The organism is Rhodococcus sp. 06-156-4 (assembly GCF_002259345.1).
In the GTDB taxonomy this organism is placed as follows: domain Bacteria; phylum Actinomycetota; class Actinomycetes; order Mycobacteriales; family Mycobacteriaceae; genus Rhodococcoides; species Rhodococcoides fascians_E.
In genome coordinates, this window is the sequence record NZ_NPGB01000014.1 from 1 (window position 1) to 55,834 (window position 55,834).

The window sequence follows — 55,834 nt, forward strand, 5'->3', positions numbered from 1 at the left end:
ACCGAGGACTCTAGGCACGCGGTTCCCAGCGGAAGTGTGTCTTGGCGATCACGATCGACCCGACGATCCACGCGGCGATGACCAGAATCGGCTTCAGGGCGGGGGAGAAGGTGTCGGCGAAGGCGAGTGCGGCCGAATCCGGATCGGTGGTTCCGAGCCACCCCAGGTTGACGACGTCGAGGACGGCCGCCATCGGAGTCAGGTCGATGACCGTGTCCACCGACTCGGGAACGATTCCCCGCAGGAACGACGTTCCGGCCATGGCGACGAGGATGATCGGCAGGCTGGTGATCTGTGCTGCCTCGGCGTTGCGGGTGAACGTCGACGTGATCAGGGCCAGCGCGGCGAACAGTGCTGCGCCGCCGCCGAATCCGATCACGAGGAGTATCGGGTTGACGGGGAGTCCGCCTCCCAGGACTGCGATGACGGCGACGATGACGATGGTCAGGAGAATCGTCAGGGCGAACGACGGTACGGCCGGGCCGAGCAGGATCTGATTATCCGTGGCTTCACCGGTGCGAAGTCGCTTGAGTACCAGCTCGTCCCGTCTCGTGGCGTACGCCGAGAGCAAGTTGTAGTACACCAGGAACACGAGCAGGAACAGGGAGAAGACTTCGAGGGCGGAGGACACGATCGTGTCGGTCAACCCCGCGTCGCTGTTCCGCCCGATGATCAGGACCACCACGGGGAACAGCAGCGGCATGATCATGGCGTTGAACAGCAGTACTCGGTTGCGAACGAGGAGAGTGAACTCCGAGCGCGAGAGAGTGGCCAGGGTACTCATGCTGCAACTTCCTTACGATCGTCGAATTCGTCTGCGATGGAGAGGAACACGGTTTCCAGCGACGCGGCGCGGGCGTCGAGTCCTTCGAGGCGTACTCCGGACTGTCGTGCCCACAGCAACAGGTCGGTCAACGTGTCCTGCACGGTCTGGGTGGAGATGACGAGGCGACTGCCTTCGACGTCGAGCGTCGCACCGGGTAGCTCGGGGAGCGTCACGGGTGGCAGTTCAAGGTGGATCTTCGCGGGATGCCCGGAGATGACGTCGGCGACGGTTCCACTACGGACGACGCGGCCCTTGTGCATGATCGCGAGCCTGTCGCACAACTGCTCGGCTTCGTCCAGGTAGTGGGTGGTCAGCATGATCGTCACACCGGACTGCTTGAGTTCCTCGATCAAAGTCCATGTGTTGCGGCGACTCTCGGGATCGAGACCCGTCGTCGGTTCGTCGAGGAACAGCACCCGCGGCTGCCCGACGATCGCGCACGCCAGGTCCAATCGCCGCTGCTCGCCGCCGGAGAGGAACTTGACCCTGGTGTCCGCGCGGTCCGCCAGATCCACTCGGGCGAGGACGTCGCGTGCCGGCAGCGGGCTGCTGCACGTGCCCGCCCACATCTCCAGGCTCTCGAGTGCGGTCAGGTCGGATGGAAGTCCGCCCTTCTGAAGCATGATCCCCAGATTCGGGCGCACGTCGCGGCGGTCGCGGACCGGATCCATGTCCATGATGGACACCGTCCCTTCGCTCGGACGCGAAAGTCCTTGGATCACTTCGAGAGTGGACGTCTTACCGGCGCCGTTGGTGCCGAGGAGTCCGAACAGTTCGCCCTCCCGCACCGAGAGATTCAGGTCGCTGACCGCCTCGAACGCCGTCTTGCCGGTGCCGTAACGACGGGTCATGCCGTCGACGTCGATGATGCTCATCGCTTGCCCCACTCACGAAGACCGAACGCGAAGCGTGCCGCGAGGAACACGACCGCGACCGCGGCGACGATCCACACGAGCGTGCTGGTGCCCACGAGGGCGATGACGGCGGCCAGGAGGGCAAGGGAGATGACGATGACGACGACCTCTCGCGCCATCGTCGGCGCGGGGCCGAACTCCATCAGGTCGGTGAAGAGGTTTCCTTCGTCTGGTTGTTTCATGAGAACAACTTTCGTCCGATCCGGCCGCGACCAGTAGTGCTGTGCGTCATCGGCTGGCGTGACGATGTCACGGCCGAGCCATGACAAATGTCAGGGGGCGGAGACGAGCTCCACCTGATCTCCACCCGTGGGTCGATACGAATGCACTCGATCGTTCCTAGCGTTGTGGACATGAACATCACCTGGATCGTCCTCATCGCAGCCCTGGTTCTCTACCTACTGTTCCGCCGCATGACGGGTCAGATGATCGAAGTTCGCCGGACATTGGTGCTCCCCGGGGTCATCGCGGTCATCGGCCTCGCGAGTATCGGCTCCGTCGGCATCACCCCGATGGCCGTTGCCTTCGTGGCGTTCGGCGTCGCCGTCGCCGCGGCTATGGGAGTGCTTCGCGGGTTCACCATCAAGATAGAACCCCGCGACGGCTTCGCCTTCATGCGCTACACGGTCGCGTCGGTGGCCCTGCTGATCGCGTCGGTTGCCGTACGTCTGGTCGCGGCACCGATCGAAGCCTCCATCGACGCGTCGGCGGCAACCGTCGCAGGACACGCGCTGATGCTGTCGCTGGGCGTCGGCTTCCTGGCCGAGGGGCTTGTGGTCCTCTACCGCGCCACGCGTACCGGGCACGCCATTGCATGGCAGGCACGCAAGACCGGTGACCACGCGGTGTGGCGGCACGGAGCCGCCCGCGCGGCGTGAGCGACAGACTGAATCCGTGCTGACCCCGTACTTCGCGGCGGTGATCGTCGTCGCCTCGTTCCTCACCCTCCGCCCACTCGGGGTGGAGGGTGAGGGCCTTCTCGTGCTGTGCTTGCTCGTCGTCAACAGCGTCGTCATGTCGGTGCGGACGGCGCCGGAGAAATGGGTGCCGGCACGGGTGGGCAACGGCTTGATCGGTGTCGGAATCGTCGCCTCCGCGGCCCTGCTTCCGTTCGCGACCGATTCCATCGCCTCGGTGTTCCCGTTCTTCGTCGCGGGCAGTATCGGGTACCGCTTCCGTCCGTCGGTGTCGTTACCGCTCGCGGCATCGGTGAGCGTCGCGTGTGCGGTGTCGCTCGCGATCGCCGACGCCTGCGGCATCGACACCTGGCCGCCCATTGCCGGATTGGTCGTCGGCATGCCGGCGCTTCTCGGTTATTCGCGACGTAACCGGGTGGCGGCACTGGAGGCACAGATTCGTGAACGAGCGCTCGCCGAACGGGCCCGGATCGCGCGCGACATCCACGATGTTCTCGCGCATTCGTTGTCCGGGGTGACCATGCAGCTCGAGGTCGCCGACGCGTTGCTCGACGGCAATCGGATCGAGTCCGCTCGCGAATCGATCAGACGGGCGCAGTCGCTGTCGCGAGAAGGCCTCGTGGAGGCACGTCGCGCGGTACAGGCACTGCGCGACGACGCCCTGCCGCTGGTGCCGACGCTGCGTGATCTCGTCGGCGATCAGGCGAGGTTCGAGGTGCACGGATCACCGCGAGAACCGTCGGTCGAGGGCTCGCAGTTCCTGATTCGTTCCGTTCAGGAAGCGATGACCAACGCGCATCGGCACGCACCTCACGCACCCGTCGATGTCGCACTGACGTTCCACCCGAAGAGCATCGAACTGACCGTCGACAATCAGGCGTCCGAGTCGCCGAGCGCGGTCGTCGGCAGCGGGATGGGTCTGGTCGGAATGCGTGAACGAGCTGCCCTCGTCGGTGGTACGGCGACGGCAGGGCCGACCGATCAGGGGTGGCGCGTACACGTCACACTCGACGCATGAGCGTGCGCGTGGTGATCGCCGACGACCAGACGTCGGTGCGAGAAGCCCTGGCGACGATGCTCGATCTCGTCGAGGACATTTCCGTCGTCGCGACAGCGTCCGACGGCGAGGGGGCGATCGCGGAGGTGGACCGCGTCGATCCCGACGTCGTCCTGATGGACCTTCGCATGCCGGGGATCGGTGGGGTGGAGGCGACCGCGCAGCTGCATCGACGACACCCGGACCTGCCCGTCGTGGTGCTGACGACCTTCGCGGACGACGACTCCATCCTCGGCGCGCTCGGCGCAGGGGCCGTCGGATATCTGACCAAGGATGCCGGACGACACGAAATCGCTGCGGCGCTCCGCGCTGCGGTGGCAGGTCAGTCGGTTCTCGACCGTGCGGTGCAGGCGCGCCTGTTGGCCGTCGCCCGACCTGCGGCGCCGACGGCTCCTCCGGTGGAGCTGACCCCGCGCGAAACCGAAGTGCTCCGTCACATCGCGGAAGGGCTCACCAACCGCGAGATCGCGTCGGCGTTGTTCGTCAGCGAAGCGACCGTCAAGACACACATCAACAACCTGTTCGCCAAGGCCGGGCTGCGGGACCGGGCGCAGGCCGTGCACTACGCCTTCACCAACGGCGTGGTCGGCCGGCCGTAGATTTCTAGAAGGCCCAGCCCATGACCGAGGCGCGGTCGGTGGAGAAGGCGAGGTCCACGGTGTGCAGCGCTTCCGGGTCACGTGCCCACAGCCTCGACGCCGCCGCGAACCTGGTGGCGCTGTGAGTGCCGAAATACATCGCCGAGAGCACGTCGAGCTTCATCGTCGCGTCCGGTGCTGCTTCGGTACGCGTCACCGACGCACGTCCCTCGGAGATGGTCACGTCGAAGGTGCCGCCCGCGTTCAGGAACGGATCTTCGATCTCGAGGACGAACTGCGCGTCGACTCCGTAGGTGCGGGCCTCCAACGCTGCCTCGACGTCCATGATCCGGCACCACAGTGCGTCGTGGTGGGCGGTGATCTTCGGTAGACGATTGCTGGTGAGCAGGAACGGCAACGCTTCGTCGGGAGCCTGGTTCACTTCGATGGTGTCGACGAGGTCGACCCCGGCGAGTACCTGCCACAGCTCCGCGTACGCCCGGTCCGTGACGGCGATGAATTCCTGGACGACGATCTTGGACTCGGTGGGGCTGCGCCGGTAGGCGACGTAACCGTCGGCGTGCGCGATGAAGAACAGTTCGGTGAGTCCGTGCCTCCGGTTCTCGCGGTCCGCGAAGAAGCGCTCCCAGCGAATGGGCGGTTTGGGCTGGGCCCCGGCCGTCCTACGCTGCCACCGGTGATAGATGTCCGGGAGAAGGGTCGATGCCTCGGCCGACTCGATCAGGCGAACCCCGGTGACGGGAGGGACGTCCTTGTGGAACTGCGCGAACCGGCGATCGAGCACCACAGAATGTTCCTCGGTGGCAGGTCCGTAACCGAACCGGCCGTAGATGGTGGCTTCGCTCGCGGTGAGAAGCGACAGCGGCGCACCAGCCTTCTCGAGTTTCTCGTGTTGCCGGGTGAACATGCGTCGCAGGATTCCGCGCCTGCGGTGCGTCGGCGCGACCGATACCCACGACACACCCGACGCCTCCACCTGCGTGCCGCCGGGGACCGTCACCGACATCGGGAAGTGCATCGCGACTCCGACGGGCGCATCCCCGTCCCACGCCATGACGACGTGTTCGGAGCTGGTCAGTATCTGTGTCTCCGCCAGGTCCTCGGAATTCTGGTGCTCTCCGAACGCGTGCGCGTCGAGCAGCGCGACGGCATCCCAGTCGTCGTCGGTGGCGGTACGGATCGTGATCGTGTCGTCGGTAGTCATCGCTCCTCAGCTTGGCATAGACGGGGACGCTTTTCATACGGGTGGGAAGATGGACACGTGGTACACGTAATCGACATCGAAAACTCCGCGGACCCGCGGCTCGACGACTTTCGCGATCTCAACTCGTCCGACCGTCGACCCGATCTGCCCGACGGCAAAGGCCTGGTGATCGCGGAAGGTGTGCTCGTGGCCGAGCGTCTGCTCACCTCGAGGTTCGCGCCCATCAGCCTTCTCGGTGTCGACCGCCGCCTGAAAGAGCTGGGCGACCGACTCGACGGCGTCGACGTGCCGTTCTATCGGGCGACCGCGGACGTGATGGCCGAGGCCGTCGGTTTCCACCTGAACCGTGGCGTTCTCGCCGCCGCGCACCGCCCGCCGGAACTGGAGCTCGCGGACGTACTCGACGGCGCCAGAACTGTCGTCGTGTTGGAGGGCGTCAACGATCACGAGAACCTGGGGTCGATGTTTCGCAACGCGGCCGGACTCGGTGCCGATGCCGTGCTGTTCGGTGCCGCGTGTGCGGACCCGCTCTACCGTCGCGCGGTGCGAGTGTCGATGGGGCACGTTCTTCGAGTGCCGTTCGCCCGCGTACCGGAGTGGCCCCGCGGTCTGAAGATACTCCGGGACCGAGGTTTTCAGACCATCTCGCTGACGCCCAACCCGTCGGCGATTCCTCTGGCGGAGGCGATGACCGGGGAGAAGGTGGCCCTGCTGTTGGGCGCCGAAGGGCCGGGACTGACCGAACACGCGATGCGCGCCACCGACGTCAGGGCCCGGATCCCGATGGCGCCCGGTACCGATTCGCTCAACGTCGCCACGGCTGCCGCGATGGCGTTCTACGAACGTGTTCGGCTGCAGCCGTCGTGACCGACAGGGCCGTGGCACGCGACCGTGACGTGTTGTTCACCGGCATCCCGGTGGCAGTGTTCGTGGCCGTACTCGTCGGCGCTGCCCTGACGGCGTTCGGACGAGAACTCGCCCACATCAACGTGTTCCTCGCGATCGGGATCAACCTGATCGTCGTCGGCGGTGCGGCTCCGACCGTACTGCGGTGGCGGTCGACGCGGGTGTGGCGATGGCCGGTGTACGGCGTGTGCGTCGGCGGGGTGCTCAGCTTTGTGGCTCTGGGGATTTCCGTCGCAGCCAACGCATGAACTTGCGATCGGTCGGCGCGGACACCGGTGCGGGAGCTTCGGCGGCCGGTTCCTCGCCGGGTGTGTAGAGCGCAAAACCGGACGCGGGAACGGACATCGGATCGAACTCGTCGCCGCGCGGCGCTCCCGTGTAGCGGAACCCGAGCCATTCTGCGTTCGCTGCTTCCGCGAATTCCTGCGGATGGAACGGAAGCGATTGTGGGTCCGGTAGCACCCCGGGCGGATAGATCAACGGGCGTTCGCCTGCCCAGAACGGTCGCTCCCACACCAGCGGCAGGCCGAGGTCCTCGTAGATGTAGATCGGGGTCGCGCTGAACGAGCGGCGAAGGGTTCCGCGTTCCCAGTAGGCGAACGCACCCCATGCGTTCTCCGGGTCGGTTGCAACGAAGTACGTGTGCTCCGAGGCGAGAGGCCGTACCCAGGACTCCGGGATCAACGACGGTTTGGCGATCGAGAGGTTCGGCGAGCACACGACGGTGGTGCCCGGGTAACAACCGACGACGATCGCGTCGGGTCCGACTCCGGCGGACTGCGGCAAAGGGGTCGGTGCTGTCGGCAGCGCGGTGAGGTCGGGGATCAACCGGCCGACGAGGGCCGCGGCCGCAGCGTGATCGGACGCCGACGTCTCGCGTAACAAGGACGCCGGGTCAGGTGCGTCGGTGTACCAGATGGTCGATACTTTGACCCCCACTCCCGGCACCCTTCTCGACTGTCAGCGGTTCATGTCAGCTGTGCCCGCTGCTGCGGACACCCAGCAAAACATCTTCCCACGACGGCATGGCAGGTTTGCCCCTCTTGTCCTTTTTAGGTGCCGGAAGTGCATCATGTTTGGGCTCGTTCACAACGACGTCCGCCGGTTCGTCGTCGACGGCTTCGTCGAGTTCACTGTCCGCGGTGGTGCCGTAGTACTCGTCGAACGTCTGCTGCGACTCTTCCTGCGGGGCAACTTCGAGGGCTCGGACCGGCGCGAGACCGCGGAGCTGACGCCCGAAGTCCGGATCGACCAGCTCGGCCGCTGCGTCGTCCAGAGCGGTGATGGTGCCGCCGTGGCCGTCGGGCAGGAACTGCCAGTGCGCTTTGTTGGTGGTGCGACCGGCCTGCCATTTCAGCTGCGCGACCCACTTGTTGTCCTCGTCCCGCCACGCATCCCACGTGGCCTCGTCGAGGTGGTGGCCGCGTGCGCGGAAGGCCAGTGCGACGACCTCCGCGAGGGTCTGGACCGCGGGGCCGTCGTGACGGAGTGGGTGACCGGATTGTGCCATCGTCGCGGCCTGCGAGCGTTCGAGCAGAACGGGATGGGCGAAGACCTCGACACGGCTCAGTGCCATTCCGGAGTCGCTTGCCACCTGTTCGACGGTGGCACCCGCTCGAATTCGGGCCTGGATCTCCTTGGGGCGTAGCAAACTGTCCATTTCGATCTCAATCTGTCCTAGTCGAGCGATGTCGCCGCGAGAGGCCGCGCGGAGTTTGTCGTCGGCCGGAAGCCGGAATTTGTCGCCGGTTTTGGGATCTGCGCAGATCACGTACTGCCCATCGGGTTCGAGACCGACCACGCGTAGATCCCGCACCTTGACCTCCTCATCGCGCCGACTCGCGATATCGTCCTCGTCGACAGTAATCCACTCGTGACGTCGAGCGTGTCTGCGACACGCACCCGCCGCGTTCTTGTCAAAGACTAGTCATTGCGCTAGTCGGGTGCACGGATTCCGTTGCCGCGTCGGCAATGTACTTGTCGCGGAAAGCTTTTGCGTCGTGGTGCAGGAAGTATCCGCCCAACGTCAGTCCGATGCAGAGAGCCGTGGCGTGGCCGAATGCGGTGAACGACGGATCGGCGATCGCCGAGGCTCCGACCAGAGCCAGCCAGCCGCCCGCCCACAGCACGCGCCACGGTCCGCGTAGGTAGCGGATCAGCGATCCTGCAACGGCCGCGGCGGCATAGCTGACGCCGACGTCGACGGCTACGGCGAGTGAATCCTCCAGCCAGTCGGCGTGGATTCCGACGAAGAGTCCGGCGGCGACGAGCACCGTCGCGCCGACGTGACCGGCGGCGAAAGCCAGCAGGAAGCGCATCGACCCCGAGATCCACTCGGCGACCGCGAAGAGAAGGGCAACGGCGCCGAGCCACACCCAGTTCGGTTCACCGTCGGTCAGGAATGCGCTTGCGACGAGCGTGCCGACGTGACCGTCGCCGAGATTGTGCAGGTTGGTGCTGGCGCGAAGAAGTACGTGCCATTGTGCGTGGGGGCCGAGGTGTCCGACGAGTATCGCGGCAGTCGCGGCGAGGACCGAGTAGGCGATCGTGACTTTCAGTCGCAGAAGGATCGCCGGCCAACGCACAGGGCGCTCCCTTCGAGATAGTTGCAGATGCCAACTAGTTTAGCCCTCGAAGGGAACGCCCGTGCTGTGAGCTTGCTGCCAACCAGGTGCTGGTCAGCCGAGAGCCGACACGACCCAGTCGATGCTCTTCGTCAATGCGGTGACGTCGTCCGGCTCGATCGCCGGGAACATACCGACGCGCAACTGGTTGCGTCCGAGCTTGCGGTACGGCTCGGTGTCCACGACACCGTTGGCGCGCAGGACCTTCGCGACCTGGGCGGCGTCGACCTTCTCGTCGAAGTCGATGGTGCCGACGACCTGGCTGCGGTGCGCGGGATCCGTCACGAACGGGGTGGCGAACTTGCTCTTCTCGGCCCAGTCGTACAGACGCGAGCTCGAGTCCGCGGTGCGCTTGGTCGCCCAGTCCAGGCCGCCCTTGGCGTTCAACCACTCGATCTGGTTGGCGAACAGCAACAGCGTGGCCACCGCCGGGGTGTTGTACGTCTGGTCCTTGCTGCTGTTGTCGATCGCGATCGGCAGCGACAGGAAGTCGGGAACCCAGCGGCCCGACGCCTGGATCTCGCTGACGCGCTCGAGCGCTGCGGGGCTGAACAGGCCGACCCACAGGCCACCGTCGGCGGCGAAGTTCTTCTGCGGGGCGAAGTAGTAGACGTCGGAGTCGGCGACGTTCACCGGGAGGCCTCCCGCGCCACTCGTCGCGTCGATGGCGATGAGCGCGTTCTCGGAGCCGGCCGGGCGGCTGACCGGAATGGCCACACCCGTCGACGTCTCGTTGTGCGCCCAGCCGATCACGTCGACGGACGGATCAGACGTCGGCTCCGGAGCGCTACCGGGCTCTGCCTTCACGACGATCGGGTCGCCGATGAACGGGTTGTTCTTTGCGACCGAGGCGAACTTGGAGCTGAACTCACCGTTGGTCAGGTGCAGCGACTTCTCGCGGATCAGACCGAAAGCCGCGGCGTCCCAGAATGCGGTGGTTCCACCGTTACCGAGCACCACCTCGTACCCCTCGGGAAGGCTGAAGAGATCCTTCAGGCCACCACGCACCCGTGCAACGACGTCCTTGACGGGCTTCTGACGGTGGCTCGTACCGAACACGGACGCACCGACATCCACCAGAGACTGCAGCTGCTCGGGGCGAACCTTGGACGGTCCGCAGCCGAAACGTCCGTCGGCGGGCAGAAGATCAGCGGGAATGATCGGCAATTCGGCCATTGAGCAGCGCATCCTAAGCATCGAGGGAACTGGCACGTACAGGCTAGTCCAAGAGGGTCGATCACAGGTCGCCGGTCTCCACGCGCACGTGCCCTGGACGCGAGGGTTGCAACCTGCGCATGGGGCTGGAACCTGCGCGTTCACGGTCCGGTGGAGACCGAATGTGCCGTTCGGTCACCTGGGCGCGCCTGCGCGGGTTGCAGCGACTGCGCGTGTTGCAGTACGCGCTCCCACTGAAACCCGCGCGTCGACCGACCGCCGGACGCTGCGCCGGTGTCAGACGATCTGTCCCCAGCCGTCGACGGATTCGGGAGTGCGTGGTGCGGGGCCGGTGTAGATGGCGGCGGGGCGGACGAGTTTGCCGAGGCGTTTCTGTTCGAGGATGTGGGCGCACCATCCGGCGGTGCGGCCGCAGGTGAACATGGCGGGCATCATCTGCGCGGGTACTTCGGCGAAGTCGAGGATGACCGCGGCCCAGAATTCGACGTTGGTTTCGATGGGACGGTCGGGGCGGCGTTCGCGGAGTTCGGCCAGAGCTGCTTGTTCCAGTGCCGCGGCGACTTCGTAGCGCGGGGCGTTCAGGCGCTTGGCGGTTGCGCGCAGCACGCGGGCGCGAGGGTCTTCGGCGCGGTAGACGCGGTGCCCGAAGCCCATGAGCTTTTCCTTGCGGTCGAGGATGCCTTTGACGAGGGCGCGGGCGTCGTCGTTCTTCTCGACTTCCTCGATCATCGGGAGAACGCGGGCGGGTGCGCCGCCATGCAGTGGGCCGGACATGGCGCCGATGGCTCCGGAGAGTGCGGCGGCAACGTCGGCGCCGGTGGAGGCGATGACGCGGGCGGTGAAGGTGGAGGCGTTGAGGCCGTGTTCGGCGGCCGAGACCCAGTAGGCGTCGATGGCTTCGGTGTGCGCGGGGTCGGGGTCGCCTTTCCAGCGGGTCATGAAGCGTGCGGTGACGGTTTCGCACTGGTCTATCTTCTTCTGCGGCACGGCCGGCTGGTAGATGCCGCGTGCGGACTGTGCGACGTAGGACAGTGCCATGACCGAGGCGCGGGCGAGTTGGTCGCGGGCGGTGGCGTCGTCGATGTCGAGCAGGGGTTGATAGCCCCAGATGGGGGCGAGCATCGCCAGGCCTGCTTGGACGTCTACGCGGACGTCGCCGGTGTGGATGGGGAGCGGGAACGGCTCGGCCGGTGGGAGTCCTGGTCCGAAGCGGCCGTCGACGAGCAGTGCCCAGACGTTGCCGAAGGTGACGTGTTTGGCGACGAGGTCTTCGATGTCGACGCCGCGGTAGCGCAGCGCGCCGCCGTCCTTGTCCGGCTCGGCGATGTCGGTGGTGAACGCGACGACGCCTTCGAGACCACTGACGAAATCTTCGGGAACCTGTTGTACAGCCATGACCGTAGGACTCTCCTTGTAGCCTCGCGACTCGCGTTCGAGCTTGCCTGGTCAGAACTGTAGCGCTTCGTACCCGGGAGTAACGTGGCGGTTCGTGCACCGAGACAGGCAACCGAGCGACACCTCCCCTCTGGCCGATATGCGGGTCGACTACAAGCAGGACGCCGACGTGGATGCGGAGCGGCTGCTCGGCGGTTGGCTACCGGTGGCGCAGCAGTGGCTCGCCGACGCTGTCGAGGCGAAGATCGCCGAGCCCAACGCGATGGTTCTCGCGACCGTCGATGCCGACGGACGGCCGTCGACCAGGACGGTGTTGTGCAAGGGTCTGGACGCCGACGGTGTGGTGTTCTACACGAACTACGGATCCGACAAGGCGACCCACCTCGCTCACACCCCGTATGCGTCGGTGACGTTCCCGTGGATCGGTATCGAGCGTCAGCTCACCTTCCGAGGGTCCGTCCGAAAGGTGTCCGCGGAGGACACTGCGGCGTATTTCGCGTCGCGGCCTCGCGGGTCGCAGCTGGGGGCGTGGGCGTCGCAGCAGTCGCAGCCGATCGATTCCCGTGAGGCGCTCGAGGCTGCTCTGGCTGAGGTTGCTCGCAGGTTCGACGGTGTGGATGTGCCGGTTCCGCCCGGTTGGGGTGGGTTCCGGCTGAGCCCGGAGACCGTGGAGTTCTGGCAGGGCCGAACCAATCGGTTGCACAACAGAATTCGGTTGACGACGTCGACTCGGCTGGTGGAGCGCCTGCAGCCGTGAATGCTCTTCGCGGTGTCCTGGCCGACACCACTCCGCTGAAGACTCCTGCCTATCGGCGCTTGTGGCTCGCCAACATCATCACCGTCATCGGTGCGCAGTTGTCGATCGTCGCTGTGCCGCAACAGGTATTCCAGATCACGCTCAGCTCGGCGTACGTCGGGTTGACGGGCGTGTTCGCGTTGGTTCCGCTGATCGTGTTCGGGCTGTGGGGCGGTGCGCTCGCCGACGTGATGGATCGTCGAACGTTGTTGATGTGCACCACGTTCGGTCTGATCGGTACGTCCGCGCTGTTCTGGCTGCAGGCGTTCCTCGATCTGAACAACGTATGGGTGGTTCTGGTTCTGCTGGCCGTCCAACAGGCGTTCTTCGCGGTCAACCAACCGACGCGTAGTGCACTGTTGCCGCGCATCCTGCCACCCGGACAGCTCCCGGCCGCGAATTCGCTGAACATGACGGTGATGAATTTCGGCGCCATCGCAGGACCGTTGAGCGCCGGAATCCTGATCTACTACATCGGCTTGGAGACGCTGTATCTGATCGACACGGTGTTCCTGTTCGCGACGCTGTGGGCGGTGATCAAGCTCCCCGCGATCCCTCCGGCGTCGGCGGGTCAGCGTGCCGGTCTGCGTTCGGTGTTCGACGGTTTCGCCTACCTGGCGACGCAGAAGGTGCTGCTCGCGTCGTTCGTGGTCGACATCATCGCGATGGTGTTCGGTATGCCCCGTGCCCTTTTTCCGCAGATCGCGCACGAAAGTTTCGGTGATCCGGCGTCGGGTGGGCCGGTTCTCGGCATGCTGTTCGCGGCGATGTCGGCGGGCGCGGTGGTGGGCGGTGTGTTCTCGGGATGGCTTCCGCGTGTGAAACGGCAAGGCATGGCTGTGATCGTCGCGATCATGGTGTGGGGTGCGGCGATGATCGGGTTCGGTGTCGCGGTCGGCCTGGCGTCCGACGGTGCGACGGCGGTGGCGTTGTGGTTCGCGCTTGCGTTCCTCGCTCTGGGCGGCGGCGCCGACATGATCTCGGCTGCATTCCGGTCGACGATGTTGCAGACGGTCGCGACGGACGAGATGAGAGGTCGGCTGCAGGGAGTGTTCATCGTCGTGGTTGCCGGTGGCCCCAGGATCGGTGACGTCCTGCACGGCGCTGCGGCGGCGTCGGTGGGTACCGCGGCGGCGGCAGCGGGCGGCGGAGTGCTCGTCGTGATCGGTGTATCGCTTGCCGCGCTGGCTCTTCCGGCATTCATCCGGTACCGGGTCGGGAGCGTAGCCCGCGGAATGACCGAATAAGCCTGTCAGGTAGTGGACAATGGCAACCATGGCTGACGCATATTCGATCTCGAGCGGGAAGTACCGGGCGGAGATCGCCGCGGCAGGCGCCGGTCTGAGGCTGCTCGAGTTCGACGGATCGCCGCTGACCGAGACGTGGGAAGTGGGCACCACACCACCGCTCTCGGCGGGATTGGTGCTCGCTCCGTGGCCCAACCGTGTCGCCGACGGTGCATTCACTTTCGGTGGTAGCGACCACCAGTTGGAGATCACCGAACCGTCTCGCAACAATGCAAGCCACGGTTTCGTGCGCAGGGTCGACTGGACTCTCGTGGACAGATCGGAGTCTCGCGTCGAGCAGTCGGTGGACATCGGGCAGCACCCGGGTTGGCCGTACAGCGTGGAGGTGACGGTCGTGCACGAACTGTCGAACAGCGGGCTCGTCGTGACCGCGTCGGCGACCAACACCGGTGAGTCCGACGCTCCCTACGGCATGGGTTTTCACACGTTCGTGCGCGTCGGCGATGTTCCGCTCGACGACTGCACGTTGGAGTTCTCCGCCGGCACTCGGCTGCAACTCGACCCTGTTCGCAACCTGCCCAACGGTCCGTCGGTTCCGACCGCGGGTTCGGAGTTCGATTTCACGGCGCCGCGTCTCATGAAGGACGTCTGGCTGGACACTCCATTCAGCGCCGAAGTACCCGACGCCGACGGCAAGGCCTGGCACGTTCTCCGCGGGCCGGACGGCACGGGTACCGGACTGTGGACGGACCGCGAGTTCGATTGGGTGCAGGTGTTCACCGCCGACCCCGGACATGATCAGGCGTACCCGGACCGTGGGCGCGCGGTGGCCGTGGAACCGATGACGTGCCCGCCCGACGCGTTCAATTCCGGCGTCGACGTGATCGTGTTGACGCCGGGGCAAACCTGGACCGGCTCATGGGGAATGGAGTTTCTGACGCGATGACGATTCTGGTGTGCGGCGAGTCTCTCGTCGATCTGGTCCCGGTGCACGAAGGCCCGTTGCTCTCTCCGAAGCTCGGGGGTGGCCCGTTCAACGTCGCGGTGTCGCTCGGTCGTCTGGGCACGAACGTGTCGTTCCTGTCGAGGGTGTCCACGGACGCGTTCGGGGAGCAGATCCTCGGCAGCCTGCGTGATGCAGGCGTCGACACCACATGGGTGCAGCGCGGCGCCGAGCCGACCACGTTGGCGATGACCACCCTGGCGGACGACGGTAGCGCTCAGTACTCGTTCTACGCAGACGGTACGGCCGATCGGCTCGTCGGTGACCCGGGCGAGTTGCCGGACGAGATCACGACTCTGTCCTTCGGCACGCTGTCGCTTCTGTACGAGCCGGGCGCGTCGATGTACGCAGCCCTGCTGCACCGTGCGCACGCGGCGGGGAAGCTGACGATGCTGGACCCCAACATCCGTCCGGCTGCCATCGACAGCACCAGTGGAGACATCACGGCCGACGGTTTTCGTACCCGATTCAAGTCGTGGTTGCCGTCGGTGGACATCTTGAAGGTCAGCGAGGACGACGCGCACTGGTTGGGACTCGGACCCGAGGGGACGACGGTCGACGACTGGCTCGCGGCAGGCGTCGCAGCCATCGTGATGACGCGCGGAGGCGACGGTATCTCGGTGTTCACTTCGGCGGGCGAATTCTCGGTTCCCGGGATGCCCGTCGACGTCGTCGACACCATCGGTGCAGGTGACACCGTGCACGGAGCTTTACTCGCGTATTTGACAAACGAGACCATTGTCACAACGCGTGACCTGAATGACATGGGCGCGGGAGACTGGAAGGCAGCACTGAGGTTCGCCGCGCGAGCAGCCGCCATCACGGTTTCTCGCCCGGGTGCCGACCCTCCGTGGGCGTCCGAGGCGCCGAGAGACTAGTTTCTCTATCGACTGCAGTAAGTGTCCGATTTAAGTACGTGTCCGTTACATGAGTTCGAGAGGGACCATTCGTGCCCGCTGAGAATGACGCAAAAGCCACCCTCGTTTACCCCGGTGGCGAACACAGCATGTCCATTGCCAAGGCAACCGAAGGCAATGACGGCATCGAGCTGGGTAAGTTGCTGGCCGAGACCGGCTACACGACGCTCGACGGCGGATTCGTCAACACCGCGTCGACGAAGTCTGCGATCACCTACATCGACGGTGCTGCAGGGATCCTGCGCTACCGCGGTTACCCGATCGAACAGCTGGCCGGCAAGTCGAGCTTCATCGAGGTCAGTTACCTGCTGATCTACGGTGAGCTCCCCACGGAGGACCAGCTCGAGAAGTTCACCGACAAGATCCGCAGGCACACACTGCTGCACGAGGACCTCAAGCGATTCTTCGACGGTTTCCCGCGCAACGCTCACCCGATGCCGGTGCTGTCCAGTGCGGTCAACGCGTTGTCCGCGTACTACCAGGATTCGTTGGATCCGAACAACCCCGAGCAGGTCGAACTCTCGACCATCCGCTTGCTCGCGAAGCTGCCGACCATCGCGGCTTATGCGTACAAGAAGTCCGTCGGTCAGCCGTTCCTGTACCCGGACAACTCGAAGAGCCTGGTCGAGAACTTCCTGACCATGACGTTCGGATTCCCGGCGGAGCCCTACGAGGTGGACCCGGAGATCGTGAAGGCTCTGGACATGCTCCTGATTCTGCACGCGGACCACGAGCAGAACTGCTCGACGTCGACGGTTCGTCTGGTCGGATCCTCGGACGCGAACCTCTTCACGTCCATCTCGGGTGGCATCAATGCTCTGTGGGGACCGCTGCACGGCGGCGCCAACCAGGCCGTCCTCGAGATGCTGGACAAGATCAAGGCGGAGGGCGGCGACGCCACCGACTTCCTGCGTCGGGTGAAGAACAAGGAAGACGGCGTGAAGCTCATGGGCTTCGGGCACCGCGTCTACAAGAACTTCGATCCGCGCGCCACGCTGGTCAAGGAGACCGCGCACAACATCCTCGGCAAGCTGGGCAACGGTGACGAGCTCCTCGACATTGCGCTCAAGCTCGAGGAGACGGCGCTCACCGACGACTACTTCGTCGAGCGCAAGCTGTACCCGAACGTGGACTTCTACACCGGGCTGATCTACCGAGCGATGGGCTTCCCGCCGCACATGTTCACGGTGCTGTTCGCCATGGGACGTCTCCCGGGCTGGATCGCGCACTGGCGTGAGATGCACGAGGATCCGACCACGAAGATCGGTCGGCCGCGTCAGATCTACACCGGTTACACCGAGCGCGACTACAAGGACGTGTCCTCGCGCTAGTCGTCACCGAGCGAAGAGCCGCCTGAACCTGTCACGGGGTCCAGGCGGCTTTCGTCGTTTCGGGGTGCACGTGTCAGTCGAGCACGGCCGTGGCCTCGACCTCGACCATGATGTCCGGTTCGCCGAGCGCGACGACTCCGATGAGCGTGATGGGTTTGACGGGGTCGATGCCGAGCTTCGCTGCGGCCCGCCCGACGCCTTCTCCGAGCAACGGCATCTTCTCGGCCGTCCAGTCGACGACGTAGACCGTCAGCTTCGCGACATCGTCGAACGTCCCGCCGACGGCGTTCAGCGCGGTGGCGACGTTGAGGTAGGCCTGTTCGACCTGCGCCGCGAAGTCGTTCTCCCCGACGCGGTTGCCGTCGGCGTCGCGGGCGACCTGGCCGGAAAGGAACACGAGCTTCGATCCTTCGGCGACCGAGAGTTGGCGGTAGACATCGGGTTTGGGCAGACCGTCGGGGTTGTGCAGGGTGATGGTCATATCTGGCTCCTTCGTCGGGGTTCCGAAAATATAACACTGTTATATATTGTTGGGGAATGGTCAGAACCAAAGATCCTCGGATCAGGTCGATGCTCATCGAACGAGCCGCGCGAATGTTGGGGGACAGGCAGCCCGTGACGCTGCGTGCGCTCGTCAAGGACACCGAGGTCTCGACCATGGCCGTGTACACCTACTTCGACGGCCTCGACGGTCTGTGGATGGCCGTGCGGCAGGAAGGTTTCAAGAGGTTGGCCGCCATGTCGGAGGCCGCGGAGGTCACGGCGGATCCGGTCCGTGACCTGGCGTCGCTCGGATCGGTGTACACACGTAACGCGTTGGAGAATCCGGATCTGTATCGAGTGATGTTCGACGCGACGGTCGATCTGGAGGATCCGGGCGGCGCTGATGCGGTTCTGCAGCATCTGGTGCTGGGGATCGACCGTGCAAAGGATGCCGGACGATTCCGGGCGGATGTGGATTCGGTGGATCTCGCGCTTCAGGCTTGGATCGTCGGGCATGGGCTGGTCTCGCTCGTCGTGACCGGGCCGCTCGACGAGGCTGCGTTGGCCTACGGGGCGTCGATGCTCACGGCGGTGTACGTCGCCGCCGGCGACGACGAAGCCCGCTGCCGTGAATCCGTGGCAGCGGGCTGGGAGTTCGGGTGACCCGTCAGAACTGTCGGCGGTTCTTCAGGACCGGTAGGTTCTGGCGCACCGACTCGACCTGTGTGGTGTCGATGTCCACGGTCAGCATGCCGGGAGTCGTGTCGAGTTGACCCAGTACCTCGCCGGTGGGGGAGCTGACGATGGAGTGGCCGACGCCCAGGGGCGCGGTTCCGTTCGACTGCTCGGGTTGTGCTTGGTCGCAGGCGGCGATGAACGCCGTGGAGTCGAGGGCGCGGGCTCGGGCGAGCAGCGACCACTGTTCGGCCTTGCCCGGACCGGAGCCCCACGACGCGGCGACGACGACCAGTTGAGCGCCGAGGTCGCCGAGCTTCTGGAACAACGCGGGGAAGCGTATGTCGTAGCACGTCGCGAAGCCGATGCGTACACCGTCGATGTCGAGGACGAGCGGTTCGGAACCCGGTGCGACCGTGTCGGATTCGGCGAAACCGAAGGCGTCGAAGAGGTGGATCTTGTCGTAGCTCGCGTCGACGCCGTCGCCGGTGACCAGGAGGGTGTTGGCGACACGGTCGTCGTCGGCGGGGGTGAACATTCCCGCGACGATCGTGATTCCGACGCTGGACGCGATCGCACGGACGCCGTCGGCCCACGGGCCGTCGAGGGGTTCTGCGACGCCGCGAATCGGTCCGCCGAAGCACCGCATCATCGCTTCCGGGAAGACGACGACGGAGGATCCGGCTTCTTTGGCTGCGCGGGCGTGGGTGTCGATGATTCGCAGATTGTCCGATGGTTCAGTTCCACTGGTGACCTGGGCAAGGCTGATTCGGAGGCTGGTGCTCATCTGCTGATCTCCTGTTTCGTGGGCGCTGTGCATGGTTTCGTAGCGCGTCGAGAGGTATACATATCGTATGCAATCGGTGTCGGGTAGGGACAAGGCGTACTCGTTCGTTCGTGACCAAGTGCTCACGTCACCTGCGGCCACCGGAACATTTCTGAACGAGCAGGACCTGGCGACTCGAATCGGGGTGTCTCGCACGCCGGTTCGTGAAGCCCTGTTGATGTTGCAGGCGGAGGGTCTTGTCGAGATGGTACCCAAGCGGGGTGCTCACGTTCCCGCGATGTCCGGCCGCCAGATCGGTGAGTTGATGGAGTTGCGAGGCGTGCTGGAGCGTCACGCGGGCTCGGTGGCCGTCGGAACCGGCACCCCGCCGGTGGCCCTGATGCGCGACGCCCTCGGTGCTCAGGAGGTGCTCGCCGAGGTTCGAACCGATGATGCTGCAAAGGAATTCATCGACCTCGACGGCAGGTTCCATCAAATTCTGATCGATTCCGCCGGCAGTGAACTGCTGTCGCGGACGTACGCAGGCCTGCGGGCCCGTCAGCTGCGCGTCGGATTGACCGCGTTGTTCGCGGCGTCCGATCGCCAGCGCAACGTGTGCACCGAGCACGAGGCCATCGTCGTCGCTCTCGAGAGCGGCGACGAGGACCTCGTGCATCGGGCGATCGACGATCATCTGGAAGTCACACTGCAGATCCTGTTGAGGGCGTAGTCGCGCGAATGACCTCGTACTCCTCTTCCTCGGCCCGGTCGGGGTTGCGTCCGAGCGCGAGGCCGAGGACGGTCAGGGCGCCGACGACGGCGACGTAGGCGACGATCAGCGTCCAGGTGTCGGTCTTGTCCAGCAGGAAGACGAAGATCAGCGGTGCCATGGCTCCACCGACGACTCCTGCGAGGGTGTAGGCGAGCGAGCTGCCGGTCGATCGCAGGCGCACGGTGAACTGCTCGGTGACGAAGGCTGCCTGCGGTCCGTACATGAACGAGTGGAACGCCAGTCCGACGACGACGCCGAGGATCAGCAGCGGCAGCGAGCTTCCGCCGATGATCAGGAAGAACACTGCGCTCCAGGCGACTCCACCGACGGCGGCGACGCCGTAGACGAGGCGGCGGTTGATGCGGTCGGACAGGGCGCCGGCGAGCGGGATCAGGCCGAGCTGGAATGCAGAGCCGATGAGAATGGCGATCAGAACTTCGCTGCGTTCGAAGCCGAGCTTCTGTGTGCCGTACGTGATGGAGAAGACGGTGAACAGTGCGTAGATGACGTCGGGGGCGATGCGGGACAGAATCGCGGCGATAAGAGGGCGACGCTGAAACTTGAAGACCTCGCTGATCGGCGCTTCGGAGCGATCTCCGCTTTCCTGGAGTGCCTTGAACACCGGAGTGTCCTCCAGCTTCAGGCGAATCCACAGTCCGAAGCCGACGAGTACTGCGGAGAGCAGGAACGCGACGCGCCAGCCCCAGGATTCGAACTGCTCCTCGGTCAGGGCGAGGGTGAGTGCGGCGAGAGCACCGTTGGCGAGGAGGTTTCCGGCTGGGGGACCGATCTGTGCGGCCGACGACCAGAAGCCGCGCTGACGGGGGTTGCCGTATTCGCTCGACAGAAGTACCGCGCCGCCCCATTCGCCGCCGACGGCCACGCCCTGGGCGAAGCGCATCGTGACCAGCAGGATCGGGGCGACGATGCCGATGGTGTCGTAACCCGGGATCAAACCGATGAGGAATGTGGTGACGCCGATCAGCAGCAGCGTGATGACCAACAACTGCTTGCGGCCGATGACGTCGCCGAGGCGTCCGAAGACGAATCCGCCGACGGGGCGTGCCACGTATCCGACCGCGTAGGTCGAGAAGGCCAGCAGGGTGCCGGTCAGTGGATCGCTGTCGGGAAAGAAGACGATCGGGAAGATCAGGGCGGCCGCCGCGGAGTAGACGGCAAAGTCGTACCACTCCAATGCGGTGCCCGTCAGGCTGGCCGCAAATGCCTTGACCAGGCCTTTCTTTTCGACTGTCTGCGCAGTCATGGCAACTCCTTCGTCTGTGCCTTGGATCACTGTATCCGTTGTACTGATTCCATACTTGCTGTATACAAGACGTATGCGCAAGCTTTTCGGCGTATTCGAAACAATCAATTAACGAGAGAGGCATTCACGATGCTGACGTTCACGCTTCCGGACGGAACCACCGAGACCGTCGAACCGCTGAATCTGCTCAACGCCGGCTACGCGGGCCGCAACCAGGAAGAAGTTGCTCATCACATCGCCGAGCTGGCCGAACTCGGTGTTCCGGCACCGACCGTCACGCCCGCGATGTACCCCATCTCGCCGTACCTGGCTCAGCAGACGAACGCCGTGCACGTGCAGCACGGGCGCACCTCCGGTGAAGCCGAGTGGGCGCTCGTCGTTCTCGGCGATACCGACGACGACGTGCTGCTCACCGTCGCGTGTGATCACACCGACCGCGACCTCGAGGTCCACAGCGTCGCGTGGAGCAAGAACGCATCACCCGACGTGCTCGGTTCCGGTGCGTGGCGTCTGTCCGACGTCGCGGACCGCATCGACGACATCACGCTGAAGGCATGGGTCGGCGAGACCCCGATTCAGACGGGGTCGCTGGCCGATCTCCTCGCTCCGAAGTACTGGCTCGACGTGCTCCGTGAGCGCGGGCTGTTCAAGCGCGGAACCATCCTGATCTCGGGCACGATCTCGATGCATCCCGGCGTCGACCAGTTCGCCGACGCGTGGAAGGTCGAGATGTCCGACGCCGCCACCGGAAACGTGCTGACCTGCGAATACGACGTCATTCGCATGGCTGACCCGATCGGCTGACCAGCGCGACGTAGGGTGGAGTGCGTGACGAAGCCAATTATCGAGTTCCAGGCAGGCCCTCCACCCATCGATCTAGTGCTGGTGGACTTGGTCGAGGGAGACGGTGACGAAGCCTCACCCGGCGATACCGTCGAGGTGCATTACGTCGGGGTCGAGTTCGACTCGGGCGAGGAGTTCGACTCCTCGTGGAACCGCGGGGAGTCCATCAAGTTCCCGCTCCAGAACCTGATTCAGGGCTGGCAGGACGGCATTCCCGGGATGAAGGTGGGCGGACGCCGTCAGCTCACCATTCCGCCGGAGCTCGCCTACGGCCCGGCCGGACACGGTCATCGCCTGTCCGGAAAGACCCTCGTGTTCGTGATCGACCTGCTCGGCGTCAACTGACGTAGACCGGTCGTCGACCAAGTGCCCACAGTTCGAAGTCTCCCGAAGTAGACTTTTCGGACATGTGGGCATTGGTCGTCGAAAACGACGATCGCGTGGCCCGTGCTCTGCGTCGGTCCTTGCATGCCGAGGGTTTCGACGTCGAACGGGTCGGCGCGGTCGCGGCAGCCCGCCGAGCGATGGCCCGGCAGGACTTCGCCATTGCTCTCGTCGATCTCGGTCTCGACGACGGAGACGGTGTGGACGTGATCCGAGCGCTGCGGGACCATCCGTCCACCGGGGTCATCGCCGTCACAGCGCGTGGGGCCACGAACGACCGCGTCCGCGGACTTCGTGCCGGCGCGGACGACTATCTGGTCAAGCCCTTCGGGATCGCCGAGCTCATGGCGCGTATCGACGCCGTGATGCGCAGGCTCAGGCTCTCGTCCGTACCTCTGGAATCGCAGGGTCGTATCGGGCACGGGGAGCTGTGCATCGATCGCGACCGTCACGAAGTTCTGCTGGCAGGCATGGTTCTTCCGTTGACCCGCAAGGAGTTCGACGTGCTCGTGCTCCTCGCTCAGAACGTGGACGTCGTGGTCGAGCGCGACCGCATCCTGGATCACGTGTGGCAGTCCGCCCGCGAAGGAAACACCAGGACCCTCGACACCCACATGGCGTCGCTTCGCACCAAACTCGGCGCCGCAGCGTCGATCACGACGGTCCGAGGCGTCGGATATCGGCTCGAATCGGCGTCCGAGAGCTGACGGACAGCCGTGCGCAGACGGATCGTTCTCAGCATGGTCCCGGTGATCGCCCTTCTCGTTCTCGGCGTGGGTATCCCGTACGCGATTCTGGTGTCCGAGCGCGCAACCCAGCGTGTGTTCATCGACCGGACCGGTGACGCAGTGCGATTCGCCTCCGAGGTGGACGCGGCGATCGAATCCGGGGAATCGACCGGGCTGGGAGAGGAACTGGCGTCGTACTCGGCGTTGTACGACTCAGCGGTGTGGGTGCTCGCTCTGGACGGGGCGACCGTGTACGACCCCGGCGTTCCGCTTCCCGACGACGAGGAACTGGCCGGTGCCGTCAGGCGTGCGTTCGCGGGCGGCCGGGTGTCCGAGGCGCCGACTGTCTACCCGTGGACCGCCGCTCCCGTGCGGGTGGTCGAACCGGTCGGCCGGGACTCCCAGGTGACCGCCGTCGTCGTCATCGAGGCTCCGACGGACACGTTGCGCGCCGGGAGCCTGTCCCAATGGGCTGTCGGTATCGGAGTGTTGGTGGTCGCCGTCGCCGGGTTGCTCGCCGGGTTGTGGCCGCTGACATCGTGGATTCTTCGGCCCGTCCGCGATCTGGAGCGCAGCACTGCCGGTATCGGCGCAGGCGATTTCACGACCCGCGCGGACGTCGATCGAGGCCCGCAGGAGCTACGCGAACTGTCGGAATCGTTCAACACGATGGCCGACACCGTCGAGCGGTCGATGCAGCGTCAGCGCGCGTTCGTCACCGACGCCGCCCACCAGCTCCGAAATCCGTTGGCCAGCTTGCGTTTGTCGGTCGAGAATCTACGGCCCTGGCTGCGCGACGGTGACGCCCGCGAGGCCCACGAGGATGCCGTTGCCGAGACGGTGGAACTGGGTGCGACGTTCGAAGCGATGCTCGGCGCCGTCTCCGCGGAGCGGGACGACGGTGAACGTGACGGTGACCTGTGCTCGGTCGTCGACGTGTTCGATGCCGCGCGGCCGCGGTGGCAGGCGTGCGCGGAGAGCGCCGGGGTTCGGTTGGTGATCGAGGAACCGGCTCCGGGGTGTCGCACCGTCCGCCAACCCTCCGGTGGCCTCGTCGCGGTGCTCGACGAACTGGTGTCCAACGCCGCCCGGCTGTCCGGCGGCACGACGGTGACGGTCCGGATGCGCACCGAATCCGAGGGTCGCTGGGCGTTGTTCGAGGTGGAGGACGATGGTCGCGGGTTGTCGGAATCGGAGACGACTGCGGCGACGGGGAGATTCTGGCGCGCGCCACGGCATCAGAACGTGGCCGGGACAGGGTTGGGTCTTGCCATCGTGAGTGATGTGGTGGCCGATGTGGGAGGAACGTTCGACTTACGGGGTGCTTCCGGTGGCGGAATCGTGGCGACTGTTCGATTGCCCTGTGCGTCAGCGTGAGTCAGGGTTTCTGTTCGCGGAACCAGTCCGCTGCACCGGGATGCAGTGGAACGGGTGTGGTGGCGGCCCCGGTTCGCGGGTTGATCTGATCTGCTTCCGGGCGGTTCATCGACAGCGCCCGGGCATTCTCGAACGTGCTCGCCGTCAGGAAACGAGCCAAGTCGCGTGGAAACTCGTTGCGCACCAGCACGAACGTGGGAACGGCGAGGGTGCGACTCGACGCGATGTCCGGATACACCGTCCGTGAGATCACGACGCCGACGTACTCTCCGGGATAGGCGGCCCGTACGGCCTCGGTGTCGACGGCGAGATCGACGAATTCGACGGCTCGGCCCACCGCCGAGGCGTCTCTGACCAGCGAGTCGAGGGCCGGTGTCGGCATCGCGGTCAACGAGAAGACTGCATCCAGTTCGCCGGAGAGCAGTGCCCGGGCCGCGTCGTCCTGGCCGTAGGACAGTGGGGTGACGGCGAGCCCGGCCGAGTCGAGGAGTCGAAGCGCGGTGAAGCGGGTTCCCGATCCGGGGAGGCCGACCGCGACCCGCATGCCCGGTAGATCCTGCAGTGTTCGTACCGGCCCGTCGGCCATGACCGCGAGGTGCAGCACCGAATCGAACACCCGGAACAGTGCGGAGAAGTCCGAGACGAACGGTTTCGCGACGTCGGCGTTCACGAAACCCAGGTCGACGGACCCGGCCGTGAGCAGTGCCGCGTTGTCGACGGCCGCGTCGGTTTCGACGATGTCGACGACGTGGCGGGCGAGGGCGTCGTTCCAGCGCTCGGCCAGCGCGGTCCCCGTCTCACGGTAGGTCGCACCCGCCGGTCCCGTCGCGAACGTCAAATTGTCGACGGAGGGAACGGGCCGACTGGAACACGCAGGCAGCAGGGCTGCGAGACTCACGGCCGACACCCCGGCGAGCAGGGTCCGTCGATCGATCCTTCCGCTCACTCGTCTCCTATGTCCGAAATGTGAATGTCAGATCGACCTCAAATCTACGCAACTTTGTTGGTGTGACGGGCGCCACTGCGGAACATTGGCGGCATGGCTTCCACCACCGAGACGGGTGACACCGTCAAGCGCAAGCGTTTCTACCACCAGCTGTACTTCTGGGTTCTCGTCGGAATCAGCGTCGGGATCATCATCGGCCTCACCGCTCCCGGCGTGGCGTCGGAGATGAAGTGGATGGCCGATCTGTTCATCAAACTCGTCAAGGTGGTCATCGCGCCGACGATCTTCGCGACGATCGTCGTCGGCATCGCGGGGATGGGGAACCTGGCCAAAGCGGGTGGTCTCGCCTTCAAGACCGTCATGTACTTCAACGTCACCACCGTGTTCGCGCTGGCGATCGGCCTCGTCGTCGTCAACGTCCTCGGGCCGGGGCGTGGATTGACCTACGACGTCGCTTCCTTCGACTCGTCGGCGGCCGCGGGCACCATCGAGTCGGCCGGCGAAGCGAGCGGAACGGGACTGACCGGGTTCATCCTGAATCTGGTACCCGACTCGTTCGCGAGTGCATTCGTCGACGGAATGTTGCTGCAGGTACTGCTGCTGGCGATCCTCGTGGCCGTAGCGGTGACGATGCTCGGCACGCGGGCGGCACCGGTCGTCAGCGCCCTGGACACGTTCGCCAAGATCATGTTCGGCGTCATCAAGCTCGTGATGTGGGTTGCGCCGCTGGGTGCGATGGGCGGAATCGCGTTCACGATCGGCGAGCACGGCAGCGCGATCCTCGGTTCACTCGCGACGTTCATGGGTTCCTTCTGGCTCACGTGCATCCTGTTCCTGCTGTTCGTCCTCGGCCCCATCTGCAGACTCGCCGGGTTCAGCATCTTCAAGTACCTGCGGTACATCAAGGACGAACTGCTGATCGTGCTGGGCACGTCGTCGTCGGAGACGGTCCTTCCGCGGATGATGGCGAAGATGGAAGCGGCAGGCACACCGAAGCACGTGGTGGGCATGACCATTCCCACCGGCTACTCGTTCAACCTCGACGGCACCGCCATCTACATGTCGATGGGCGCGATCTTCATCGCCCAAGCCTTCGGTATCGACGTCCCCATCTGGACGCAGATCGGTCTGCTCGTGTTCATGCTGATCTCGTCGAACGGTGCTGCAGGCGTGTCGGGCGCAGGCCTGGTCACCCTTGCCGCGTCGTTGACGGCATTCGACTCGGTGATCCCGGTTGCGGGTATCGCGTTGATCGTCGGAATCGATCGCTTCATGTCCGAGGGCCGTGCGCTGACCAACCTGTCCGGCAACGGACTCGGAACGCTCGTCATCGCGAGGTGGACGGGCGAGCTCGATCGAGAACGCCTCGCCTACGTGCTGGACAACCCGAAGACCGTCGACGTCGACGACCTGTTGGATCCCGACGAGCCGGCCGACAAGGAGCTGGCGTCCTCGGGTGCAGCAGGCCGCTAGTGTCCGCGTGCGAGGTCCAGTACCAGTCTGGCCCCACCGAGCGGACTGTCGGTGAAGCGAGCTCGGCCACCGTGCAGTTCGGCCTGCTGCGCCACCAGGGCGAGGCCGAGGCCGGATCCACCCTTCGTCGCCGACGCCCCACGGTAGAAGCGCTCGAAGACGGAATCCCGCTCGGCGGGCGGGATTCCGGATCCGTTGTCGTCGAGGACGATCTGCACCGTGGACTCCGTCTCGGTCAGCGTGATCGCGACGTCGGTGGCCGACCCGTGGCGAACGGCGTTGATGATGGCGTTGTCCAGGGCGAGGCGGAGTCCGGCGGGCAGAGCGTCGACGACGAGCGACGGGGCCGATTCGACGCGGACCGTCAGACCCGGGTTCTGCCGCATCGCGTCCTGAGCGGCCACGTCGCAGATCTCGACGATGTCGACCGGGACGCGATCCTTGTCGCTGGACAGTTCACCGGACGCGAGTTTCTCGAGAGCCGTCAGAGTTGCTTCGACGCGGCCCTGCGTCCGCTGCAGATCCTCCAGGATCTCGAGTCGCTGCGGCGGCTCGAGGTCGAGGGTGCGCAGCACTTCGATGTCGGTGCGCATCGCCGTCAGCGGCGTCCGAAGTTCGTGCGCGGACACCGCCGCGAAATCCCGAGCGGTGCCGAGTGCTTCGGTGGTACGTGCCTGCGCGTCGCCGAGTCGTTCGAGCATGCCTGCGATGGCCACGGCCAACTCGTCGGACTCCTTCACCCCGGTCGAGGTGTCCGGCGACCTCGGGGGCTGCGCACTGACCTGCCGAGTCAGTGTCACGAGCGGTTTCACCGCGCGGCCGCCGAAGATCCAGCCGAGGCCCGTCGACGCGGCGATGGCGGCCAATCCGCCGAAGATGACCCACCGCTGTTGATCGTCGGTGATCTCCTGCGCCTCGGCGGCGGGAACGCCGATGGAGATGATGATGTTTGTCGCCGACACAGCCTCCGAGGTGTAGACGCGGAAACGGTCTCCTCCCACGTCGACGGTCTCCGAACCCTCGTCGAGCTTCGGCAGCTGCGTCGGAGTCGACGCGATGACGGTATCGCCGGTTCGGATCGTCACCGCGAACGCCCCTGAGCTGCCCAGCTGGTCGAGGAACAGTTCGAGGCTCGATGCACTGGGAATCAGAACCTGGGACGCCGTCGTCAACCGGTCGTCGAGGTTGCTCACGTTGTTGCGGGAGATGACCACGGAGGCGACGGTCGCGAGCGTCGCGACGACGATCGTCGCACCCAGTGCGGTCGCGACGGCCACTCGGGCGCGAAGAGAGAACCTCACGAGCTCGGCCGCAGCACGAAACCGACACCGCGCACGGTGTGCAGGACACGGGATTGACCGTCGACCTCGATCTTGCGCCGGAGATAACCGACGAACACGTCGACGACATTGGTGTCGGCCACGAAGTCGTACCCCCACACCAGCTCGAGCAGCCGCTCACGCGTCAGAACGACGCCTGCGTTCCTGGCGAGGACTGCGAGCAGTTCGAATTCCCGTTTGGTCAGATCCAGTTCGCGCATCCCGACGTGGGCGCGATGGCCCGGGATGTCGACACTCAGGCCGCCGACGGTGATGGCGGAGCTGGATTCGGGTGGCGCAGGTGCCGTAGCACGTCTGCGGAGCATCGCGCGGATCCGAGCGACCAGCTCGGCCAGGACGAACGGTTTGGTCAGGTAGTCGTCGGCGCCGGATTCCAGGCCGGAGATGCGATCGTCGACCGAGCTCCGAGCACTCAGCACACAGATGGGTACGTCGTTGCCCATCGCGCGGAGGGCTTTGACGACGCTGGCGCCGTCGAGGACCGGCATGTTGATGTCCAGGACCACCACGTCGGGCGATCGCTGGGAGACCGCGGTGAGCGCTTCGGCGCCGTCGACCGCGGTGATGACGGTGAATCCGGACAGGCGGAGTCCGCGTTGAAGCGAGGCGAGCACGTCCGCGTCGTCGTCGACTACGAGTACGGTGGCTGATTCGGGCACAGCTCTATCGTGCTATGCCGCCCAGCTCCGGACGGTCATCTCGCGCTCCTCGGGCGATTTGGCGAAGAATTCCTCGAGCGCACTGCGGCGTTCGCGATCGGCATCGAGCGTCCACGCCAGTTCAGGTGCATTGGCGTAGAGCTTGGCGTAGTAGGCGTCGAACGTGCACGTCGTGTCGATCAGCGACGCCGCTCCCGGAAAGATGGGGGTTGCTGTGTTTCTCATGTTTCCCAAGGTAGAAGGCTACTTTGGGGGCTCGGTGAGGCAAATGTGGGAGAACTGTGAGAAATGGATTGTCGAACAGTCCCGCGGGTATGAATACACGCATGACTGTGGTGTGGTTTCGACGTGACCTGCGAACCGGTGATCTTCCGACGCTGACGGCTGCGGCCGATTCCGACGGGCCCGTGCTCGGATTGTTCGTTCTCGACGACGTGCTGCTGAAGGCGTCGGGCGGGCCGCGTCGGGACTTTCTCTTCCGTTCGCTCGAGGCACTCGACGAGCAGTTGGACGGTCGGCTGCTGGTCGTGAAGGGTGATCCGGAAACCGTGGTGCCCAAGGTCGCGAAGGCCGTCGACGCCGAGGAGGTCCACATCAGCGCGGATTACGGGCCGTACGGGCGGTCCAGGGACGAGCGCGTCGGTGAACACGTGTCGTTGGTGTCGACGGGATCGCCCTACGCCATCGCCCCCGGCCGCGTCACCAAGAACGACGGCGAGCCCTACCGCGTGTTCACTCCGTACTTCCGGCAGTGGATGGAACACGGATGGCGGGGCCCGGCGGACACGTCGGCGAAAACCGTGTCGTGGCTCGACCCGTCGGATGTGAAGGGGCTTCCCCGACGCGTGAAGATCCCCACCGAAAAGGACGCGTCCGACGCGCCTGCAGGGGAGAAGGCTGCGTCCGACGCCTGGGCCGAGTTTCTGGAGCGAGTCTCGGACTACGACGACGAGCGCAACCGGCCGGACCTGGACTCGACCTCGCGTATGTCGGTCCACCTGAAGTACGGCACCATCCACCCGCGGACGATGCTGGCTGACCTCGGAAAACTGCGCAGCGAGGGGTCCGCGTCGTACCGTCGCCAGATCGCCTGGCGAGACTTCTACGCGGACATTCTGTTTCAGCGCCCGGACAGCGCGCGGGAGAACTACGACAAGAAGTTCGACAAGATCGAGCTGGACACCAGCAAGCACGCCCAGGAGCTGTTCGACGCGTGGAAGGACGGCAAGACCGGCTTCCCCATCGTCGACGCCGGTATGCGACAGCTGAATTCCGAGAACTGGATGCACAACCGGGTCCGCATGATCGTGGCGTCGTTCCTCGTCAAGGATCTGCATCTGCCGTGGTGGTGGGGAGCGCGATACTTCCTGGACCGATTGGTCGACGGCGATCTGGCCAGCAACCAACACGGCTGGCAGTGGACGGCAGGCACGGGAACCGATGCGTCCCCGTACTTTCGTGTGTTCAACCCGATCACCCAGGGCGAGAAGTTCGACCCCACCGGTGATTACGTACGCCGCTGGGTTCCCGAGCTGCGCGGGGAAGAAGGCAAGGCCGTGCACACCTTGAAGTTCGGACGCCCCAAGGATTACCCCGACGCCATCGTCGACCACAAGCACGAGCGAGAGGTCGCGATAGCCCGGTTCAAGGCGCTGTGACGCTCACCGTCGGCGAGAGAGCCCGACGCCGACGAGGCAGACGACGCCGCCCAGCACTGCGAGGATGTGCGGAACTTCGTTCAGCAGGGCCCAGCTCAGCGCAACGGTGATGGGTGGGACGGCGTATGTGGTGATGCCGAGCCTGCCTGCATCCATTCGGGTGAGCGCGTAGGCCCACGTGGAAAACGCAAGCGCTGTCGGAACGAGGCCGAGGTAGAGCAGACCGCCGGTTGCCTGGGCGGATGCGTCGGCCAGGTCGTCGAGCAGGGCCGGGGCGAACGGGAGAGTGCACAGGGCGCCGATCGCGCAGGCCATCCACGTGACCTGGAGGCCGGGCACGCTGCGCAGCACCGGTTTCTGGCAGAGCACACCGATTGCGTAGGTCACCGCGGAGACGAGGCACAGTGCGATGCCGAGGGCATCCGCGTCGGTTCTGACGGTGTCGGTGGTGGTCACGGCAGTGACGACACCCACGAGCACGGCCCCGGAGAACGCGATCGCCGCGCCGATCACGAGCCACCGCGGAAAGCCCTCGCCGAGGAGGAGTCCGGCGAACAGGGCAACGAGAATCGGGCCGATCTGAATGATCATCGAGGTGGTGCCTGCATCGACGCGTTGTTCGGCGGCGTTGAGGGCCACGTTGTAGATCGCGAACCAGAACACCCCGACGCTGAGGATCTGGATCCACTGGGTGCGGGTAGGTCTGACCCAGGTGCGTTTCGCCAGGAGAATCAGCCCGAGCGCGCCCGTGCCGATCAGCAACCTGCCGAGCGCCAGCGGACCCGCTCCGAACGACGTACCGACTCCCCGAATCGCGACGAACGCCGACGCCCAGGACACCACGGTGACCGTCACCGCTCCGAGCGCAAGCCAATCCGTCTTCTTCGTCACTGCGACATCGGTCATGGCATGAGATTACGGCGAGCGGACCGCCTGGGGCGCGCGGATTTCGGACAACCTTGCTCGTTTTCCTGCCCTCACCTACGGAGTAGCTTCTCCAGCGCATCCAGAACCGCTGGATCCTCGATGGTCGACGGCACCCCGTACTCCTCACCTGCGACGATCTGCCGCATGGTCTTGCGCAGGATTTTCCCGGACCTCGTCTTGGGAAGCGCACCGACGATCGTCACGTCCCGGAATGTCGCGAGTGCGCCGATCTGGTCACGCACCATCGCGACCAGTTCCGTGCGCAAGCGATCCTCCTCGATGGTTTCGCCCGCCTTGAGGACCACGTACCCGCTCGGCCGCTGGCCCTTGAGGTCGTCGTGAATTCCGATCACCGCGCATTCGGCCACCGCGGGGTGGCTCGCGACGACGGCTTCCATCGATCCTGTCGACAGTCGATGTCCCGCAACGTTGATCACGTCGTCGCTGCGACCGAGGACGTACACGTACCCGTCGGCGTCGATGTAACCGGAATCGCCGGTCAGGTAATTGCCGGGGAACGTGTCGAGGTACGAGCGCTGGAAGCGGTCCTCGTCGTTCCACAATCCCACCAGGGTGCCGGGAGGCAGCGGGAGTTTCACGACGATGTTGCCCTCGGTACCGGCGTCGACCTCGGCGCCGGCAGCGTCCACGATCGTCACCTCGAAACCCGGTACCGCGACGGTCGGCGAACCGGATTTGATCGGAAGCGGCTCCAGCCCGCGGAGATTCGCCGCGATCGCCCAGCCGGTCTCGGTCTGCCACCAGTGGTCGACGACGGGCCGGTCCAGGGTTCGGCTGATCCACTCGTAGGTATCGGGATCCAGTCGCTCGCCCGCGACGAACAGTGTCTCCAAGCTCGAGACGTCGTACTTCTTCAGTTTCTCGGCGTGCGGATCCACCTTGCGAATGGCGCGTAACGCCGTCGGGGCGGTGAACAATGCTCGCACACCGTGACTTTCGATGACCCGCCAGAAGGCCCCGGCGTCGGGAGTGCCGACGGGTTTGCCTTCGTAGAGAATTGTTGTCGCACCTGCCAGCAGTGGGCCGTAGACGATGTAGGAATGCCCGACGACCCAGCCGACGTCGGACGCCGTCCACATGACCTGACCCGGACCGACGTCGTAGATGTTGTGCATCGACCATCGCAGTGCGACGGCATGGCCACCGTTGTCGCGTACGACGCCTTTGGGTTTTCCGGTGGTCCCCGAGGTGTAGAGGATGTAGAGCGGATCCGTAGCCTTCACCGGAACTGGTTGCGCCGGTGACGCTTCGGCCATCTCGGCATCCCAGTCCAGCCATCCGTGATCGCTCGGAATCCCGTCGCGGCTCTTGACGATCACCGTCGGCGACGAGGACAGAGCGAGCGCCTTCTCGACGATCGGGAGGTACTCCACGACCCGTCCCGGCTCGAAACCGCCACTCGCCGTCACCACCAGCACCGGTTCGGCGTCGTCGATCCGCGCCGCGAGCTCCTTCGCCGCGAATCCGCCGAACACCACCGAATGCACCGCACCGATTCGCGCACACGCCAGCATCGCCACGGCTGCCTCGGGAATCATGGGCAGGTACAGAATGACGCGGTCACCCTTCCCCACACCGTTGCGCACGAGAACTCCCGCGAACAGCGCCACCTCGTTCAACAGCTCGGCATAGGTGTATCGGCGCTGCGTACCGGTCATCGCCGAGTCGTAGATCAGCGCGGTACGGTCCCCGTCGCCCGCATCCACATGCCGATCGAGCGCATTGACACACGTATTGAGCACGCCGTCGGGGAACCAGCGGCCATCGAACGCCGTCGTCGGAGCACTGACCCAATCGATCCCCTCGGCCGCGTCCAGCCAGAAACCCTCACGATCGGACCTGGCTCTGTCGAATGCTTCTCGATACTCGCCGCTCATGTCCCGAGCCTAGTGCCACGAATTGCCCGATACTTTTCGAATCGGCGGGATCCCGAGTAATTGCACAGTATCGGGCAATCCATCGCATCGGATCTGTCGGAGGTATGCGCCATCATGCGCGCATGGGGGTACTCACCACGAAAGCGCAGCTGATCGCGCAGGGACTCAGCGTCAGCACCATCTCCCGTCGGAGCCGAAGCGGCCGGCTCACTCGGCTGCTGCCGGGCGTGTACGCGACGGAGAAACCGGGCTACATGGACCTGTGTCGCGCCGTCGCTCTGTGGAAACCGGACGCGGTCTTCAGCCATTCGACCGCGGGTTGGCTGTGGGGCCTGGTAGAGGCGGAACCGCGCTCGGTCGAGGCGACCGTTGCACCCAACGCGCAGGTCCGGTCACCCGATTGGGTCGTGCTACGCCGACGTGCACTTCCTGACGTGCAAAAACTACGGGGGCTGCACGTCGTGTCGATCGAGCAGGCGTTCGTCGACCTCGCGGCAACGATGCCGACGGCCGAACTCGAGAAGTTCTTCGACGACGCCGTCGGCACGCACATTCCTGCGCGCCGGCTGGCGGCGTTCTGCGATCCCGCCAAGGGGATGGACGGAATGCAGGCCCTACGCACACAACTCCGACGGTGCTGCCCCGGCACGTTCTCGGAAGCGGAGCGCGTGGTGGCGCGCGCATTGACCGCACGCAATCTGTTCATGGACATCAACGCGAGAGTCGGACCGTACTACGGAGACCTCGTCGACTTTCGTGCGCGCGTCATCGTCGAGATCGACGGGCGCGAGTTCCACAGCACAGGTGCGGTGTTCACGAGCGATCGCCGACGCCAGAACGCGCTGGTCCTCGACGGGTGGCTGGTGCTGCGATACTCCGTGGCCACCGTCATGTCGGACCTGGATGCCGTGGTGGAGGAGATCGTGTCGGTGGTGAAGCGTCGCCGTCGGTCGATCGACGCCGACCGGACATCCCACGCGTAATCGGTGGCGGCATGAATTGCCCGATACTTCTCGATACGACGGAATCCTGCCGACTCGCGGAGTATCGGGCAATCCGTTGCAGCGGACGGCGTCGGTGGCAAGGCCGCGTAGACGTCGACCCCGTGGCCATAATGATTCCGTCAAGATCCTGGCGACGCGGTGGGGGCGGATGGAGACTCGCTGATGTGACTCTTTTCGAGATGCTGCCGTCTCTTCGTAATGCAGGCCGACCACGATTCGATTCGGAGTTGTGGCCGTCGGGCACGGGTTTTCGTGATGGGCGATTGATGGTCGACGGGGTGTTCGTCGACGATTTCGCTGATTGCGAGGGCACGCCGGCGCGGTTGGGTTGTGTGGTGGTGACGCGGGTGAGATCGGTGATTGCCGGGATCGTGCGTGTCGATGCCGTGCTCGGGTGCGTGGAGGTCGCCGATATCGCCAACCGCCATTCGGTGGTGGGTCGGCAGTTCTTCGCGATGGGCGACGCCAAGGTGGAGCTTCCGTCGGATGTGCGGGCCGGTGACCTACTGGCCTTGATTCCCGAGGCCCAGGCGTCGGTACCGGGCGAGGCGTGAGGACACGCGGTCGTCGTCGGAGCTGATGTTGCGCAGTTCTCGTGCGATGGCCCCGGCGATGCGGATCGAGAAATCGACGGGTTCCTCTGCTGCATCGGGGTGTTCGGGCACGATGGCATCGACGATGCCGTCGCGGAGCAGGTCCACGGACCGAATGCCTTGTGCCTCGGCCATGTCCGACGCATGTGCTGTGTCGCGGTGAACGATGGCGCTGGCGCCTTCCGGCGGAAGCGGTGCGAGCCAGGCGTTCTGTGCGCACAAGGTGCGGTCGGCGGGCAGCAGGGCGAGGGCGCCGCCGCCTGTTCCCTGGCCGAGGAGAACCGACACCGTCGGGGTGTCGACGGTCACGAGATCGCTGATGCATCGGGCGATCTCGGGTGCGATCCCGCCTTCTTCCGCTTCCTTGGACAGTGCTGCGCCGAACGTGTCGATGACGAGGACCAGAGGAATGCGGAGCTCCTCGGCCAGTTTCATTCCACGCCGAGCCTGACGCAGCGCGCCTGGTCCCATCGTCGCGGTGATGCTGTGGCTGCTTCGGTCGTTGCCGAAGACCACACAGGAGATTCCTCGGAATTTGCACAACGACAACAGGATCGTCGTGTCCGACTCGCCTTGGCCGGTGCCGCTGAGCGGGACCTGTTCGCTGGCTGCATGTTCGAGGAGTTCCCGCACGCCCGGCCGATCGGGGCGACGTGAGGATTCCACGGAATGCCACGCGGAACGATCAGGGATGTCGCCGACGGTGGGAGCCGGGTCGAGGTGGTGGGCTGTCTCGCCCTCGTGGCTGACGACGCGGAGCGCGCGGACCATGAGGTGTCTGAGGCTGTCCACGGGAACCACACCGTCGATGACGCCATGGTGGTAGAGGTTCTCGGCGGTCTGTACGCCTTCGGGAAAGGGCTTGTCGTACAGTGCTTGATAGACGCGCGGGCCGAGAAATCCGATGAGCGCACCGGGCTCGGCGAACGTGACGTGAGCGAGTGATCCCCAGGATGCGAAGACGCCCCCGGTCGTCGGATTGCGGAGATACACCAGGTACGGCAGGCCGGCTTGTTTGTGCAAGGTCACCGCACCCGCGATCTTCACCATCTGTACGAACGCGAGGGTGCCCTCCTGCATGCGAGTCCCACCCGACGTGGGCGACGCGATCAGCGGGAGGTTCTCCGCGGTGGCGCGCTCGATGGCAGTGGCGATTCGTTCGGCGGCCGCCACGCCGATCGACCCGGCCAGGAAAGCGAACTCGCACGCAATGATGGCCACCGGCCTGCCGTCGACCAGTCCCTGTCCGGTGAGAACGGACTCGTCGACGCCGCTCTTGTCTCGGGCTTTCGCCAAGTCGGCGGCATACTTCGGGCCGGGGGAGACGTCGATCGGCGCACGATCCCACGACACGAACGATCCGCCGTCGAGAACTGCATCGAGTATCTCGGCGGCGGACGTCCGTGTTGTCATGAATCAGAGCCTAATCGGGTCGTTCCTGCAGGCTCCACTCCCGGATCCTAACGGGCGAATGCTTCCTTCCACGTGACGGTCTTGCCGATGCGCAGAATGGACCGCTGGTAGATCTTGGCGGCGACGACGGCGAGTGCCGCGGTGGTGGCCGCCATGATGAGGGCGGTTCCGATGATCTGGTAGACCGGCGCGACGCCTGCTGCGATACGGAGCGGCATCATGACGGCGGAGAACGGCGGAATCCAGCTGAGAACGTTGCTGAGTGTGCTCTCCGGGTCGCCGACCGAGTAGAACGCCGCGAAGAACATTGCCATGATCAGCAACAGGAGCGGCATCGTCGTCGAATTGACGTCTTCTTGCCTGGAGACCATCGATCCACCGGCTGCGTACAGGACCGCGAAGAAGGCGAAGCCGAGCACGAACCAGCCGAGGGTGCCGGCGAAGACGCTGATCGCGGTTCCGGTGATGGTGAGTGTGCCCGTTGCAAGTCCGGCGCCCACACCTGCCGCACCGTAGAGGGCGAGTTGCAGGATTCCGACGGCTCCGATGCCGAGGATCTTGCCCCACAGCAACTGAAGCGGCCTGACGGTGGAGAGCAGCAGTTCGACGACGCGCGAGGACTTCTCTTCGACGACGCCCATGGCAACGTACATTCCGAAGCCGATGATCTGGGCGTACAGGATGAACACGGCAGCCAGAGACAGCGCAACTCGTTGTCCTGCTTCGGGATCCGGCGGGTCGATAGCTTCGACCGTGACCGTTGCGTTCGCGACGGCGGTTGCGACGGCGTCCCGGTCGACGCCTTGCTGCGCCAGCGCGGCGTCGGTAGCCTGCGATTGGACACTGCCTTCGACGACGGCTCGCAGTGCTCCGGTGAGCTCGGAATCGGTGATCGCGGTGTAGGCGCCGGATCCCGCCGGTACGAGAGCTACTGCGACGTCGCCGGATTCGACGTCCGATCGAGCTGCGTCGGCGTCGGCGATCTCGCGGATGTCGACGGGGCTGCCGACGGCGTCTCCGGTGGCGGTGATGACGGCCGCGATCTGTTGGTCGCCGACGATGCCGACGACGTCGCGGTCTTCGTCGTCTCCGCCCGCGAAGATGGAGTACGCGATGATGCCGCCGATGATGACGGCGAGAATGATGACGTTGGAGATGACGAAGCTTTTCTTCATCACCTGAACGGTGAACTCGCGCTTGGCGATCAGGCCGATTGCCCGGCTCGAAGATACTTGGGTGCTCATGCCACTGCCTCTCGGAACAGGTCGCTCAACGACGGTTTGTGGAAGGAGAATTCGTGTACGGGTCCGGTGGCGAGGGCGGCACGAAGGATGGCCTGGTCGTCGGTTCCCGGTGCGATCGAGAGGAGCGTCCGGCCGGCGCTGTGACTGACGGCCCGGGCGCCTGCGATGCCGTCGGCCCAGCCGGGCTGGGCGTTCGGTGCGTGTACTTCGAGTTGCGCATCACCTGATCCGCGGAGTTCGTCGACGGTGCCGACGGCTTTCATGGATCCGGCGGCGATGATGCCGACTCGGTCGCACAGTCGTTGCACGAGATCCAACTGGTGGCTGGAGAAGATCACCGGGACTCCGGACGACGCTTTCTCGCGGAGTACGTCGCTCATGACGTCGACGGCAACCGGGTCGAGACCGGAGAACGGCTCGTCCAGTACCAGAACCGCGGGGTCGTGCACGAGTGCCGCGGCGAGCTGAACGCGCTGCTGGTTGCCCAGGCTGAGTGCGTCGACGGTGTCGTTCAGTCGTTCCGAGATACCGAGTCGTTCGGTCCACGTGCCTACGGCCGACTTGGCGTCCGACGGTGAAAGGCCGTGCAGTTCGGCCAGATACGCGAGCTGCGGGCCGACCTTCATCTTGGGATAGAGGCCGCGTTCCTCCGGCATGTAGCCGATGGTGCGGCGGACATCGAGGTCGACGGGTTTGCCGCCGAGCAGGACCTGCCCGGAGTCGGCGGACAGTACGCCGAGGGTGATGCGCATGGTGGTGGTCTTGCCTGCGCCGTTGCTGCCGACGAAGCCGAAGAGTTCACCGGGGTGTACGTCGAACTTCAGGGAGTCGAGGGCGATCTTGTCGCCGTATCTCTTGGAGATGTTGTCGATCGTAAGGGTGCTCATGGTGCCCTTTCTTCTCGTTTCTCAGAGGTCTTCCGGGTCGAGGTCGGGAGTGATCCAGGCGAGAATCATTGCCGGGGAGCAGATTCCGGCCATCAGGCTGACGAGTGTCCACAACGCGCCTGCGTAGGCGAGTCGCTCGTTCTCGTATCCGGTGGCGAGGATGATCAGCGTGAACACCGAGACCATGACGAGGCCCTGGGTGACGGTCAAGCCGATCGACCGAGCCTCGTTGCGCTGCTGTACTTCCCATTCGTCGAGTGCGCCCACGGGTGCATCGCTGTGGCGGCCGGAGGCGGTTTGCAGCATCGTCCACAGCACGAGGAAGGCGACGGTGCCGGCGACCCACAGGATGGGTGCCCACTTCCAGAACAGCGATGCAACAGCGATGGCGAGAAGCGCGACGAGGGTGGAAATTACTGCAACCGCAAGGATTCGACGGCGCTTCTGGGTTCGCCACTTCGGCAGCATGTGCCGAGTCTTCGCGTCGTTCTCGAGAAACCTGCGTGTGCGGTAGTCCTGGTAGCGCGTCAGAATGTTCGAGTCGGGGGTGGTCACTTGTCGTTCTCCCTTCTGAACAGTTCGGCGGAGAGTGGACCGAGTTCCTTGCGCGAGAACACTGCTTCGACGGGAAGGTCGAATACTTCACAGATGCGCAGTGCCAGGTCGAGGCTCGGATAGTGGTCGCCCCGCTCGAGGGCGCCCACTGTCTGCGGGTTGACTTCGATGAGTTCGGCGAGTTGCGCGCGGCTCATCTTTCGTTCGGCCCGCAGAACTCCCACCCGGTTGAAGATCGGGAGCGTGTTCCCACGCTTGACGGGGCTCATGGAACAAAGTGTTGTATAAACCCAACGATCTGTCAACCATGGATAACGTCAGGCCTCGGTGAGTTGCCCCGACGTCATGGTCCACCGACGGGTCGCCCGGACGGTGCCCAGCATGCGGCGGTCGTGGGTGACCAGCAGGAGCGTGCCCTCGAAGTTCTCCATCGCCCGTTCCAACTGCTCGATGGCCGGAAGGTCCAAGTGGTTCGTCGGCTCGTCGAGCACCAGAAGGTTGACGCCGCGCGCCTGCAGCAGGGCCAAGGCCGCGCGGGTGCGTTCACCGGGGGACAGGGAGCCTGCAGGCCGGAGGGGATCGTCGCCGCGTAGGCCGAATTTCGCCAGGAGGGTCCGCACATCGGCGTCGGGCCAGTCGGGGACTGCTGCGCTCAGCGAGTCCGATACGGTCGCTGTCCCGGTGAACAGCCCACGAGCCTGATCGATTTCGCCGATCGCGACGCCGGAACCCAGGGACGCCGTCCCGTCGTCGGGAACGAGTTTTCCGAGCAGAACGGACAGCAATGTGGTCTTGCCCGAGCCGTTCTCGCCCGTGATCAAGACTCTGTCACCGAATTCGATCTGCGTGGTGACGGGTCCGAACGTGAAACCTGTCCGACGGACGACAGCACCGCTCAGCACCGACACGACGGTCCCGCTTCGGGGTGCAGCTGCGATCTCCATGCGCAGCTCCCACTCCTTGCGGGGCTCTTCGACCACCTCGAGCCGTTCGATGCGCCGCTGCGTCTGACGGGCTTTCGCGGCCTGCTTCTCGGTGGACTCCGCCCGAGTCTTGCGGCTGATCTTGTCGTTGTCGGTCGCCTTGCGGCGTGCATTGCGGACACCGGATTCCATCCAGTTGCGCTGCATCTGCGCACGAGATTCGAGCGAGGCCTTGGTGTCGGCGAATTCGTCGTACTTCTCCCGCGCGTGCTGACGGGCGATCTCTCGCTCGGCGAGGTAGGACTCGTAACCCCCGTCGTACACGTCGATGCGGTGTTGCGCGCGATCCAACTCGACGATGCCGGTGACCGTCCTGGCCAGGAACTCACGGTCGTGGCTGACGACGACGATCGCCGCTCGCGTTTCGACCACGAACCGTTCCAACTGCTCGAGGCCGGCCAGGTCGAGGTCGTTGGTCGGCTCGTCGAGCAGCAGAATGTCGTACCGGGCCAGCAGAATGGCAGCGAGGCCTGCCCGGGCAGCCTGGCCACCGGACAACGACGTCATGAGCGCGCTTCCATCGACATCGAGACCGAGGTCGGCGAGCACCTTCGCCGTCCGCTCGGCGAGATCGGCGCCGCCGAGGGCAAGCCATCGCTCCAACGCGGGAGTGTAACGATCCTCACCGTCGTCGTCGCCGAGGGCTTCGGCTGCATCGTTCATCGCCTGCTCAGCGGCCGTGACGCCGGTTCGTCGTCCGACGAACTCCACGATGGTTTCATCGGCGATACGTTCGGGTTCCTGCGCGAGATATCCGACGGTGGCGTCGGGCGGGCTCGTGTAGATCTCCCCCTCGGAATCGGCGGTTCCGACGCCGGCCAGAAGCGTGAGCAACGTCGATTTACCTGCACCGTTGGCTCCGACGAGGCCGATGACATCGCCTTCGGTCACGGTGAGGTCGAGGCCTGAGAACAGCGTGCGGTCACCGTGAAAAGCAGCAAGGTCGTCGATACGGAGCGTGGCAGTCACCCGATCAGTATTCCCTGCCAGGGAACAGACTCGCACCGCCGACCGTTGGCCTTCGTATGACGTTTTCACCGCAGACAAGCACTGTCCCGACGATCACCCTCAACGACGGACATGCGATTCCGCAGCTCGGCTTCGGCGTGTGGCAGGTCCCGGACGACGGCGCGCACGACGCGGTAGCCGAGGCTCTGAAGGTCGGTTACCGCAGCATCGACACCGCCAAGGTCTACGAGAACGAGACCGGTACCGGTAAGGCGATCGCGGAGTCCGGCATCGCCCGCGACGAGCTGTTCGTCACCACCAAGTTGTGGAACGACGACCAGGGTTACGACTCCACGCTGAAGGCCTTCGACGCCAGTCTGGAGCGCCTCGGCCTCGAGTACCTGGACCTGTACCTCATTCACTGGCAGCAGCTGGACCGCGACAAGTACATCGACACGTTCAAGGCGTTCCAGAAGCTGAAGGCCGACGGACGTGTCGGGTCCATCGGCGTCTCGAACTTCACGATCCCGACGCTGGAGAAGCTGGCCGACGCCGTGGGCGAGACGCCGTCGATCAACCAGATCGAGCTTCACCCGCGCCTCATCCAGGAGGAACTGCGGGCTTTCCACACCAAGCACGGCATCGCGACCGAGGCCTGGAGCCCGCTCGGCTCCGGCACGGTTCTCGAGGAGCCCGCCCTGAAGCCGATCGCCGACGCTCACAGCGTCACCCCGGCGCAGGTCATTCTGCGTTGGCACATCCAGCTCGGCAACGTCGTGATCCCCAAGTCGGTCACTCCCGAGCGCATCGCGAGCAACTTCGACGTGTTCGGCTTCGAGCTGTCGAACGACGAGATCCAGCAGATCAACGCACTCGACTCTGCTGACGGCCGTACCGGCCCGGATCCGGACAAGTTCTCGTCCTGATTTCTCTTCACTCACGCGCGGACGCAGACCCCAGGGTCTGCGTCCGCGCGTGTGTAGGTGGGCCGGCCCTCGGCGCTTATGCTGAGCGGCATGGCACCGTTGACGGGGAAAACGATCGCGCTGACGGCCGAGCGTCGGGCCGACGAGTTCGCGACTCTTCTCGAGCGCCGGGGCGCCCGTACCGTGCACGTTCCCGCGATTCACGTACTTCCCCTCGTCGACGATTCCAATCTGCGGGAGAAGACCGAAGGCATCATCGCGCATCCGCCGGAGCTGGTCGTGATCAGTACCGGTATCGGTTTCCGCGGTTGGCTCGACGCCGCGGAGACCTGGGATTCCCGTGATGCGCTGCTGAGCGCTCTGGGGAATTCCCGCATCATTGCGCGAGGACCCAAGGCGCGCGGCGCGATTCGCGGCGCCGGACTCCGCGAAGTCTGGTCCCCGGCCACCGAGGCGTCGCAGGAAGTAGCCGATCACCTCGAGTCCGAGGGGATCGCGGGCGTGGATGTCGCAGTGCAGCTTCACGGCACCATCACCGAATGGGAGCCGACGATTCATCTGAGCGAATCGCTCGAACAACTCGGCGCCTCCGTTCGCGCCATCGGTGTCTACCGCTGGATCCGGCCTGTGGATCAGCAGCCGTTGATCGATCTGCTGGCCACGATCTTGAACCACGAGGTCGACGCCGTCACCTTCACCAGCGCGCCTGCGGTGGCCTCGATGTTGTCGACAGCCAAGGACAACGGCATGCTCGACGAATTCCTCACTGCCCTTTCGGGTCCCGTCGCCGCCATCTGCGTCGGTCCGGTCACCTCGGCGCCGCTCGACGCTCTGGGTGTTCCGACGCGTATGCCCGACCGAGCGAGGTTGGGTTCGCTGGCCAAGTACGTGGTGGACGAGCTGGGCGAGAAGAGCTAGCGCAACGCGGGGCCGAGCAGCATGCCGCCGTCGACGGCGAGGTCGGAGCCGGTGGCGAACGACGCCCTCGGTGAGGTGAGATACAGGAGTGCCTCGGTGATGTCCTCGGGACGTCCGAGTCGCGGAATCGCAAAGGGCTCAGGTGAATAGAAGTCCGTTATGGGTCGCTCTCCCGGTGCGGTGGGATGCGTGACGAACGGGGTTTCGATCACGCCAGGACTGACCGAATTGACTCTGATGTTGTCTCGCCCCAACTCGAGGGCCGCAGATTTCGTCAAACCCAAGAGAGCCCACTTGCCGGCGACGTACGGTGCGTACATCGCAGTTCCTCCGTGCGCCATCGTCGATGCGATGTTGACGATGACTCCGCCGCCCCCACGTCTCATCGAGGGTGTCACCGCCTTGATCCCCAGAAATTGACCGGTGAGGTTCACGTCGAGGATTCGGTTCCATGCGGCGGGGTCGGTGTCCTCGATGGTTGCCGCCGGGTTCTGGATACCCGCGTTGTTGACAAGAATCGACACAGGTCCGAACCGGGACTCCGCGACGTCGATTGCCGACGCCCACTCCTGTGGGCGAGTGACGTCCAAGCGAACGGCGACGGCCCGCTCACCGAGTTCCTCGGCCACGTCGTCGACGGCGTCCGACCGTCCTGCCGCCACCACGTTCGCACCGGCTGCGTGATACGCCCGCGCGTGGCTCTGTCCCTGTCCGCCTGCTCCTCCTGTGATCAACACTGTGATGCCGTCGAATTCACCCATGAATGCCTCCTGCTCGAAGTGGTGAGTCGATTGACTCACCATGCGAACGTAGATCAGAGAGGTGAGGTGAGTCAAGCGACTCACCTCACCTCGTGCAGAATGCAGAGATGCCAACACGACCGTCGGATTATCACCGCGGAATCGCCGAGGAAAAGCGAGCTGCCATCGTTCGAGCGGCCACCGACCTGTTCCTGAAATCCGGCTACGATCGGACTTCGCTGGCGAAAATCGCGGACGCTTCCGGCGTTTCGAAAGCCACCTTGTTCAAACAGTTTCCGACCAAGGCGACGTTGTTCGAAGCAATCGTGCGCGAATCGTGGACACCGGGAGGCAGCGAAGACCTGCCCAGTGACGTCGATCTGGTCGGGCTCGGACGCCGATACGTCGAACTTCTCGGTCGACCCGAAATGGTGGCCCTGTTCAGGATCGTCATAGCGGAGGTGCCGCGATTTCCGGAGCTCGGACGCACGCAGTTCGACCTCGGAAAGATGCCGTACTTCGATTCGGTCAGAGCGTGGTTCGACACCACGAACGAGTCCGGACGGTTCGTCGTCGAGGACGCCGAGCTCGCAGCTACCCAGTTTCTCGGAATGATCTCGAACTTCGTGTTCTGGCCGAAGTTGCTGCTCGTGGACTGGTCGCCGAGTGCGGAACAGTGTGATCGTGCGGTCCTGGAGGCCGTGGCAACCATGGAGGCGCGGTATCGGGCGGTTCGATGAGTCCGGCGGTACGCGGGGTCAGCCGTCGAAGAACGCCGTCAGGGCAGGTCCGACGTCGCGGTAGGTGCGCACTGTTCGAATGCGGCCGTGACCGAGGCGTGCGAGATCACGTCCCAGATCGACGTCGTGTTCACCGGAGGCGTCGAGCAGGACGTCGAGCCGGGGAATCGATGCGGCGACGTAGCGGGGGTCGGGTCCGGCGTTGTGTACGCAGTCCGAGAGCAGCAGCACACGCTTGTCGGGTGACGAGACCGTACGCAGAAGTCCCGCCGCAGTCTCGAGCGCGAACTGCACGTTCGTCAGTCCACGAGCCGGGATGCTCAGCACGGTGTCGAGAATCCCGAGCGGGGTCGTCGGATCGCCGAACCGGGCGAGCACTGCGGCGTCGGACCAGAATGCGACGACAGCCAGATCGTCCGCGTTCAGCTCACCCGCCACCGCACCCACCGTCGCCGCCGCGGTACGTACCCGTTCCCCCTTCATCGATCCCGAGATGTCGACGACGAGAACGATCGACCTCTTGGTGTGCAGCCGCTCGCGTACGACGATGTCGTCGTCCTCGGGATACGGGTTGGCTGCGAGCACGTCGATCGTCCGGTCCATGTCGAGTTCGTCGGAGCCGTCGCGGTATCGCAGCGACGTCAGTTCGCCGATTCCACGGCGAGCGCGGACGTCGCGTCGGGGGCGGCGAACTGCCAGGCGTGCAGCGATCTTTCGGGCTCTGGCCCGCGTCGCGGCATCGATGGTGGTGTTCTCGCTTGCCTCGAACAGCGAGATGATCTCGGCGGACTCGTCGGTGAAACCGGGTGCCGACGGATTGTTCTCACCGGCAGCGTGTCCAGGCCGACCGCGGCCGTCGGCGACGAGAACGACTCCACCGGCGCCCGGGCGATACAGGGACGGTGATTCGGTGAGCTGTTTCGGTTTGCGGCGCAACGGCGTCAGTGCCGAGGTTTTCGAACTCGGTCGACGGACGGGTGAATCCGCCGGTACTGCTCTTCAACCCGGAGCGGCGGCAGCCGGCTGAAGCAGGAAGTGGTCTTCCCATATCCGGTACAGGATCGTTTCCGGCGTGGCGTCGGCGGTATCGTCGACGTGGATACGCCCGGACAGGGCGACGTAGACGGCGTCGAGCATCACCTGTCGGTAGTCGTCGGGTAAGTCGCGCGGGGGTTCGATGTCGGTGACGTCGGGGACCGTCACCTCGCGCAACGACGCCAGTTGCCAGGCCACGAGCGTCAGATCGATCGCTCCTCGGACGCTGCTGCCCTGGGTGATGTCCTCGTGTTCACGAGTCGCCCGGGTGATGGCGACGGCGTCGGCGATCAGTCTGAGAGAGTCGGATTCGGTTCTCAGGGCTACGATTCCGCGCTCGGCCTCGGCGTCCTGGTATCCGATGGCCAAGCGGCACAACCGGTCGTGCACGCTGGTGGAGAGTCGAGTGGTGCCGACGTTGTCGTACGGGTTCATCGACGCCACCACGCGGAACGACGGCAGAGCGGACACCGTTCCGACGCGGGGGATGGTGATTCTGCGTTCGGCCATGGCCGTCAGCAGAGTGTTGAGCGTGTCCTCGGGCGCACGATTGAATTCCTCGACGTACAGGAAACCGCCGGTGCGCATGGCCTCGACCAGCGGGCCCGGTACGAAGTTGTCCTCACTGTAATCCTCCCGGAGTACCCGAGATGGATTGTGATGCCCGACGATTCGAGCCGGCGTCAGGTCGGCGTTGCCTTCGACGAACAGCAGCGGGATGCCCCAGTCCGCCGTGATCGCGCCGAGCAGTGTGGATTTGCTGGTGCCGGGCGGACCCTCGATCAGCAGATCTCGCCCGGCGGCCACGGCAGCCAGCAGCAGGTCGAGTTCACGATCCCGCCCGACGATGTGCGCCGCGATCCGGCGGCGCACATCGGTGATCGACGTCAGCAGCGTCATTTGATCGTGTATCCCGCATCGACGGGAATGGTTGCCCCCGTGATGTATCGGGCGGCATCCGAGACCAGGAAGGCGATGGCATTGGAGATGTCGATCGGTTCGACCCACGGGATGGGCAGTGTGTTGGTGGTCGCGAAGATCGGCTCGGCCTTCTCGCGGCTCGGGTTCGGGTCGTCGGGCGCGAACAGACCCCACGTCTTCGGGTTCTGAATCATCACGGTGTCCACACCGGTGGGATGAACGGTGTTGACGCGGATACTGTGCTGGCCGAACTCGTTCGCCAGCGTTCGCATGATGCCGACGACGCCGTGTTTGGTTGCGGTGTAGTGCACGGTGTTCGGGGTGCCCTTCAGACCTGCCGTCGAGCTGGTCAGGACGATCGATCCACCGCGTCCGCCGGCGACGATGTGGGGGAGCGCCGCCTTGCACGTGTTCCACACACCGGTGAGGTTGACGTCGATCATGGTGCGCCAGGCGTCGTCGGTGATGTCGAGCGCGGGTGAAATCTCGAAGACGCCGGCGTTGCCGAGGGCGATGTCGAGGCGTCCGAGCTCGGCAACCCCGTCGTCGACGGCCTTCTTCAGGCCCGCCGAGTCGCGGACGTCCACCTGGGTGGCGACGATGCGACGATCGAGTGCCTCCACCTGCTTCACGGTGTCATCCAGTTCGGCACGCGTTGCGGCAGGGTACATTTCGATGGTGTCGACGGGTCCGCAGATGTCGACGGCGATGATGTCCGCGCCTTCCTCGGCGAGCCGGAGCGCGTGGCTGCGGCCTTGGTTGCGGGCAGCTCCGGTGATGAAGGCTACCTTGCCTTCGAGGGTTCCGGTCACTTGATCACCGACCCGGCGTCGACGGGCAACTGGACTCCGGTGATGTAGCGAGCGTCGTCGGACACCAGGAAGGCGATGGCATTGGAGATGTCGACGGGTTCGACCCACTCGATCGGAAGTGCGTTGAGTGTCTTGAACGCGGCGCCCGCATCTTCCTTCGTGGGATTCGGGGTGTCCGGCAGGAAGAGGTTGTACGTCTCCGAGTTGTGGATCATGTCCGTGTTCACCGAGGTGGGGTGTACCGAGTTCACGCGAATGTCGAAGGGTGCCAGTTCGTTTGCGAATGTCTTGACCAGCCCGACTACTCCGTGTTTGGCAGCGACGTAGTGCGCCAGGTTGGCCAGGCCCTTGATCCCGGCGGTGGAGCTGGTCAACACGATCGCGCCCCCGTTCCCGCCGGCCTTGAGGTGCGGCACGGCGGCGCGGACGGTCTTGAACACGCCGGTGAGATTGATCGCGATCATCTCGTCCCAGACGTCGTCCGTCAGGTCCTCGAGCGGTGCGAACGTGGCGATGCCTGCATTCGCGAGAACGATGTCGAGGCGACCGAGTTCGGCCACGCCGTCGTCGACGGCCTTGGTGACCTGGGCGGTGTCACGGACATCGGCTTTGGAGGCGACGATCCGTCGATCCAGAGCTTCGACCTGGCGGACCGTCTCGGCGAGGTCCTCCTCGGTGGCGAGCGGATACCCGACGGAGCCGACCTGCTCGCAGATGTCGATCGCGATGATGTCGGCACCTTCCTGGGCCAGTTTCAGCGCGTGGCTTCTGCCTTGGCCGCGTGCGGCGCCGGTGATGAATGCAACTTTCCCGTCGAGCTTTCCCATGTGCGAACTTCCTTGTTCGTGTGCGGTGAAAACCTGTGCGAGCGCGGAACGTTCACGCACCGAGGCGGTACGTTCCGCGGCAGGACGCCCAAGATGGAGGGCATGCAAAGAAACCTATCCGACACTCAGTGCAGAAGTGGGCGATTTGCTTGAATTTTCTACGTGTAACCGACGGTTTCGGGTAAGAACCGGATCCGGAACTTCACTACCGATCTCGAGTTCGCACTTGTTCAGATCGAATCGGCAGAATCACCTGCACAAGTGCGAACTCGGCGAGCTATCTGCTGCCGAGGGTGTCGAGGAGTTCGGTCACTGCGGCTCGGCCGGCGCGGTTGGCGCCGATGGTGCTGGCGGAGGGACCGTAGCCGAGGAGGTGGACGCGGTGGTCGGAGGCGACGCGGGTGGCGAGGCGTCCGTCCATGACGATGCCGCCGCCGTGGCCCCGGAGCCGCAGGGGTGCGAGGTGGTCGAGTGCACTGCGGAATCCGGTGGCCCAGAGGATGACGTCGGCGTCGAGGAAGGAACCGTCGGCCCAGCGCACTCCGCCCGGTTCGATGGTGCTGAACATCGGTAGCCGGTGCAGGGCGCCTCGGTCGCGTGCTGCCTTCAGTCGGTCGGTCAGCAGCAGCCCGGTGACGGAGACGACGGATCCCGGTGGCAGCCCGGCGCGGACGCGTTCTTCGACCATGGCGACGGCGGCGCGTCCGGCGTCGGGTCCGAAGTCGCTGTCGCGGAACTCGGGTTCGCGCCGTGTCACCCAGGTCGTGGAGGTGACGAGGGAGATCTCGTCGAGCAGTTGGACAGCGGAGATGCCGCCGCCGACGATCACGACGTGCTTGCCGGCGAACTCGTCGGCTGTGCGGTAGTCCTTGGTGTGGAGTTGGCGTCCGGTGAACGTCTCGGCGCCGGGGTACCTCGGGACGAACGGTTTTTCCCAGGTTCCGGTTGCGTTGATCAGCCCGCGAGCCGAGAGCACGATGTCCTCCGACTCGACTCGGAAACGGGGTTCGCGGTCGCAGACCACGGTGACGGTGACCGGTCGTCGAACCTGCAGGTCGAACTTCTTCTCGTAGACGTCGTAGTAGCGCGGGACGGCCTCGGCGGCGATCACTCCGTCCGGATTCTCGTCGGTCAGCACCTCGGCGAACTCCATGCCCGGCAGGTCGTGGACTCGGTTGACGGTGCTGAGGGTCAGCGACGGCCACCGGTACTGCCACGCCCCTCCGGCGGCGGGAGACCTGTCGAGCATGACGAATCCTTCGCCGGCCACCAGCCCGGCTCGGCGGAGGTGGTAGCCCGCGGACAGGCCTGCCTGGCCGGCCCCGATGACGGCGACATCTGTTTCGATCACGTTCACCAGTACATCAGCCCGCAGTCGTCGCTCACATCTACCGATGGGTAACGTCTGACCTCATGATCGGACAGACTCGTGACGGAGATGTCGTCACCCTCGAGCTCCAGCGCCCCGAGCGCCGCAACGCTTTGAACACCCAGCTGTGCGTGGCACTGCGGGAGGGGATCGAGAAGGCCGTCGCCGACGATGCCCGCGTCATCGTCGTCACCGGCCAGGGAACCAGCTTCTGCGCGGGTGCGGACCTGGACGGCGACGACTTCGCCAAGGAGTTCCCCGAGGCTCTCGAATCGCTGCTCAGGGCGGTCGACGGTGCACCTGTTCCTGTCATCGCCGCGATCAACGGACCGGCCGTGGGTGCGGGAACGCAGCTCGCGATCGCGAGTGATCTGCGCGTGGTGGCGGACGGTGCGTTCTTCGAGATCCCGTCGACGAGGCTCGGCATCGCCGTCAACAACTGGACGATCAAGCGGCTGGCGTCCCTCGCCGGTGGCAGCGTCGCCCGGACGATCCTGATGGGCGGCGAGCGGCTCGACGCCGACCGCGCCTACACCAGCGGTCTCGCGAACAAGCGCGGCGACCTCGCGGTGGCGATGGAGTGGGCGTCGGCGATCACCGAACTTGCGCCGCTGGCGCTGAAGCACCTCAAACTCGTCTTCAACGACGACGGCACGCACGACGAGCCGACGCGGGAACAGTGGGACGCGTTCGGTGCCGCGTGGACGAGCGAGGACTTGAAGGAAGCGCGGCGCGCGCGCACCGAGAAGCGCAAGCCGAAGTTCCAGGGTCGTTGAGGGGCCGGTGACACTCGGCGCACCCGACACGGGTGACACTGCCTGGCTGCTCGTCTGCACCGCGATGGTGCTGCTGATGACGCCGGGGCTCGCGTTCTTCTACGGCGGCATGGTGCGCGCCAAGAGTGTGCTGAACATGATGATGATGAGCCTGTCGGCCATCGCCGTCGTGTGGCTGCTGTGGTTGCTGTTCGGGTTCGGAATGGTGTTCGGTGACGGTGTGCTGGGCGGCTGGATCGGCAATCCGCTGCAGTTCGTCGGGCTCGGTGATCTGCTGGGCGGAACGTATTCCGGTGACGCCGTGTCGATTCCGCTCGTCGGGACCGTCCCCGGCTTGGTGTTCGCGGCGTTTCAGGCGGGGTTCGCAATGGTCACGGTCGCGCTCATCTCCGGCGCCGTCGCGGACAGGATGCGGTTCGTGCCATGGGTTCTGTTCGCAGGACTGTGGGCGACGCTCGTGTACTTCCCGGTGGCGCACTGGGTGTTCTCTCTCGACGGACTGGTCGCCGAGACCGGCGGGTGGATTTCGAATGCTTTGGGAGCGGTCGACTTCGCGGGTGGCACCGCCGTCGAGATCAACGCGGGAATGGCGGGTCTGGTTCTCGCGCTCGTCGTCGGCAACCGTCGGGGATGGCCGCGAGAAGCGATGCGCCCACACAATCTTCCCGCCGTCATGCTCGGTGCGGGGTTGCTGTGGTTCGGGTGGTTCGGCTTCAACGCAGGCTCGGCGCTGGCAGCCGACGGTGTTGCCGCCGTCGCGTTGGTGAACACCCTCGGGGCAGGCGCGATGTCGATGGCGGCGTGGCTCGTCGTCGAGAAGATCCGCGACGGCAAGGCCACCTCCTTCGGTGCTGCCTCGGGGGTCGTCGCGGGACTCGTGGCGATCACGCCGTCCTGTACGGCGGTGACGCCGATCGGTGCCGCGGGCATCGGTATCGCAGCGGGAGCATTGTGTGCGCTGGCCATCGGCCTGAAGTACCGCTTCGGTTACGACGATTCGCTGGACGTCGTCGGTGTGCACCTCGTCGGCGGAATCGTCGGCACTCTGATGATCGGATTGCTGGCGAGCGCCGACATGCCGGCGGGCGTCGACGGCCTGTTCTACGGCGGCGGACTGCATCAGCTGTGGGTTCAGTTCGTTGCGGTCGTCGCCGTGATGGCCTACACCGGCGTCGTGACCGCCCTGATCGCACTCGGAATCAAAGCCGTCATGGGTGTGCGTGCGGACGCCCAACACGAAGCCGACGGGTTGGACGAACACGAGCACGCGGAGTCGGCGTACGACTTCGCCGTCGGTCACGGTGGGTCCAACGGGCCTGGCTTGTTCGGTAAGAAATAGGATGGCGATTACCGGTTCTTGAATCTACGAAATCCGTTCTGTCCCTTTGGGGTAGAACTGATTCACTGTTAACGCTATGGACGTGCCCCGTCTCTCTGTCGTCCAGTATGCGGACTCGCTCCGCGCCGTAGCTTTGCGCCGCACCCAGAAGGGGTGTGTGAAGCAGACACCGGAAGACGGGGAACATGAAGATCGGTAGATTCGCAGCAACGTCGGCATTGGTCATCGCCGCAATGACGACCGCAATGGGGACGTCCTACGCGGACCCGGCGCCCGCTCCCGCGCCCGTGGGGTGGAACGTCACCGCACAGGGTGACCAGGTGCTCGTCGACACCTCCGCAGGGACACTGAGCAACGAGAACAATCATCTGGTCGTCCGCGACGCAGGCGGAGCCCTCGTCGATTCGGTTCCGCTGTCCATCGCGTTCGAGGGGCTCGCGCACCCTGTTGCCGCGGAGATCGACGGCAACCATGCAGTGCTCACCGCCGACGTGTCGCCCGCGGCCGCGACGCCGGTGTCGACGCAGATTCCCGGCCTGCAGCAGGTCGACCTTCCCGCTGCAGTCGCAGGCGTCAAGGACAACCTGAGCCTGTCGGCATCCGTCGGCGGATTCCTGGGTGCAGCAACGGGACTCGTCGGTGGCTGCCTGCTCGGCGCAGTCGCGGTCGGCGTCGTGTCCGCACCCGCAGCTCTGCTCTTCGGCGCAGGACCACTCGCGGGCTGCATCGGCGGCGCACTGCTGCTCGGTTCCACGGCATCGCTCGCCGGAACGGCCATCGGCGGTCTGTCCGCACTCGCCAGCAATGCGGGACCGTTCATCACCCTGCTGAACGCACCGCCCGTCAAGAAGTAGCTTCTGCGTCTTGCTCCGGCCTGCCGGGCCGGAGCAGGATGTAGCGGTGAATCCTGGGGAGCAGGACGGTGCGCGCCTTCGATACGACGCCGACGACGGAACACGTCGGGACGTCGCGCTGTCGCCGGAGCTCGGCAGGCTGACGCTCGGGCGGTCCGTACAGGCGGACGTGTCCTTCCCCGACGACCACGAGGTCTCGCGCCTGCACGCGACGGTCGAATGGATGGGCGGCCACTGGACCATCGTCGACGACGGGCTCTCCCGCAACGGCACCTTCGTCGGCGGAGACCGGCTGACCGGGCGGCGCCGGCTGCGGCACGGCGACACCATCCGCATCGGCACGTCGCTGCTGACCTTCCACGACTTCTCCGGCGTCGGCGACGAGGCCACGCGCATCGCATCCGACATGCCGAGTACGCGGTCACTCACCGAGACGCAGCGAGCTGTCCTCGTCGCACTGTGCAGGCCGTACAAGCACAACGCGACCTTCGCCAACCCGTCGTCCAATCAGCAGATCGCGTCGGAGATCTTCCTCAGCGTCGACGCCGTCAAGACGCATCTGCGGGTGCTGTTCGCCAAGTTCGGAGTCGAGGACCTTCCGCAGAATCAGAAGCGTGTCAGGCTGGCCGAACGCGCCATGCACAGCGGGGTCATCTCACAACGCGACCTCTAGGACGCGCCTCGCCCCATCGTGACGCGAGGCGGGGTCGGCTTGGGCGACGAGCGTGGCCACCGCGTCGGCGACCTCACCGGCACGTTCCAGGATGACCATGTGCCCGGCCTTCTCCACGGTCACCATCCGCGCCGCGGGAAGGAAGTCGGCGATGACGCGGGAGTGGCGTATCGGCGTCATCAGATCGTCGGAGCCGCACAGGACCAGCGTCGGGACCACGGCGAGAGCCGGCAGGTTCTCCGATTCGTCGAATTCGTGCAGCGATCCGAGGAATCCCGCCATGGTCACCACCGAGGTGTCGTTCAACATCGCCGACGCCAGGGCGACCACCCGCGGGCTGACGCGTCGCGATCCGCAGCCCGCCGCCCGCACGATGGGCGCGCAGATTCCCCTGCTCAGGCGCTTCGACGCGGCCATGACGCTCGGTGCGCGTCGGACAGCGGTGCGGAACATCGACACGACGGGGTGAGCGAGACAGGCGCCGAGTCCTTCCTCGGCGATGCCGTTCGCGGCGGACGCGATCAATCCGACGCCGACGAGGCGGCTGCCCAGCTCGCCGAGGTGCTGGCGAGCGTAGGACATGGCGGTCATCCCGCCCATCGAGTGCCCGATCACGACGTATCGGCCGGTGGGGACCAATGCCCTGACCACGGCCCCGAGGTCGCGTCCGAGCTGCTCGATCGTGTACGTCGACGCGTCGGCGGTCGCCGACGAGCCGTGTCCGCGGTGGTCGTAGAACACCATCCGCACCTCGTCGCCCCAGGCCTGCCGCAGCTGGTCTCGGACGTCGAACCAGGATTCCTTCGCCAGGCAGTGGCCGTGCACGAACACCACGGTGAGCGGCGCATCGCGGCGACCGGTCTCGAACACCGAGAGCGCAGTGCCGTCGTCGGTCACGACGGTGCGTCGTCCGTAGGTTCGCTCGCTCATGCTGATCTCCGTTTCCGGCCGCTGTGTAGGGCTATTCGCCGACGCGTGACTTGCTGTTACGCCCTGATTCATCGTGCGTTTCTTCGCGCGGCAACACAGGAACCCGAAGAGGTGAGCGTCGGGCACCGCAGGGGTGGGCTTACCTCACCCTGGGGTGGGTATCGACCAAGCCGCATCCGCCGCAGGATCGAACTACACACAAGGTGCTTCGGTGAGTCAGGGAGGACTTCGGCGATGACGAACGACATCGTGGACATGCTCGACACGCGGGTTCCGCTTGCAGTCGGCGGCGATCGACGAGCTCTCGAGGACGTCATTGCGCTGGTCAGGCCCAGGCTCGCTCGTTACTGTGCAACACGTTTGGGCAATCTGGACGTGGCGGCAGACGACGTGGTGCAGGATGTGTGTCTGGCGTTGGTGACGGCTATTCCCAAGTACCGAGACATGGGTAAGCCGTTCATGGCCTTCGTCTACGGCATCGCTGCGCACAAGTTGGCCGATGCCGGTCGCAAAGCCACTCTCCGGCGGTCGTATTCGCTGGAATCGGTGGTGGACGAGCCGTCCACCGACGACACACCGGAAGAGCATGCCATCGAGGGCGAATTCCGAAGCGAAGCAATGGCGTTGATGGCAACCCTGCCTCCTCGCCACCGCAAGATCATCCTGATGCGGGTGGTGTGGGGCATGACCGCACCGCAAACCGGTCGAGCGCTCGGGATGAGCGCCGGTGCAGTACGTGTCGCCCAGCATCGAGCGATGAACCAACTGCGAGCGGAAATGGCGAACTTCGTACTGCTCAGTGCGTGAAGGTCCGCACTGTGGTTGCCTACTGGGCATGACCCAGGGGGACGAAGTACGGAAGCGTCGACCGACATCGGCGCAATACGTGGTTGCAGGCAGCGTCGTCGCCTTCGCGGTGGCGGTGTTTCTGCGGTACGTGCTGACGGAGGCGGGGGCCGCGCAGACCGCTGCGTTCTACGTCGGCATTCCTGCGGTGGTGGCGGTGATCGTAGTGCTGTCCGCTCCGAGTCGAAGCGCCGTCGGTATCACGATGAAAGTCATCACCGTCCTGCTTCTGATGTCGATGATGCTGCTGGGCGAGGGCTTCATCTGTGTCATCTTCGCGGCCCCGATCTTCTACCTGATCGGCGGACTCGTCGCCATCGTCGTGGAGAAGATCACCAAGTCGGGACCGGGAGACGACAGGATGCATGCGGTGGCCGTCCCGGCGCTCGTCCTCGTCGCCGTCGCGGCATCGGAAGGCATCGTGCCCGCGACGACGCTCGACGGTGCGACCACCGTGTCCGCATCCAGGACGCTGAACGCCGACGTGGACGACGTCGTCGCGGCGTGGGAACGACCACTGGACTTCGGTGGAACACCCCTCCCCGGAGTTCTGTCCTGGGGTTTTCCGGAGCCGCTCGCCGACAGCGGTGGATCGCTCGAGGTGGGCGCACGTCGAACCGTCACGTTCGCCGGAGCGCACCATCGGCCCCTGCTGGTGTCCGAACACCACTGGGGAGAGCACACGACCGAGTTGACCTTCGAGGTCGTCTCGCGCACAAGCGATTCCGCGCGCCTTGCGGTCGTCGGCGACACCACGCCCATCTCGTCGTGGCTGACGTGGAACGTCGCGGACATCTCCTGGAGCGCAGTGGATTCGACACACACTGCGGTGGATCTCGAGCTGTCGTACACCCGTGAGCTGGCGCCCGCGTGGTACTTCGGTCCCCTCGAGGACCACGTCACCGAACGCGCCGCGGGATGGCTGTTGGACAGCCTGGACCGATGAACATCGACACCGGTCTCTCGGTGGCGGTGCTGCGTTCCTGCGCGGTACTGGTGCCGGTGCTGCTGGTCGGTGCGTTCTGGGTGGCCTCGTCCGCGCGGGTTCGAGGCGCCGCGTTTCTTGCGATGCTCTGGAATTTCCTGGCTTTACTGCTGGTGAATGTCGTTGCTGTGCAGAACGGTTGGTGGAGCTTCGGCACCACGGGAACCATGTGGTCGTCGGTGCCCGTCGACGTCGTGCTCGGATGGTCCGCGCTGTGGGGTGCACTACCGATACTGCTGGCCCGGTGGGTGAACGTGTCGGTCACCGTGTGCGTCCTGATCGCGGCGGACGTGCTCGCCATGGGTAGCCTGCGGCCGCTGGTGACGCTCGAACGCGCGTGGTGGTGGGGAGAACTGCTGGCCGTGGCTGCCGCACTGCTGCCCGGAGTGCTGCTCGGCACGCTGACGTCGA

The 55,834-nt window shown here is 65.2% G+C and carries 61 protein-coding genes (1 of these 61 cut by a window edge); 30 read left to right on the forward strand and 31 right to left on the reverse strand.

Annotated features, from left to right (window positions below):
* Nucleotides 1–10: 10 nt before the first annotated feature.
* The 3 genes from CH290_RS08045 to CH290_RS08055 are packed head-to-tail and all read right to left on the reverse strand — an operon-like array spanning nt 11 to nt 1,922.
* On the reverse strand, nt 11–784 hold the full coding sequence (locus CH290_RS08045; RefSeq protein WP_020111515.1) for an ABC transporter permease: 774 nt from the start codon (nt 782–784) through the stop codon (nt 11–13).
* On the reverse strand, nt 781–1,701 hold the full coding sequence (locus CH290_RS08050) for an ABC transporter ATP-binding protein (RefSeq protein ID WP_033190694.1): 921 nt from the start codon (nt 1,699–1,701) through the stop codon (nt 781–783). The genes CH290_RS08045 and CH290_RS08050 overlap by 4 nt, the downstream gene beginning before the upstream one ends.
* Nucleotides 1,698–1,922 (reverse strand): hypothetical protein, encoded by a 225-nt coding sequence (locus CH290_RS08055; RefSeq protein WP_019664355.1) that lies wholly within the window; start codon nt 1,920–1,922, stop codon nt 1,698–1,700. Before CH290_RS08055 ends, CH290_RS08050 begins: the two co-directional genes overlap by 4 nt.
* 171 nt (nt 1,923–2,093) lie before the next feature.
* On the opposite strand from CH290_RS08055, the gene CH290_RS08060 reads away from it, so the two are divergent.
* The 3 genes from CH290_RS08060 to CH290_RS08070 are packed head-to-tail and all read left to right on the forward strand — an operon-like array spanning nt 2,094 to nt 4,313.
* The gene (locus CH290_RS08060) at nt 2,094–2,618 is read left to right on the forward strand and encodes a CcdC protein domain-containing protein (protein ID WP_230621134.1); all 525 of its coding nucleotides are present in this window, start codon (nt 2,094–2,096) and stop codon (nt 2,616–2,618) included.
* A 16-nt stretch (nt 2,619–2,634) separates the two neighbouring features.
* The gene (locus CH290_RS08065) at nt 2,635–3,675 is read left to right on the forward strand and encodes a sensor histidine kinase (RefSeq protein ID WP_020111512.1); all 1,041 of its coding nucleotides are present in this window, start codon (nt 2,635–2,637) and stop codon (nt 3,673–3,675) included.
* Nucleotides 3,672–4,313: a response regulator transcription factor gene (locus CH290_RS08070; RefSeq protein ID WP_019664358.1), complete on the forward strand. Its 642-nt coding sequence runs from the start codon at nt 3,672–3,674 to the stop codon at nt 4,311–4,313. Before CH290_RS08065 ends, CH290_RS08070 begins: the two co-directional genes overlap by 4 nt.
* A 4-nt stretch (nt 4,314–4,317) precedes the next feature.
* Here the strand turns inward: CH290_RS08070 and CH290_RS08075 are convergent, their stop codons facing one another.
* Nucleotides 4,318–5,517, reverse strand: coding sequence for a GNAT family N-acetyltransferase (locus tag CH290_RS08075; protein WP_020111511.1), 1,200 nt, complete (start codon nt 5,515–5,517; stop codon nt 4,318–4,320).
* Nucleotides 5,518–5,574: 57 nt separating this feature from the next.
* Between CH290_RS08075 and CH290_RS08080 the strand changes: the two genes are divergently transcribed.
* The gene (locus CH290_RS08080; RefSeq protein WP_019664360.1) at nt 5,575–6,384 is read left to right on the forward strand and encodes a TrmH family RNA methyltransferase; all 810 of its coding nucleotides are present in this window, start codon (nt 5,575–5,577) and stop codon (nt 6,382–6,384) included.
* On the forward strand, nt 6,381–6,671 hold the full coding sequence (locus CH290_RS08085; RefSeq protein WP_020111509.1) for a DUF2537 domain-containing protein: 291 nt from the start codon (nt 6,381–6,383) through the stop codon (nt 6,669–6,671). The genes CH290_RS08080 and CH290_RS08085 overlap by 4 nt, the downstream gene beginning before the upstream one ends.
* Here CH290_RS08085 and CH290_RS08090 read toward each other — a convergent pair.
* The 5 genes from CH290_RS08090 to CH290_RS08110 all read right to left on the reverse strand — a co-directional run bounded on the left by CH290_RS08090 (nt 6,628) and on the right by CH290_RS08110 (nt 11,618).
* Entirely contained in the window at nt 6,628–7,362 is a 735-nt protein-coding gene (locus tag CH290_RS08090; protein ID WP_033190697.1) for a DUF6928 family protein, read from the reverse strand. The genes CH290_RS08085 and CH290_RS08090 overlap by 44 nt on opposite strands.
* A 34-nt stretch (nt 7,363–7,396) precedes the next feature.
* A complete protein-coding gene (gene sepH, locus CH290_RS08095; protein WP_019664363.1) occupies nt 7,397–8,239 on the reverse strand; it encodes a septation protein SepH in 843 nt (280 codons plus the stop codon).
* A gap of 100 nt (nt 8,240–8,339) precedes the next feature.
* Nucleotides 8,340–9,008 carry a rhomboid-like protein gene (locus CH290_RS08100; protein ID WP_033190698.1) on the reverse strand — a complete coding sequence of 223 codons (669 nt, stop codon included), beginning with the start codon at nt 9,006–9,008 and terminating at the stop codon, nt 8,340–8,342.
* Nucleotides 9,009–9,101: 93 nt separating this feature from the next.
* Entirely contained in the window at nt 9,102–10,223 is a 1,122-nt protein-coding gene (serC, locus tag CH290_RS08105) for a phosphoserine transaminase (RefSeq protein ID WP_033190699.1), read from the reverse strand.
* Between the two features lie 276 nt (nt 10,224–10,499).
* Nucleotides 10,500–11,618: a citrate synthase 2 gene (locus tag CH290_RS08110; protein WP_019664367.1), complete on the reverse strand. Its 1,119-nt coding sequence runs from the start codon at nt 11,616–11,618 to the stop codon at nt 10,500–10,502.
* Nucleotides 11,619–11,757: 139 nt separating this feature from the next.
* Here CH290_RS08110 and pdxH point away from each other — a divergent pair, with 139 nt between their 5' ends.
* The 5 genes from pdxH (at nt 11,758) to CH290_RS08135 (ending at nt 16,912) form a co-directional block, all read left to right on the forward strand.
* On the forward strand, nt 11,758–12,375 hold the full coding sequence (pdxH, locus tag CH290_RS08115) for a pyridoxamine 5'-phosphate oxidase (protein WP_020111506.1): 618 nt from the start codon (nt 11,758–11,760) through the stop codon (nt 12,373–12,375).
* Entirely contained in the window at nt 12,372–13,661 is a 1,290-nt protein-coding gene (locus CH290_RS08120; RefSeq protein ID WP_033190700.1) for an MFS transporter, read from the forward strand. Before pdxH ends, CH290_RS08120 begins: the two co-directional genes overlap by 4 nt.
* 19 nt (nt 13,662–13,680) lie before the next feature.
* Nucleotides 13,681–14,607 (forward strand): aldose 1-epimerase family protein, encoded by a 927-nt coding sequence (locus CH290_RS08125; RefSeq protein WP_033190701.1) that lies wholly within the window; start codon nt 13,681–13,683, stop codon nt 14,605–14,607.
* Complete coding sequence (locus CH290_RS08130) at nt 14,604–15,542, forward strand: carbohydrate kinase family protein (protein ID WP_033190702.1); 939 nt, start codon at nt 14,604–14,606, stop codon at nt 15,540–15,542. Before CH290_RS08125 ends, CH290_RS08130 begins: the two co-directional genes overlap by 4 nt.
* Nucleotides 15,543–15,613: 71 nt before the next feature.
* Nucleotides 15,614–16,912 (forward strand): citrate synthase, encoded by a 1,299-nt coding sequence (locus CH290_RS08135; RefSeq protein ID WP_026347662.1) that lies wholly within the window; start codon nt 15,614–15,616, stop codon nt 16,910–16,912.
* 73 nt (nt 16,913–16,985) lie between these two features.
* Here the strand turns inward: CH290_RS08135 and CH290_RS08140 are convergent, their stop codons facing one another.
* Nucleotides 16,986–17,393 (reverse strand): RidA family protein, encoded by a 408-nt coding sequence (locus CH290_RS08140; protein WP_019664373.1) that lies wholly within the window; start codon nt 17,391–17,393, stop codon nt 16,986–16,988.
* 56 nt (nt 17,394–17,449) lie between these two features.
* Here CH290_RS08140 and CH290_RS08145 point away from each other — a divergent pair, with 56 nt between their 5' ends.
* On the forward strand, nt 17,450–18,058 hold the full coding sequence (locus tag CH290_RS08145) for a TetR/AcrR family transcriptional regulator (RefSeq protein ID WP_020111502.1): 609 nt from the start codon (nt 17,450–17,452) through the stop codon (nt 18,056–18,058).
* A 4-nt stretch (nt 18,059–18,062) separates the two neighbouring features.
* On the opposite strand, the gene CH290_RS08150 is transcribed toward CH290_RS08145, so the two are convergent.
* Nucleotides 18,063–18,857 (reverse strand): carbon-nitrogen hydrolase family protein, encoded by a 795-nt coding sequence (locus tag CH290_RS08150; RefSeq protein WP_026347663.1) that lies wholly within the window; start codon nt 18,855–18,857, stop codon nt 18,063–18,065.
* Nucleotides 18,858–18,924: 67 nt separating this feature from the next.
* Here CH290_RS08150 and CH290_RS08155 point away from each other — a divergent pair, with 67 nt between their 5' ends.
* Nucleotides 18,925–19,566 (forward strand): GntR family transcriptional regulator, encoded by a 642-nt coding sequence (locus CH290_RS08155; RefSeq protein WP_019664376.1) that lies wholly within the window; start codon nt 18,925–18,927, stop codon nt 19,564–19,566.
* Here the strand turns inward: CH290_RS08155 and CH290_RS08160 are convergent.
* Nucleotides 19,538–20,872 carry an MFS transporter gene (locus CH290_RS08160; protein WP_019664377.1) on the reverse strand — a complete coding sequence of 445 codons (1,335 nt, stop codon included), beginning with the start codon at nt 20,870–20,872 and terminating at the stop codon, nt 19,538–19,540. The two genes, CH290_RS08155 and CH290_RS08160, sit on opposite strands and share 29 nt — an antisense overlap.
* Before the next feature lie 129 nt (nt 20,873–21,001).
* Between CH290_RS08160 and CH290_RS08165 the strand changes: the two genes are divergently transcribed.
* From CH290_RS08165 to CH290_RS08180, 4 genes are all read left to right on the forward strand, one after another.
* Nucleotides 21,002–21,676 (forward strand): DUF2848 domain-containing protein, encoded by a 675-nt coding sequence (locus tag CH290_RS08165; RefSeq protein WP_019664378.1) that lies wholly within the window; start codon nt 21,002–21,004, stop codon nt 21,674–21,676.
* 24 nt (nt 21,677–21,700) lie between these two features.
* On the forward strand, nt 21,701–22,060 hold the full coding sequence (locus tag CH290_RS08170; RefSeq protein WP_026347664.1) for an FKBP-type peptidyl-prolyl cis-trans isomerase: 360 nt from the start codon (nt 21,701–21,703) through the stop codon (nt 22,058–22,060).
* Nucleotides 22,061–22,122: 62 nt separating this feature from the next.
* On the forward strand, nt 22,123–22,806 hold the full coding sequence (locus CH290_RS08175) for a response regulator transcription factor (RefSeq protein WP_020111501.1): 684 nt from the start codon (nt 22,123–22,125) through the stop codon (nt 22,804–22,806).
* A gap of 9 nt (nt 22,807–22,815) precedes the next feature.
* Entirely contained in the window at nt 22,816–24,204 is a 1,389-nt protein-coding gene (locus tag CH290_RS08180; RefSeq protein ID WP_033190703.1) for a HAMP domain-containing sensor histidine kinase, read from the forward strand.
* Between the two features lies 1 nt (nt 24,205).
* On the opposite strand, the gene CH290_RS08185 is transcribed toward CH290_RS08180, so the two are convergent.
* Entirely contained in the window at nt 24,206–25,150 is a 945-nt protein-coding gene (locus CH290_RS08185; protein ID WP_033190704.1) for a TAXI family TRAP transporter solute-binding subunit, read from the reverse strand.
* A 93-nt stretch (nt 25,151–25,243) separates the two neighbouring features.
* Between CH290_RS08185 and dctA the strand changes: the two genes are divergently transcribed.
* On the forward strand, nt 25,244–26,623 hold the full coding sequence (gene dctA / locus CH290_RS08190) for a C4-dicarboxylate transporter DctA (RefSeq protein WP_033190705.1): 1,380 nt from the start codon (nt 25,244–25,246) through the stop codon (nt 26,621–26,623).
* Here dctA and CH290_RS08195 read toward each other — a convergent pair.
* From CH290_RS08195 to CH290_RS08205, 3 genes are read right to left on the reverse strand one after another with little or no spacing between them, the layout of a single operon-like run.
* Nucleotides 26,620–27,900, reverse strand: coding sequence for a sensor histidine kinase (locus tag CH290_RS08195; protein WP_019664384.1), 1,281 nt, complete (start codon nt 27,898–27,900; stop codon nt 26,620–26,622). The two genes, dctA and CH290_RS08195, sit on opposite strands and share 4 nt — an antisense overlap.
* 20 nt (nt 27,901–27,920) lie before the next feature.
* A complete protein-coding gene (locus CH290_RS08200; protein ID WP_019664385.1) occupies nt 27,921–28,622 on the reverse strand; it encodes a response regulator transcription factor in 702 nt (233 codons plus the stop codon).
* Between the two features lie 12 nt (nt 28,623–28,634).
* A complete protein-coding gene (locus CH290_RS08205) occupies nt 28,635–28,847 on the reverse strand; it encodes a hypothetical protein (RefSeq protein WP_019664386.1) in 213 nt (70 codons plus the stop codon).
* 101 nt (nt 28,848–28,948) lie between these two features.
* Here CH290_RS08205 and CH290_RS08210 point away from each other — a divergent pair, with 101 nt between their 5' ends.
* Nucleotides 28,949–30,280 carry a cryptochrome/photolyase family protein gene (locus tag CH290_RS08210; RefSeq protein ID WP_033190706.1) on the forward strand — a complete coding sequence of 444 codons (1,332 nt, stop codon included), beginning with the start codon at nt 28,949–28,951 and terminating at the stop codon, nt 30,278–30,280.
* Nucleotides 30,281–30,283: 3 nt separating this feature from the next.
* Here CH290_RS08210 and CH290_RS08215 read toward each other — a convergent pair whose 3' ends face one another.
* Together CH290_RS08215 and CH290_RS08220 are read right to left on the reverse strand one after the other, a co-directional pair.
* Nucleotides 30,284–31,186 carry a DMT family transporter gene (locus CH290_RS08215; RefSeq protein ID WP_033190707.1) on the reverse strand — a complete coding sequence of 301 codons (903 nt, stop codon included), beginning with the start codon at nt 31,184–31,186 and terminating at the stop codon, nt 30,284–30,286.
* Between the two features lie 71 nt (nt 31,187–31,257).
* A complete protein-coding gene (locus CH290_RS08220) occupies nt 31,258–33,105 on the reverse strand; it encodes a propionyl-CoA synthetase (RefSeq protein WP_033190708.1) in 1,848 nt (615 codons plus the stop codon).
* Nucleotides 33,106–33,227: 122 nt separating this feature from the next.
* On the opposite strand from CH290_RS08220, the gene CH290_RS08225 reads away from it, so the two are divergent.
* Both CH290_RS08225 and CH290_RS08230 read left to right on the forward strand, forming a co-directional pair.
* Nucleotides 33,228–34,088, forward strand: coding sequence for a DUF559 domain-containing protein (locus tag CH290_RS08225; RefSeq protein ID WP_033190709.1), 861 nt, complete (start codon nt 33,228–33,230; stop codon nt 34,086–34,088).
* 185 nt (nt 34,089–34,273) lie between these two features.
* Complete coding sequence (locus CH290_RS08230; RefSeq protein ID WP_141216208.1) at nt 34,274–34,663, forward strand: hypothetical protein; 390 nt, start codon at nt 34,274–34,276, stop codon at nt 34,661–34,663.
* On the opposite strand, the gene CH290_RS08235 is transcribed toward CH290_RS08230, so the two are convergent.
* The 6 genes from CH290_RS08235 to CH290_RS08260 are packed head-to-tail and all read right to left on the reverse strand — an operon-like array spanning nt 34,613 to nt 40,753.
* Nucleotides 34,613–36,115, reverse strand: coding sequence for a carboxyl transferase domain-containing protein (locus CH290_RS08235; protein WP_033190711.1), 1,503 nt, complete (start codon nt 36,113–36,115; stop codon nt 34,613–34,615). The genes CH290_RS08230 and CH290_RS08235 overlap by 51 nt on opposite strands.
* Before the next feature lie 47 nt (nt 36,116–36,162).
* Nucleotides 36,163–37,359 (reverse strand): ABC transporter permease, encoded by a 1,197-nt coding sequence (locus tag CH290_RS08240; protein ID WP_020111492.1) that lies wholly within the window; start codon nt 37,357–37,359, stop codon nt 36,163–36,165.
* Entirely contained in the window at nt 37,356–38,246 is an 891-nt protein-coding gene (locus CH290_RS08245) for an ABC transporter ATP-binding protein (protein WP_019664394.1), read from the reverse strand. The genes CH290_RS08240 and CH290_RS08245 overlap by 4 nt, the downstream gene beginning before the upstream one ends.
* Nucleotides 38,247–38,267: 21 nt before the next feature.
* Nucleotides 38,268–38,801, reverse strand: a complete 534-nt coding sequence (locus tag CH290_RS08250; RefSeq protein WP_033190712.1) for a membrane protein — start codon at nt 38,799–38,801, stop codon at nt 38,268–38,270.
* Nucleotides 38,798–39,070 carry a helix-turn-helix transcriptional regulator gene (locus CH290_RS08255; protein WP_019664396.1) on the reverse strand — a complete coding sequence of 91 codons (273 nt, stop codon included), beginning with the start codon at nt 39,068–39,070 and terminating at the stop codon, nt 38,798–38,800. Before CH290_RS08255 ends, CH290_RS08250 begins: the two co-directional genes overlap by 4 nt.
* A gap of 48 nt (nt 39,071–39,118) precedes the next feature.
* Nucleotides 39,119–40,753, reverse strand: coding sequence for an ABC-F family ATP-binding cassette domain-containing protein (locus CH290_RS08260; protein WP_033190713.1), 1,635 nt, complete (start codon nt 40,751–40,753; stop codon nt 39,119–39,121).
* Between the two features lie 56 nt (nt 40,754–40,809).
* Between CH290_RS08260 and CH290_RS08265 the strand changes: the two genes are divergently transcribed.
* On the forward strand, nt 40,810–41,658 hold the full coding sequence (locus CH290_RS08265; RefSeq protein ID WP_019664398.1) for an aldo/keto reductase: 849 nt from the start codon (nt 40,810–40,812) through the stop codon (nt 41,656–41,658).
* Nucleotides 41,659–41,736: 78 nt separating this feature from the next.
* Nucleotides 41,737–42,576 (forward strand): uroporphyrinogen-III synthase, encoded by an 840-nt coding sequence (locus CH290_RS08270; protein ID WP_019664399.1) that lies wholly within the window; start codon nt 41,737–41,739, stop codon nt 42,574–42,576.
* Here the strand turns inward: CH290_RS08270 and CH290_RS08275 are convergent.
* A complete protein-coding gene (locus CH290_RS08275) occupies nt 42,573–43,421 on the reverse strand; it encodes an SDR family NAD(P)-dependent oxidoreductase (protein WP_196806166.1) in 849 nt (282 codons plus the stop codon). The genes CH290_RS08270 and CH290_RS08275 overlap by 4 nt on opposite strands.
* Nucleotides 43,422–43,444: 23 nt before the next feature.
* On the opposite strand from CH290_RS08275, the gene CH290_RS08280 reads away from it, so the two are divergent.
* Nucleotides 43,445–44,056: a TetR/AcrR family transcriptional regulator gene (locus CH290_RS08280; RefSeq protein ID WP_020111487.1), complete on the forward strand. Its 612-nt coding sequence runs from the start codon at nt 43,445–43,447 to the stop codon at nt 44,054–44,056.
* An 18-nt stretch (nt 44,057–44,074) separates the two neighbouring features.
* Here the strand turns inward: CH290_RS08280 and CH290_RS08285 are convergent, their stop codons facing one another.
* From CH290_RS08285 to CH290_RS08305, 5 genes are all read right to left on the reverse strand, one after another.
* Nucleotides 44,075–44,992, reverse strand: coding sequence for a vWA domain-containing protein (locus tag CH290_RS08285; RefSeq protein ID WP_020111486.1), 918 nt, complete (start codon nt 44,990–44,992; stop codon nt 44,075–44,077).
* 63 nt (nt 44,993–45,055) lie between these two features.
* On the reverse strand, nt 45,056–45,991 hold the full coding sequence (locus tag CH290_RS08290; protein ID WP_020111485.1) for an AAA family ATPase: 936 nt from the start codon (nt 45,989–45,991) through the stop codon (nt 45,056–45,058).
* Nucleotides 45,988–46,824, reverse strand: a complete 837-nt coding sequence (locus tag CH290_RS08295; RefSeq protein ID WP_033190714.1) for a mycofactocin-coupled SDR family oxidoreductase — start codon at nt 46,822–46,824, stop codon at nt 45,988–45,990. The genes CH290_RS08290 and CH290_RS08295 overlap by 4 nt, the downstream gene beginning before the upstream one ends.
* Complete coding sequence (locus CH290_RS08300; protein ID WP_033190821.1) at nt 46,821–47,651, reverse strand: mycofactocin-coupled SDR family oxidoreductase; 831 nt, start codon at nt 47,649–47,651, stop codon at nt 46,821–46,823. The genes CH290_RS08295 and CH290_RS08300 overlap by 4 nt, the downstream gene beginning before the upstream one ends.
* 277 nt (nt 47,652–47,928) lie before the next feature.
* Nucleotides 47,929–49,008, reverse strand: coding sequence for an NAD(P)-binding domain-containing protein (locus CH290_RS08305; protein ID WP_033190715.1), 1,080 nt, complete (start codon nt 49,006–49,008; stop codon nt 47,929–47,931).
* A 56-nt stretch (nt 49,009–49,064) separates the two neighbouring features.
* Between CH290_RS08305 and CH290_RS08310 the strand changes: the two genes are divergently transcribed.
* From CH290_RS08310 to CH290_RS08325, 4 genes are all read left to right on the forward strand, one after another.
* Nucleotides 49,065–49,796: an enoyl-CoA hydratase gene (locus CH290_RS08310; protein WP_020111481.1), complete on the forward strand. Its 732-nt coding sequence runs from the start codon at nt 49,065–49,067 to the stop codon at nt 49,794–49,796.
* A 7-nt stretch (nt 49,797–49,803) separates the two neighbouring features.
* The gene (locus tag CH290_RS08315; protein WP_019664408.1) at nt 49,804–51,135 is read left to right on the forward strand and encodes an ammonium transporter; all 1,332 of its coding nucleotides are present in this window, start codon (nt 49,804–49,806) and stop codon (nt 51,133–51,135) included.
* A 185-nt stretch (nt 51,136–51,320) separates the two neighbouring features.
* A complete protein-coding gene (locus CH290_RS08320; protein ID WP_019664409.1) occupies nt 51,321–51,989 on the forward strand; it encodes a DUF8020 domain-containing protein in 669 nt (222 codons plus the stop codon).
* Nucleotides 51,990–52,035: 46 nt separating this feature from the next.
* On the forward strand, nt 52,036–52,662 hold the full coding sequence (locus CH290_RS08325) for an FHA domain-containing protein (protein ID WP_019664410.1): 627 nt from the start codon (nt 52,036–52,038) through the stop codon (nt 52,660–52,662).
* On the opposite strand, the gene CH290_RS08330 is transcribed toward CH290_RS08325, so the two are convergent.
* Nucleotides 52,645–53,592 carry an alpha/beta fold hydrolase gene (locus CH290_RS08330; RefSeq protein WP_033190716.1) on the reverse strand — a complete coding sequence of 316 codons (948 nt, stop codon included), beginning with the start codon at nt 53,590–53,592 and terminating at the stop codon, nt 52,645–52,647. The genes CH290_RS08325 and CH290_RS08330 overlap by 18 nt on opposite strands.
* A gap of 234 nt (nt 53,593–53,826) precedes the next feature.
* Between CH290_RS08330 and shbA the strand changes: the two genes are divergently transcribed.
* The 3 genes in view from shbA to CH290_RS08345 are tightly spaced (at most 28 nt apart) and all read left to right on the forward strand, a layout consistent with a single transcriptional unit that may run on beyond the window.
* The gene (gene shbA / locus CH290_RS08335; RefSeq protein WP_019664412.1) at nt 53,827–54,399 is read left to right on the forward strand and encodes an RNA polymerase sigma factor ShbA; all 573 of its coding nucleotides are present in this window, start codon (nt 53,827–53,829) and stop codon (nt 54,397–54,399) included.
* 28 nt (nt 54,400–54,427) lie between these two features.
* Nucleotides 54,428–55,384, forward strand: a complete 957-nt coding sequence (locus CH290_RS08340) for a hypothetical protein (RefSeq protein WP_230621136.1) — start codon at nt 54,428–54,430, stop codon at nt 55,382–55,384.
* On the forward strand, nt 55,381–55,834 hold the 5' end (the start) of the coding sequence (locus CH290_RS08345) for a methyltransferase family protein (RefSeq protein ID WP_033190717.1). It continues 848 nt past the right edge of the window; only the first 454 of its 1,302 coding nucleotides appear in the window; the start codon lies at nt 55,381–55,383; its stop codon lies beyond the right edge, outside the window. The genes CH290_RS08340 and CH290_RS08345 overlap by 4 nt, the downstream gene beginning before the upstream one ends.

Coding starts and splice junctions, on each gene's coding strand:
- CH290_RS08220 (WP_033190708.1), bottom strand. CDS start 33,105: ATGAGCGGCGAGTATCGAGAAGCATTCGACAGAGCCAGGTCCGATCGT.
- CH290_RS08265 (WP_019664398.1), top strand. CDS start 40,810: ATGACGTTTTCACCGCAGACAAGCACTGTCCCGACGATCACCCTCAAC.
- CH290_RS08165 (WP_019664378.1), top strand. CDS start 21,002: ATGCTGACGTTCACGCTTCCGGACGGAACCACCGAGACCGTCGAACCG.
- CH290_RS08290 (WP_020111485.1), bottom strand. CDS start 45,991: ATGACGCTGCTGACGTCGATCACCGATGTGCGCCGCCGGATCGCGGCG.
- CH290_RS08110 (WP_019664367.1), bottom strand. CDS start 11,618: ATGGCTGTACAACAGGTTCCCGAAGATTTCGTCAGTGGTCTCGAAGGC.
- CH290_RS08050 (WP_033190694.1), bottom strand. CDS start 1,701: ATGAGCATCATCGACGTCGACGGCATGACCCGTCGTTACGGCACCGGC.
- CH290_RS08075 (WP_020111511.1), bottom strand. CDS start 5,517: ATGACTACCGACGACACGATCACGATCCGTACCGCCACCGACGACGAC.
- CH290_RS08060 (WP_230621134.1), top strand. CDS start 2,094: ATGAACATCACCTGGATCGTCCTCATCGCAGCCCTGGTTCTCTACCTA.
- dctA (WP_033190705.1), top strand. CDS start 25,244: ATGGCTTCCACCACCGAGACGGGTGACACCGTCAAGCGCAAGCGTTTC.
- CH290_RS08175 (WP_020111501.1), top strand. CDS start 22,123: ATGTGGGCATTGGTCGTCGAAAACGACGATCGCGTGGCCCGTGCTCTG.
- CH290_RS08205 (WP_019664386.1), bottom strand. CDS start 28,847: ATGAGAAACACAGCAACCCCCATCTTTCCGGGAGCGGCGTCGCTGATC.
- CH290_RS08240 (WP_020111492.1), bottom strand. CDS start 37,359: ATGAGCACCCAAGTATCTTCGAGCCGGGCAATCGGCCTGATCGCCAAG.
- CH290_RS08045 (WP_020111515.1), bottom strand. CDS start 784: ATGAGTACCCTGGCCACTCTCTCGCGCTCGGAGTTCACTCTCCTCGTT.
- CH290_RS08150 (WP_026347663.1), bottom strand. CDS start 18,857: ATGAGCACCAGCCTCCGAATCAGCCTTGCCCAGGTCACCAGTGGAACT.
- CH290_RS08210 (WP_033190706.1), top strand. CDS start 28,949: ATGACTGTGGTGTGGTTTCGACGTGACCTGCGAACCGGTGATCTTCCG.
- CH290_RS08155 (WP_019664376.1), top strand. CDS start 18,925: ATGCAATCGGTGTCGGGTAGGGACAAGGCGTACTCGTTCGTTCGTGAC.
- CH290_RS08235 (WP_033190711.1), bottom strand. CDS start 36,115: ATGACAACACGGACGTCCGCCGCCGAGATACTCGATGCAGTTCTCGAC.
- CH290_RS08330 (WP_033190716.1), bottom strand. CDS start 53,592: ATGAGCGAGCGAACCTACGGACGACGCACCGTCGTGACCGACGACGGC.
- CH290_RS08215 (WP_033190707.1), bottom strand. CDS start 31,186: ATGACCGATGTCGCAGTGACGAAGAAGACGGATTGGCTTGCGCTCGGA.
- CH290_RS08320 (WP_019664409.1), top strand. CDS start 51,321: ATGAAGATCGGTAGATTCGCAGCAACGTCGGCATTGGTCATCGCCGCA.
- shbA (WP_019664412.1), top strand. CDS start 53,827: ATGACGAACGACATCGTGGACATGCTCGACACGCGGGTTCCGCTTGCA.
- CH290_RS08160 (WP_019664377.1), bottom strand. CDS start 20,872: ATGACTGCGCAGACAGTCGAAAAGAAAGGCCTGGTCAAGGCATTTGCG.
- pdxH (WP_020111506.1), top strand. CDS start 11,758: ATGCGGGTCGACTACAAGCAGGACGCCGACGTGGATGCGGAGCGGCTG.
- CH290_RS08145 (WP_020111502.1), top strand. CDS start 17,450: ATGGTCAGAACCAAAGATCCTCGGATCAGGTCGATGCTCATCGAACGA.
- CH290_RS08245 (WP_019664394.1), bottom strand. CDS start 38,246: ATGAGCACCCTTACGATCGACAACATCTCCAAGAGATACGGCGACAAG.
- CH290_RS08270 (WP_019664399.1), top strand. CDS start 41,737: ATGCTGAGCGGCATGGCACCGTTGACGGGGAAAACGATCGCGCTGACG.
- CH290_RS08300 (WP_033190821.1), bottom strand. CDS start 47,651: ATGGGAAAGCTCGACGGGAAAGTTGCATTCATCACCGGCGCCGCACGC.
- CH290_RS08055 (WP_019664355.1), bottom strand. CDS start 1,922: ATGAAACAACCAGACGAAGGAAACCTCTTCACCGACCTGATGGAGTTC.
- CH290_RS08255 (WP_019664396.1), bottom strand. CDS start 39,070: ATGAGCCCCGTCAAGCGTGGGAACACGCTCCCGATCTTCAACCGGGTG.
- CH290_RS08310 (WP_020111481.1), top strand. CDS start 49,065: ATGATCGGACAGACTCGTGACGGAGATGTCGTCACCCTCGAGCTCCAG.
- CH290_RS08070 (WP_019664358.1), top strand. CDS start 3,672: ATGAGCGTGCGCGTGGTGATCGCCGACGACCAGACGTCGGTGCGAGAA.
- CH290_RS08340 (WP_230621136.1), top strand. CDS start 54,428: ATGACCCAGGGGGACGAAGTACGGAAGCGTCGACCGACATCGGCGCAA.
- CH290_RS08280 (WP_020111487.1), top strand. CDS start 43,445: ATGCCAACACGACCGTCGGATTATCACCGCGGAATCGCCGAGGAAAAG.
- serC (WP_033190699.1), bottom strand. CDS start 10,223: ATGGCCGAATTGCCGATCATTCCCGCTGATCTTCTGCCCGCCGACGGA.
- CH290_RS08130 (WP_033190702.1), top strand. CDS start 14,604: ATGACGATTCTGGTGTGCGGCGAGTCTCTCGTCGATCTGGTCCCGGTG.
- CH290_RS08125 (WP_033190701.1), top strand. CDS start 13,681: ATGGCAACCATGGCTGACGCATATTCGATCTCGAGCGGGAAGTACCGG.
- CH290_RS08140 (WP_019664373.1), bottom strand. CDS start 17,393: ATGACCATCACCCTGCACAACCCCGACGGTCTGCCCAAACCCGATGTC.
- CH290_RS08225 (WP_033190709.1), top strand. CDS start 33,228: ATGGGGGTACTCACCACGAAAGCGCAGCTGATCGCGCAGGGACTCAGC.